This is a genomic window from Maridesulfovibrio ferrireducens (genome assembly GCF_900101105.1).
Classification (GTDB): domain Bacteria; phylum Desulfobacterota; class Desulfovibrionia; order Desulfovibrionales; family Desulfovibrionaceae; genus Maridesulfovibrio; species Maridesulfovibrio ferrireducens.
The window spans coordinates 1-57671 of the sequence record NZ_FNGA01000001.1; the positions used below are offsets into that span (position 1 = coordinate 1).

At 43.6% G+C, this 57671-nt stretch carries 42 protein-coding genes (1 of these 42 running past the window's edge); 19 read left to right on the forward strand and 23 right to left on the reverse strand.

The window, feature by feature from the left end; all coding sequences use genetic code 11:
* Window positions 1–458 precede the first annotated feature (458 nt).
* Window positions 459–728 (reverse strand): hypothetical protein, encoded by a 270-nt coding sequence (locus tag BLT41_RS00005; protein ID WP_092157073.1) that lies wholly within the window; start codon window positions 726–728, stop codon window positions 459–461.
* Window positions 729–1074: 346 nt separating this feature from the next.
* On the opposite strand from BLT41_RS00005, the gene BLT41_RS17785 reads away from it, so the two are divergent.
* The 3 genes from BLT41_RS17785 to BLT41_RS00020 all read left to right on the forward strand — a co-directional run bounded on the left by BLT41_RS17785 (window position 1075) and on the right by BLT41_RS00020 (window position 6894).
* The gene (locus tag BLT41_RS17785) at window positions 1075–1284 is read left to right on the forward strand and encodes a DUF1016 N-terminal domain-containing protein (protein WP_425283303.1); all 210 of its coding nucleotides are present in this window, start codon (window positions 1075–1077) and stop codon (window positions 1282–1284) included.
* 335 nt (window positions 1285–1619) lie between these two features.
* A complete protein-coding gene (locus BLT41_RS00015; protein WP_092157074.1) occupies window positions 1620–4580 on the forward strand; it encodes a chemotaxis protein CheB in 2961 nt (986 codons plus the stop codon).
* 58 nt (window positions 4581–4638) lie between these two features.
* A complete protein-coding gene (locus BLT41_RS00020) occupies window positions 4639–6894 on the forward strand; it encodes an ATP-binding protein (RefSeq protein WP_092157075.1) in 2256 nt (751 codons plus the stop codon).
* Between the two features lie 72 nt (window positions 6895–6966).
* Here BLT41_RS00020 and BLT41_RS00025 read toward each other — a convergent pair whose 3' ends face one another.
* The 8 genes from BLT41_RS00025 to BLT41_RS00060 all read right to left on the reverse strand — a co-directional run bounded on the left by BLT41_RS00025 (window position 6967) and on the right by BLT41_RS00060 (window position 15687).
* On the reverse strand, window positions 6967–8217 hold the full coding sequence (locus BLT41_RS00025) for a tyrosine-type recombinase/integrase (RefSeq protein ID WP_170830272.1): 1251 nt from the start codon (window positions 8215–8217) through the stop codon (window positions 6967–6969).
* A 720-nt stretch (window positions 8218–8937) separates the two neighbouring features.
* On the reverse strand, window positions 8938–9798 hold the full coding sequence (locus BLT41_RS00030) for a YitT family protein (protein ID WP_092157077.1): 861 nt from the start codon (window positions 9796–9798) through the stop codon (window positions 8938–8940).
* Window positions 9799–9911: 113 nt separating this feature from the next.
* Window positions 9912–10154 carry a hypothetical protein gene (locus tag BLT41_RS00035; RefSeq protein ID WP_092157078.1) on the reverse strand — a complete coding sequence of 81 codons (243 nt, stop codon included), beginning with the start codon at window positions 10152–10154 and terminating at the stop codon, window positions 9912–9914.
* A gap of 12 nt (window positions 10155–10166) precedes the next feature.
* Entirely contained in the window at window positions 10167–11213 is a 1047-nt protein-coding gene (locus tag BLT41_RS00040; RefSeq protein ID WP_092157079.1) for a DMT family transporter, read from the reverse strand.
* A 35-nt stretch (window positions 11214–11248) separates the two neighbouring features.
* Complete coding sequence (locus BLT41_RS00045; RefSeq protein ID WP_170830273.1) at window positions 11249–11800, reverse strand: C-GCAxxG-C-C family protein; 552 nt, start codon at window positions 11798–11800, stop codon at window positions 11249–11251.
* A gap of 88 nt (window positions 11801–11888) precedes the next feature.
* Window positions 11889–12806: a glycyl-radical enzyme activating protein gene (locus BLT41_RS00050; RefSeq protein WP_342025531.1), complete on the reverse strand. Its 918-nt coding sequence runs from the start codon at window positions 12804–12806 to the stop codon at window positions 11889–11891.
* A gap of 90 nt (window positions 12807–12896) precedes the next feature.
* Window positions 12897–13184, reverse strand: a complete 288-nt coding sequence (locus BLT41_RS00055) for an ErpA-related iron-sulfur cluster insertion protein (RefSeq protein WP_092157081.1) — start codon at window positions 13182–13184, stop codon at window positions 12897–12899.
* Between the two features lie 73 nt (window positions 13185–13257).
* Window positions 13258–15687 (reverse strand): pyruvate formate lyase family protein, encoded by a 2430-nt coding sequence (locus tag BLT41_RS00060; RefSeq protein WP_092157082.1) that lies wholly within the window; start codon window positions 15685–15687, stop codon window positions 13258–13260.
* A gap of 347 nt (window positions 15688–16034) precedes the next feature.
* Between BLT41_RS00060 and BLT41_RS00065 the strand changes: the two genes are divergently transcribed.
* Entirely contained in the window at window positions 16035–17525 is a 1491-nt protein-coding gene (locus BLT41_RS00065) for a sigma-54 interaction domain-containing protein (RefSeq protein WP_092157083.1), read from the forward strand.
* Between the two features lie 75 nt (window positions 17526–17600).
* Here BLT41_RS00065 and BLT41_RS00070 read toward each other — a convergent pair whose 3' ends face one another.
* The 9 genes from BLT41_RS00070 to BLT41_RS00110 all read right to left on the reverse strand — a co-directional run bounded on the left by BLT41_RS00070 (window position 17601) and on the right by BLT41_RS00110 (window position 27099).
* A complete protein-coding gene (locus BLT41_RS00070) occupies window positions 17601–19145 on the reverse strand; it encodes a BCCT family transporter (RefSeq protein WP_092157085.1) in 1545 nt (514 codons plus the stop codon).
* Between the two features lie 664 nt (window positions 19146–19809).
* The gene (locus tag BLT41_RS00075; RefSeq protein ID WP_244512154.1) at window positions 19810–20538 is read right to left on the reverse strand and encodes a GntR family transcriptional regulator; all 729 of its coding nucleotides are present in this window, start codon (window positions 20536–20538) and stop codon (window positions 19810–19812) included.
* A gap of 16 nt (window positions 20539–20554) precedes the next feature.
* Complete coding sequence (gene murI, locus BLT41_RS00080; RefSeq protein WP_170830274.1) at window positions 20555–21442, reverse strand: glutamate racemase; 888 nt, start codon at window positions 21440–21442, stop codon at window positions 20555–20557.
* Window positions 21405–22655 (reverse strand): hypothetical protein, encoded by a 1251-nt coding sequence (locus tag BLT41_RS00085; RefSeq protein WP_092157087.1) that lies wholly within the window; start codon window positions 22653–22655, stop codon window positions 21405–21407. The genes murI and BLT41_RS00085 overlap by 38 nt, the downstream gene beginning before the upstream one ends.
* Window positions 22656–22718: 63 nt before the next feature.
* The gene (locus BLT41_RS00090; protein WP_092157088.1) at window positions 22719–23999 is read right to left on the reverse strand and encodes a TRAP transporter large permease; all 1281 of its coding nucleotides are present in this window, start codon (window positions 23997–23999) and stop codon (window positions 22719–22721) included.
* A 12-nt stretch (window positions 24000–24011) separates the two neighbouring features.
* Entirely contained in the window at window positions 24012–24503 is a 492-nt protein-coding gene (locus tag BLT41_RS00095; protein ID WP_092158746.1) for a TRAP transporter small permease, read from the reverse strand.
* Between the two features lie 65 nt (window positions 24504–24568).
* A complete protein-coding gene (locus BLT41_RS00100) occupies window positions 24569–25564 on the reverse strand; it encodes a TRAP transporter substrate-binding protein (RefSeq protein ID WP_092157090.1) in 996 nt (331 codons plus the stop codon).
* Window positions 25565–25677: 113 nt separating this feature from the next.
* Window positions 25678–26679: a D-cysteate sulfo-lyase gene (gene cuyA / locus BLT41_RS00105; protein WP_092157093.1), complete on the reverse strand. Its 1002-nt coding sequence runs from the start codon at window positions 26677–26679 to the stop codon at window positions 25678–25680.
* 36 nt (window positions 26680–26715) lie between these two features.
* A complete protein-coding gene (locus BLT41_RS00110; protein WP_092157094.1) occupies window positions 26716–27099 on the reverse strand; it encodes a RidA family protein in 384 nt (127 codons plus the stop codon).
* A gap of 622 nt (window positions 27100–27721) precedes the next feature.
* On the opposite strand from BLT41_RS00110, the gene BLT41_RS00115 reads away from it, so the two are divergent.
* Window positions 27722–30058 (forward strand): cache domain-containing protein, encoded by a 2337-nt coding sequence (locus BLT41_RS00115; protein ID WP_244512155.1) that lies wholly within the window; start codon window positions 27722–27724, stop codon window positions 30056–30058.
* 18 nt (window positions 30059–30076) lie between these two features.
* Here the strand turns inward: BLT41_RS00115 and BLT41_RS00120 are convergent, their stop codons facing one another.
* On the reverse strand, window positions 30077–30484 hold the full coding sequence (locus tag BLT41_RS00120; protein WP_092157096.1) for a Gfo/Idh/MocA family oxidoreductase: 408 nt from the start codon (window positions 30482–30484) through the stop codon (window positions 30077–30079).
* A gap of 263 nt (window positions 30485–30747) precedes the next feature.
* On the opposite strand from BLT41_RS00120, the gene BLT41_RS00125 reads away from it, so the two are divergent.
* A complete protein-coding gene (locus BLT41_RS00125) occupies window positions 30748–36147 on the forward strand; it encodes an alpha-2-macroglobulin family protein (RefSeq protein ID WP_092157097.1) in 5400 nt (1799 codons plus the stop codon).
* Between the two features lie 142 nt (window positions 36148–36289).
* Complete coding sequence (gene pbpC, locus BLT41_RS00130) at window positions 36290–38608, forward strand: penicillin-binding protein 1C (protein WP_092157098.1); 2319 nt, start codon at window positions 36290–36292, stop codon at window positions 38606–38608.
* A gap of 4 nt (window positions 38609–38612) precedes the next feature.
* Here the strand turns inward: pbpC and BLT41_RS00135 are convergent, their stop codons facing one another.
* Window positions 38613–40205, reverse strand: a complete 1593-nt coding sequence (locus tag BLT41_RS00135) for a SidJ-related pseudokinase (protein WP_092157099.1) — start codon at window positions 40203–40205, stop codon at window positions 38613–38615.
* A 203-nt stretch (window positions 40206–40408) separates the two neighbouring features.
* Between BLT41_RS00135 and BLT41_RS00140 the strand changes: the two genes are divergently transcribed.
* The 5 genes from BLT41_RS00140 (at window position 40409) to BLT41_RS00160 (ending at window position 45730) form a co-directional block, all read left to right on the forward strand.
* Entirely contained in the window at window positions 40409–41686 is a 1278-nt protein-coding gene (locus BLT41_RS00140) for a double-cubane-cluster-containing anaerobic reductase (protein WP_092157100.1), read from the forward strand.
* 69 nt (window positions 41687–41755) lie between these two features.
* Window positions 41756–42520, forward strand: coding sequence for an acyl-CoA dehydratase activase (locus BLT41_RS00145; RefSeq protein WP_092157102.1), 765 nt, complete (start codon window positions 41756–41758; stop codon window positions 42518–42520).
* Window positions 42521–42622: 102 nt separating this feature from the next.
* Window positions 42623–44125: a 30S ribosomal protein S1 gene (locus tag BLT41_RS00150; RefSeq protein WP_092157104.1), complete on the forward strand. Its 1503-nt coding sequence runs from the start codon at window positions 42623–42625 to the stop codon at window positions 44123–44125.
* A gap of 352 nt (window positions 44126–44477) precedes the next feature.
* Complete coding sequence (locus tag BLT41_RS00155) at window positions 44478–45203, forward strand: sulfite exporter TauE/SafE family protein (protein WP_092157110.1); 726 nt, start codon at window positions 44478–44480, stop codon at window positions 45201–45203.
* Between the two features lie 26 nt (window positions 45204–45229).
* Window positions 45230–45730 (forward strand): FxsA family protein, encoded by a 501-nt coding sequence (locus BLT41_RS00160; protein ID WP_092157114.1) that lies wholly within the window; start codon window positions 45230–45232, stop codon window positions 45728–45730.
* A 90-nt stretch (window positions 45731–45820) separates the two neighbouring features.
* Here the strand turns inward: BLT41_RS00160 and BLT41_RS00165 are convergent, their stop codons facing one another.
* Both BLT41_RS00165 and BLT41_RS00170 read right to left on the reverse strand, forming a co-directional pair.
* Window positions 45821–46546 (reverse strand): septal ring lytic transglycosylase RlpA family protein, encoded by a 726-nt coding sequence (locus tag BLT41_RS00165; protein WP_092157116.1) that lies wholly within the window; start codon window positions 46544–46546, stop codon window positions 45821–45823.
* Between the two features lie 92 nt (window positions 46547–46638).
* Window positions 46639–46947 (reverse strand): hypothetical protein, encoded by a 309-nt coding sequence (locus BLT41_RS00170; RefSeq protein ID WP_092157121.1) that lies wholly within the window; start codon window positions 46945–46947, stop codon window positions 46639–46641.
* 39 nt (window positions 46948–46986) lie between these two features.
* Between BLT41_RS00170 and rlmD the strand changes: the two genes are divergently transcribed.
* The 4 genes from rlmD to BLT41_RS00190 all read left to right on the forward strand — a co-directional run bounded on the left by rlmD (window position 46987) and on the right by BLT41_RS00190 (window position 54406).
* Entirely contained in the window at window positions 46987–48390 is a 1404-nt protein-coding gene (gene rlmD, locus BLT41_RS00175) for a 23S rRNA (uracil(1939)-C(5))-methyltransferase RlmD (RefSeq protein WP_092157122.1), read from the forward strand.
* 108 nt (window positions 48391–48498) lie between these two features.
* Entirely contained in the window at window positions 48499–52467 is a 3969-nt protein-coding gene (locus BLT41_RS00180; RefSeq protein WP_244512156.1) for a class I adenylate cyclase, read from the forward strand.
* Window positions 52468–52495: 28 nt separating this feature from the next.
* On the forward strand, window positions 52496–53740 hold the full coding sequence (locus BLT41_RS00185) for an HD domain-containing protein (RefSeq protein ID WP_092157123.1): 1245 nt from the start codon (window positions 52496–52498) through the stop codon (window positions 53738–53740).
* 180 nt (window positions 53741–53920) lie between these two features.
* Window positions 53921–54406: a CBS domain-containing protein gene (locus tag BLT41_RS00190; protein WP_092157124.1), complete on the forward strand. Its 486-nt coding sequence runs from the start codon at window positions 53921–53923 to the stop codon at window positions 54404–54406.
* An 83-nt stretch (window positions 54407–54489) separates the two neighbouring features.
* Here the strand turns inward: BLT41_RS00190 and BLT41_RS00195 are convergent, their stop codons facing one another.
* Complete coding sequence (locus BLT41_RS00195) at window positions 54490–55503, reverse strand: HD-GYP domain-containing protein (protein ID WP_092157125.1); 1014 nt, start codon at window positions 55501–55503, stop codon at window positions 54490–54492.
* 429 nt (window positions 55504–55932) lie between these two features.
* Here BLT41_RS00195 and mraZ point away from each other — a divergent pair, with 429 nt between their 5' ends.
* The 3 genes from mraZ to BLT41_RS00210 form a co-directional block, all read left to right on the forward strand.
* Window positions 55933–56382 (forward strand): division/cell wall cluster transcriptional repressor MraZ, encoded by a 450-nt coding sequence (gene mraZ / locus BLT41_RS00200; protein ID WP_092158750.1) that lies wholly within the window; start codon window positions 55933–55935, stop codon window positions 56380–56382.
* Window positions 56383–56503: 121 nt separating this feature from the next.
* Complete coding sequence (gene rsmH / locus BLT41_RS00205) at window positions 56504–57478, forward strand: 16S rRNA (cytosine(1402)-N(4))-methyltransferase RsmH (protein ID WP_092157126.1); 975 nt, start codon at window positions 56504–56506, stop codon at window positions 57476–57478.
* A gap of 7 nt (window positions 57479–57485) precedes the next feature.
* Window positions 57486–57671, forward strand: partial view of a hypothetical protein gene (locus tag BLT41_RS00210; protein ID WP_092157127.1) — the 5' portion only. Its footprint extends 105 nt past the window's final position; 186 of the gene's 291 nt are visible here — the first part of the coding sequence; the start codon lies at window positions 57486–57488; its stop codon lies beyond the right edge, outside the window.

Consider the following 57671-nt stretch of genomic DNA (forward strand, 5'->3'; position numbering starts at 1 on the left):
TTGCTTGAAAAATCTAAGGCCATGACTAGCAAAATAACAAACAAAACAGTTAGATGCTGGCTTTTTAAGATCTAATATATTTTGAATAAAAAAATCTTTGCCAGAGGGGATCGGAAAACTGTAATAAATGTAATTAATTGCAGTTATAGATGCAAGACACTAAAATTGCTAAACTAAAACCCTTATCTAAGTGTAATGAAAAGTGTAATTTTCTGTAATACATATTACACTTTGAGATTACATTTCTTAAAAACACAACCACCTGAAAAGACAGATCATTACATTTTAAATTACATATTATTACACTTTTATTACATTTAAAAAATAGATTATTTCTCTTTATTTCAGCCGTTTAAGCTCGAAACGCGTAATGGCTTACAAAAGTTACACTTTTCCGAGACCCCCCTCGTACCGCAGAACCAGCCCCAGACGGACATTTTTTACTCCGTGTGCCTAGGCTATATGAGGGGAGATATTATAGGATTAGCAGATTTAAGTTCCAATTTTTTACCCTCATTGTTTTGAAAGTTAAAAGTAGACTTCTTCGGCTGTCTGGGAAGATTGCCATCCAAATCAAAGCGGCAAAAATGAACGTAGCTTATCGTCAGCAACTCATCATTTTTTAATTTTTTATAAATTGCTTTTTTCGAATAGCCCTTCTCAGTCAATTCTCTAATCACTGACAACGAAGCTATCACTTCAACCCTTGCATCATATTTTTTTCGCACTCTATCCTCCTTTTGTACTCTGACTTACTAGCCATAATAAGATCACTAAAACTAACAGATTAATCATTTTAAAGTCAAAAGTATTAGACTGTTAGCATGTGAAATTTTAGGACACTATGTGATACTTTCAGACACTAAACGATATTATAGACGATTAAAGATGATTTTCTGATATTTAACAGTGAGCATCACAAATTATCTAAAAATAACCATTAATCCTGTATAATAATTTAAGCTTTGAAGGCAGGACAGGTAAGGTGGGCCCACTTTTTTAAAGTGGACGCCCTTACGTCCTGCTCCCTATGGGAGAAGAGCTTATTCGCCTGCGGCTCAATGCTGGGGGGATATGATAAATTTGAAGCAGATCAAAGCGGTAGTTTCAGTAAATAAAGAGTTGCTACAATTTTATTGGGAACTTGGGGCAGATATTATTGAACAGCAAAAAGAATCCACATGGGGAAATGGATTTTTGAAAAAGTTAAGTGCAGATTTAATCCACACTTTCCCTGACACTAAGGGCGTTTCATATAGGAACTTACGGTATATCAGTATCTGATTTTTATTTTACACAAGTCCTAAATTCAATTTGGCAACAGCTTGTTGTCAAATTGAAAAACAGGCACATCTTTTCCAAAATACTCTGGGGGCATAATTTAGTAATTATCTCGTAAGTGCTGGGGTGATTTGATCTGCTGACTTACTGTAATCTTGTTTTCAAGGGAATATATACTCCTCTTTTTTTATCGCAACTAATATAAAAACTATCTTAGGTGGTATTTTGAGTGTAGCTTTGTTACAATAAACAATTAGATCATTTTGATTTCCAAATCAATTTAAAAAAAACCATTAATTGAGTAGCTTAGTTCATATTTTTAATAGAAGGAAATCGTTATGGGAAAAGAAAAAAAAGTTGATCAAGCGGATAGCGGGTCCGAAAAAAATACAAAATCGGTTGAAAATATGACCTCTCAGGATCAACAATCTATCGATCACTATACACCTGAATTTCCTATTGTCGGTATCGGGGCATCTGCCGGTGGGCTTGAAGCATTGGAGTCTTTTCTACGAAATGTGCCTGAAGAGAGCGGTATGGCTTTTGTTATCGTTCAGCATTTGGACCCGTCGCAAAAAGGTAGCATGGTTAGTTTGCTCCAGCGATATACTTCGATGCCTGTCTTTCAGGTTGAAGATGGGATAAAGATCAAGCCCGACCATGTGTATATAATTGCTCCAGGTAAGGAAATATCCATCTTGCAAGGTGTGTTGCACCAGTTTGAACCTACTCAGCGACGAGGGTTACGTCTCCCTATAGATTCTTTTTTCCAATCACTGGCTGAAGACCGGCATATAAATGCTATTGGCGTTGTTCTTTCAGGTATGGGGTCAGATGGAATGCTTGGTTTACGGGCTATCAAGGAAGAATACGGCATGACTTTCGTGCAAAATCCGGACTCTGCAAAATTTAATAGCATGCCGCTTAGTTCTATAGATGCTGGACTAGCGGATGTTGTAGCCCCAGCGCGCGAGTTGCCCTTGAAGATTACAAACTGTCTTAAACGGACACTAATGGGCTCCGATAAAATAATGACGAGAACGCATCAGGATTCGATGGGAAAAATAGTACTTGTTCTTCGTTCGCAAACTGGACACGATTTTTCTCAGTATAAAAAGAGCTCAATTTATAGGCGCGTTGAGCGTCGCATGGGTGTGCATCAAATAGATAAAATGTCTCAATATGTTCGTTTTTTAAGAGAGAACCCTCAGGAAGTAGATCTTCTTTTCAAGGAAATACTGATCGGGGTAACAAATTTTTTCCGTGACCCCGAGATATGGGAACACCTTAAGAGGATTATCCTTCCTGCTATGATGAAAGACTTTCCCGATGGTGAAACCATGCGAGTCTGGATGCCCGGATGTTCAACGGGGGAAGAAGCATATTCTTTATCGATGGTTTTCAATGAAGTTCTGGAAGGCCAAATAGCGCCTAAAAAATTATCTATCCAGATATTTGCTACCGATCTTGATAATGATGCCATTGATAAAGCCCGTATGGGAGTTTATCCTCAGAATATAAGCTCAGATGTTTCAAAAGAAAGATTGCTCCGATTCTTTACACAGGAAGGAGAGTTTTGGAGGATAGAATCGGATATTCGAGATACCGTGATATTTGCGCCGCAAAACATAATTATGGACCCTCCGTTCACAAAACTTGATATCATCGTCTGTCGCAATCTGCTCATATATCTTGATCAGGAATTGCAGAAGAAACTTATTCCTATGTTTCATTACAGTCTTAATCCAAATGGAGTTCTTCTTCTTGGTAGCTCGGAAAGTTTAGGAATCTTCACTGATCTTTTCACTCCTCTGGAGGCTAAAATGCGCCTTTATAAACGTCTTGATAGTGATGAACGTCATATTCCAACACTTTTTTCTCGCAGGCTCCCCCCCCTTTATTCTCCAGTTATTAAAGAGCAAGATCCTAAAACTCCCATAATTAATGTTCAATCTTTGATGGAACAATTGATTCTAAAGAATTATGCTCCGGCCGCAGTTCTAGCCACAAGCGATGGTGATATATTAAATATCACCGGGCATACTGGAAAGTTTCTGGAACCGCCAGCCGGCAAAGCTAATTGGAATTTGTTCGCCATGGCACGGGAGGGGCTGCGTTTTCGGCTTAGTTCAGCATTTATACAAGCTTTTCGAGATCAAACTGTCACAACAATCAAAGGTGTTCATATAGAGGATGGAAATAGTTTTAATGTGGTTGATGTTGTTATCCATCCATTAGCGAAGTTCAGTCAGATGAAAAACATGCTTATGGTTCTTTTTAGCGCAGGGTACTCGCCAGAAAAAGACTCGTCAGTCATAGTGCCTACGGTAAAAGCAAACATTCTAGGTGTTACAAAGGGGATGCAACACGAATTACAACAGGCCCGTGATGAAGTACAATTTCTTAAGCATGAGATGCAAACGTCACAGGAAGATCTGAAGAATAGTAATGAAGAGATGCAATCAACTAACGAAGAACTTCAGTCAATGAACGAAGAACTGATGACTTCCAAGGAAGAGATGCAGTCAATGAACGAAGAATTGCAGACGGTTAATCAGGAATTGAAAGTCAAAATAGACAATCTCTATGAGTCTAATAATGATATGAAGAACCTGCTCGACAGCACTAATATAGCAACTCTGTTTTTGGATGAGGATCTCAATATTCGCCGATTTACGGCTCAGGCTACGACTATCTTTAAACTTCTACCCGGGGATGTCAGTCGTCCTTTTACAGATATTGTTTCTAATCTTGACTATCCGGAGATGTCTGCGGACGCAGAAGAAGTAATGAAGTCTCTGATTTATTCTGAAAAGGACATATCCAGCTTGAACGGGATGTGGTATAAGATTCGTATTATGCCTTACCGAACGGATGACAACAAGATAAGCGGACTGGTAATTACGTTCTCCAATATAAGTCAGGCCAAGCATCTTGAAACTATGTTAAGGCTGAAAGAACGTGAGGCTCTGGATCTTTTTACGGAGATGCCTAACCCATTCGCTCTGCTTGATTCTGTTTTCGATGAAAAGGGAAATTTTGTAGAAGCGCAGGTTGTTTTGGTCAACGAGGCTTATGAGCATTTGATGGCAGCATCGGATGTGAAAAAGACCTTGCACGAAATCTGGCCGGGAATTGAACAAGCGGCTTTTGAGGCATGCAAGGAAACTGTCATGACTGGCAAGCCGAATAGTTTTGAGCAACATCACGGACGGCTGGGAAAAAAAATACGAGGTTTCGCCTATAGACCGGGTGTAACTCCTAAGCGCTTCTGTCTTTTATTTGAAGTTAGTTCATAGCTATACACGGTAAGGCTGCGAAGCACATATTTGCCTGAGTAAGTCGGAGGAGAATGTCATGAAGAAGAGTGAAGTTAAATATATGGATCCAGATACTCTCCGTAGTCGCGCACAAGCCTTATTAAAGAAAGACCCTTTTGCTCTAACTACCAATGATAATCCAGTGGAATTGCAGGCAGTAATTCAGGAGCTCCAGATTCATCAAATTGAGTTGGAACTGCAAAACGAGGAGCTGCGGTTAACGCAAACAGAGTTGAAAGAGTCTCGGGACAGCTTTGCAGACCTTTATGATTTTGCTCCCATCGGTTACCTTACTGTTGGCCGGAATGGGGCCATTCGCCACATCAATCTCACTGGAACAAAACTGCTGCGAACGGATAGACAAAAAATTATTAACAGTCGGTTACAGTTGTTTTTTGAATATGACTCTCTCTTCGGTTACAATCAGTTTATTGAAAAAGCTTTTGATACAAATGTTCAGGTGGCATTTGAAACGCAGCTGGTAATAAAAAACAATCCCGGGCCATATGTTCGCCTTGAAGGTTTTGTCTCTGAAGGTACGCAGGAATTTCGTATCGCCATGATAGACATTACGGAGCAAATTAAGGCCAAAGAAATTTTAGAGCACAATCTTAATCTAAGCTCAGCCCTTGCAAAACTATACGCCCCGATCATAATGCCCGATGCCACAGTCTCGACTTCTGCACATGTTGTTCTTGAAGAGGTCATTAAACTCACAGGCAGTCAGTATGGCTGTATTGGTACATTTGACGCGAATGGGAGTCTTGACCATATTTCTACTAACACAATGAATGATTGCCGTGTTGTTTCTATGGATGAGTCTCCAATGTTTAGAGTAAACAGTGCTGGAGAATTCGCGTCCTTGCAGGGGTACAGTCTTAATACACGAAAACCATTTTTCACAAATGATGTTGCCAAGCATCACGCCTCAACCGGTATTCCTGATGGGCACGTTAAATTGAACAACTTACTAAGTATTCCTGTGCTGCTTGGGGATAATTTGTTTGGACAAGTTATGCTGGCCAATAAATCAAGTGACTACACAGAAAATGACATTGAAAATCTCAAGCCTTTTACAAACATATTTGCTTTGGCCATTCAGCGATTGAAAAACAAGCATGATTTGACAGCTGTTAAAGAGTTGCTGCACAGGATTCTGCTGGGAATAAAAGCAGGAATAATAGTTGTTGATCGGGAGACTCAGAAAATTGAAACGATTAACAACATAGCTCTGGATATGCTGCAAGGGGCAGAAGAAAATTATGTAGGCATGAATATCGATGTTCTTAATTGTATAAATTCAAGTGGAAAAAAAGTGCCGTTTTGCACTGCAAACATTGAGAGGAATGGGGGAACTGACCTCAGGATCTCGAAGTATGATGGCCAGATGGTCCCGATACAGAGAATTGTTTTGGAAGATGTTATTGATGGAAAAAATAAATTCCTTGGGATCATATTTGACATAACAGGCAGAAAGAAATTGGAACGCCGCTTAGCCTTGTCGCAAAAAATGGAATCCATCGGGCAGCTGTCTGCTGGAATAGCTCATGAAATTAACACCCCCTCACAATATATTGGAGGGAATCTGAAATTTATGAGCGGTGCATTTGATGAGATTAGTTCCTTTTTGAATAAATATCGAAATGACTTCGATTCTCTCTGCAAGACGGGTCAAAAAGAGTTGCAAACTCAGTGGGATAAACAGGATATTGACTATTTTCTCACAGAACTACCGAATTCTATTCTGCAATCGATTGAGGGAGTAGATCAGATTTCAAGTATTGTTAGCGCCTTAAAGCGTTTTTCACATCCCGGATCTGATAGTAAAGTTTCTTCGGATATCAATGATGCACTGAAAACTACCAGTATAATATGTAGGAACGAATGGAAATATCATGCAGATGTCGTCTTTGATTTTAAAGATGAAGAATTTTCGATTCCCTGTTATATTAACGAACTGAATCAGGTTTTTGTTAATATAGTAATTAATGCTGCCCACGCATTAAAACAAAAATATGAACACAGTGACACGAAAGGAACCATCACTATTCAAACACGAGATGTTGATAAGTGGTTTGAAATTATAATTCATGACACGGGAGCGGGTATTCCTGCCGAGGCTTTGCCGCGTGTGTTCGATCCTTTCTTTACAACCAAAGAGATGGGGGTAGGTTCAGGCCAAGGTTTAGCTCTTGCGTACTCAATTATAACCGAAAAACATGGTGGTACAATAGAGTTTAAAAGTGAGGAAGGAGTCGGGACAACATGTTTAATCCGGCTGCCGATACAATGAGCTTCACCCCAAAAACTCCATTCTTATCCTGATACGGTTTATTTAAACCTTAAAAAAGTTCAAATCAATTTACTATCCCAACCGCGCAATTGCCTCTTCAGCTACACTCTGGCTTGATTTCGCATACCTTGAAACCATAGTGAAATCTCTGTGACCTAACAGATCTCTCAAGATCGTTATAGGTGTACCTGCATTGCCGAGTCTCGTTGCGAAGGTATGCCGTAGAGAATGAAAATCAAGCGTCATTCTGCGGTCTGTTATGCCCTCGTTTAATCCTAATTTTTTTACAACTCTGGGAAAAGTTTCACTCACACTCTTGAACGGGATATTGCCTCGCCCGGGCCAGACTAAATCAATCTGTTTGGGATTTTGCTTTTCAAACTGGAGCTCTAACGCTCTATAAAGTTTTTTATGGATTGGAATTAATATTTTACGATCCAAGCCACCTTTACCTTCAAGACAATTGATATGGCCACTTTTTAAGTCTATGTGCATCCACTTCAAATTCGCTGCTTCTGCAAATCTAAGCCCTCCATAAAGACTGGTCATTGCAAGCCCATAAGTAACAAAAGACCTTTCCTCAAGGGAAGCCATTAATCTGCGTTCATCACTCCCTTGCTCCCCCCTCTTAGAATCAAAAGTATCTAAAGTTCGTTGCTTAGAATTATCACCAACTAAATTTCTAAGCTTTACACCTGCTATAGGATTAACACCATGCCACACAAAGTGCTTTTCATTGACCCCAATAGCCCCTTCAATGGCTCTATTGTACACCTGCCGAACTATCACGAGACAATGCTTAGTAGAGGCAGGAGAAAGCTTTCTGAGCAGCGTCGCTTTTATCTGCTCAAGAAGATAGCTGTTAACCTCATTGAAAAGAACTGTGTGCAGGCTACCTTTCAAATGTGAATTGTAACGCTGCTCGTCATCTTTCCAATGCTTTTTGTTGTTTTTAGCCCAGATCAAATAAGCCGCAAAAACTTCACCAAAAGTAATACCTTCATTATGTTTGGATTCCGCTTCCTGTAGTTCGATTTGACTATCTAGCTCGTTCTTTAGTTTTAAAAGCTCAAGTTCTTGCTTATAGGTATAGGGCTTTTCGCCCTTTTTTAAATTTTCCAAATATTCGTCACGTTTTAGATATGCTTTCTCTTCAGACCATCCGGCCGATTCCCAGCCAAGAGTTGAAGCAAATCTCTGACCTGAACCTGAGTACCTGATATCAAAACAACGATCATATCGAACACCATACTTTCTGGATTCGTGCTTATACCATCGAACGCCTTTGAACTTCTGTGAAGCTTCCCATTTAGGAGTTGCCATCATTCCCTCCTCTTAACTTTCTTACCATCTTCTTACCACTTTCTTACCATTTTCGGCCTTATTAGCTATGAAAACGTATGAAGACATGTGAAGACTTTCTACACAACAAGAAAGATAAAATCAAGCAATCAAAGGAATTAAGAGCACTAAAGATAGGCATAAAAAATTAGTTTGAGCGCCGGACTACGAATCCGTAGGCCAGAGGTTCGAATCCTCTCAGGCGCACCACAAGAAAAACAAGGACTTAGATGAAAATCTAAGTCCTTTTTCTTTTTTGCGCTGTTTTTGTCCAATCCGTAAGATTCCCCCCCGTAAAACCCTTTTTTTTAGACAACTAATAAACACAACAATTTAAGATAGATAAAGATGCTGCACCTAAAAGAGTTTTTATATTTTTCACAACACAACCTTGTAGAATTATAAAATATTAAATACAAAAAGCCTAGTTCACTGCCGGATAGGCAGCTTAGAAATGCGGTCAATACAATTTTGAAGTGTACGCAGGGATTCACTACCGGATTGTGCAGTGTGTGACAGTGTGCAGGTGGTGCCTGATTTAACAGGGTTACGCATGCTGCTGCTGTGGATTAGGAAACAAAAAAGACACAAAACAAGCCCCACAATGACTTCTGTCACTGTGGGGCTTGTCTTATATCTCTACTGACTTAAAATGTGCAGGTCGGTTGGTTAGCAAATCCCTGCAATACAATAACTAATTATCTAATAAACTTTACGCCGTGCAAACGTTCCGCCAATAACACTAAATGTGTTTTCAACAACGAAAACAGCTTGGGGATCACAATCAAAAACCAACTGTTCCAATGAACGTAGACGGATGTTATCCGAAATCGAAAAGACCATATCTACGTCATCGTCGGTGTAACCGCCCTTCCCTTGAAAGACCGTCACATGGTATTTTTCTTCCGTCATAATCTTTACCAATTCATTAGTCTTTTTGGTTACGATACGCACGGCCTTGCGTTGATTCAAAAGCGACAGAACATACTCAGTGACCACTGAACAAATGAAAATCATCACCATGGAGGCAATAAGCTTGTCAGGTGTATAGCGGCTCAGAGCAGAGAACATAACACATGAGTTGACAAAGAAATAAAAAACTCCAATTCGTATTCCGAACTTGCGGTTCAAAATAACCGCAACGACGTCCAGACCTCCCCCGCCTCCGTAGGTACGAAAAATGAGACCACAACCAACTCCCATGATCGCGCCGGCAACGATGGCTGCATTCATCTCGTTTTTGATCCCCAAGTCAAGATGGACATAGGAGGTCATCAACGTCACGGCCACCAGCGTTGCAAGATTAAGAAAGAAGAAACGCCTTGAAACGCCCTTCCAGGCAGCAATAAACATCGGGATGCTGATGGTAAAATACCAACTGGCCAAGGAGAGACTCGGCAAATTCTTCTGAATAACAACCGCTAAGCCATACGAGGTGCCAGGCACGAAATCATGATGCACAGCCACTCCGTTGTAACCGACAACATATACGAAACCGCCAAGGACTAGCAGAAACAGGTTCCACGCAAGGGAATCGGTAATATTTCTTAGTTTATTTTCCATGATTTATCTTATTAATGAGTTTAAAATTGTATTGGCTGTTCTGGACCAAAGGGCAGCCATTTTCGTCACGCACACTTCTTTAGAAAAATAGAATCCCTGCACAATGAATCACCTTACAAAGCCCTCTCTACTCTTTCTTTTCCGTAACAAGACAAGAAATATCGTTCCTCTTCCACCGGTGAGAGTTTAAGAATCCCGACTGCCTTTAAGGCCATCAGGTCGCTCTCCACATTCTTATAAGTAAAATGCTTTTCTAATTCATAATCAGGCTGCATTCTCTGCAGCACTTCGTCAGTACCCAGCGAATGCTCATTCAAAAACAGAGAAGCTATTGCCAATCGAAAAGGCCGTTTCATATCCTTATCCTCCTAATCCACATTTCGCAGATTGATCATATCTTTTGGATTACCGATAACGAAGAGCGACCCAACAAAGATACAGGCGGCTCCAAAAATTAACTGCATTGTGATGTCAATTTCTGTAAACAGGGCACTCAAGACAATAGCCCAGAGTGCATAAGAAATATTCAGAGCCATGGCACGACTCACGCCAGTCATATTCATAGCCCGATACCATGACACATACGTAATGCCGCCGACGACACCGGCACACGCCATAAACAGCAATCCTTTGCTGGACATGAGGCTGCTGACAATCATCGAGGCAGAAGCATCTATCGGAAATTCAACAAAAAGAAAACAAGCCATCAAGAAGCAAATGTAGAAGCAAGAAGAAATGATATAACGGATATTGAGGGCCACCACCGGATCAATGAAATCCATGCCGGATGTGACGCATACTCCCTCCGCCCCCCAACCTATTGTTGCAACAATGGCGAAAATGATACCCAGCGTGAATGTCGCTGTCCTGGCACTGTCAGCATCCGACGGTGTGTAGCCAATTACTACGGCTCCTACAATACAGACGGCAATACCAACCCAAGCCAACGGCTTGATCGATTCCTTGAGAAAAATTACGGCCAAAACAACCGCCACGCCTGGATACAACGCAGTGATAGGCATCACATAGGCAGCCGGAACCAATTGCAACGCAGCCATATAGCCGCCCATTCCGCAGGAAGCCCCAATCAGGCTGCCCAGAATGATAATCCGGCCAGGCTTGCTGACGACACTTCGCCCAACTTCACACAGCTTACCGGCCTTATAATTATAGGCCGAAACAAATATAGCGGCAAAGAAGTCATGCAATCCTGCGCACAAGGCCGCAATAACCATAAACACTAAACCTGCCGAATCCATGTTGAACGGCTGGTATCCATGCGCCAGCTCGACCAACAAACCATCCCAGGCCCAAAGAAAGCCGGAAAGCAGGCCAAATATTATGCCAACCTTAGCAAAGGCCAGAGCTTTATCTTGAAGTTCTGCCCTTGCAGGCTTTTCTTCTATCAATTCCATTGTATATTTATTCCCTTGAAAAATTTCTTTCTGCGTTATTCAACAATCTTGCTTACTTTCCGCTCACGGCGCATCTGCTTCATCTTTGCGGCATAAACCGCAGCGGTGTCCTCACTGTCGAAACTCAAGTTGGGGGAAACGGGTTCAAGAAGCAAATGGGCGCAGATGGACGCAGCAGATTCCACATAGTCCAGGCACGGGCCCTTGGATTCTGAATTTGGATCACGACCCTCACACAACACACGGCAACACGCGCTGCCATACGAAGTAATGAATCGATCATGTAACTCCTTGGAAGCCTTGCGCACCTGCTTGTCATCGGCAGGCTGGGGGCCTTTGCCGAGGATGAGGCTCTGGGCCATGACCGCTCCGGTCAATGCGCCACAAATACAACCAGCATCCCCGATACCGCCACAAAATCCCTTGGACAATGCAATGACAAGGTCTTGTGACAAACCGCCACCGAACTCATTATTAATCACGGTAAGCACGGCTTCGGAGCAGCACAGAGCATGACTGCCGTACAGACTCCGAGCCTCTTTGCCGACCTTGGCAATTTGCATATTATCCTTTGAATTAAGACTCATTTCACTTCCTTCGAGAACTCGCATCCCCTGACCAATTCACCAAGAGGCTTCAGGTTCGGACTTGAGTAAATTTATTCAGGCGCTTTTGTTATACAATCAAGGCCCTTAAACCATGATGGGCAAATCGTCCCAGCACGACTTCCAATTGTTCAGGCGCGTATTCCTCAGAGATAAGATATTCCCATCCCAAAGCTGCATATTTATTCCGGCCAAAGGCGTGGCACGGCATGACCTCAATCTCGTCCTTGCCGAATTCCTTGAGAAATTCAGCCATGGCTCCAATATTTTCATCAGAATCATTGAGATTCGGCATAAGCGGTACGCGGATAGTTACTTCTACGCCGGATTCCAGAGCCGTCCGCAGATTGCGAAGAACGATCTTATTGTCCTGCCCCGTCAGCCGCTTGTGCTCTTCCGGGTCCATGTGCTTCATATCGAACAGAAAAAGATCGGCTACCTTGATAACCTTATCAAAACGGGCCGGGGCACAGAAACCGCAGGTGTCTATAGTGAGATGGAAACCTTCTTCATTGATCGCGTTGGCCAGATCGAAAAAGAAATCACCACCGGAGGTGCACTCTCCGCCCCCCAAGGTCACACCGCCGTTTGAATTCTCATAAAACAGGCTGTCCTTGCACACGATATCCATGACGTCCTCGACGGACAAAGTCTTGCCGACCATTTCCCGAGCCTTGGAAGGACAAGCCTCGACGCACTTGCCACAGTCGATACACTTGTCACGGTCAACGATAAATTTACCATCCTGCTCACTCACTGCACCCTCGGGACAAAAGGCGGCACAGGCTCCGCACCCCACACACAATTCATCATAATACAACAGTTGTGGCTGGAAACTTTGCGATTCAGGATTGCTGCACCACCGACATTTCAATGGACACCCTTTGAAGAACACTGTTGTTCGAAGACCAGGCCCATCCTGCACAGACATTCGCTGGATATTGTTGATTATTCCCTGACTCATCATTATCTCCGCAGCCATCAGCATAATGTCTGCTCTTGTTAAATTATTCCGCTCTCCATGCCCTCAGGTAAGGATTCAAAGGCATGGAGAGCGGGATGTGGGGGGAGGAGGAGATTATTCTGCGACGACAAGAGGCAATTTTTTGTCGTCCAGAGAAATCTTGAAACTCTTACCGTAACGATCCATCACTTCCTCTTCAACGATGAAATTAATGCCATAATATTCGGCTTCAACTTCGTCATTAAGATCGTCCGGCTCATCTGGAGTCACACCAAGCAAAATCTTGCGACAGCAAGGGGAACCAGTGGAGTACTGAAAAATTCGGATGCCGTTTTCATCTTCCTGCTCTAAAACGGCCTTCAGGTGGGCCAAAGCATCATCGGTGGTTTCTACTTTGAACATATCACTCATCTCCTATGAATCGTCTTTCTTTGGAGGGCTGTACCGTATTGGCACAGCCCACTCTGTTTTCTGGTTAGTTGACGTACTCGGTACGCTTGATAATTTCTTCCTGCACGCCCTTATCCAAGCGGGTAAAGTAGGCGGTAAAACCGGCAACTCGCACAGTTAAATCACGATATTCCTGCGGTGCGTCCTGAGCCTCCTGCAAGGTTTCGGAGCTGACGCAGTTGAACTGGACATGAGATCCACCGTAATCGCAGTAGGTTTTAATAAGGGAAACCAGTGTACGATATCCGTTGGGGCCTTCCAATGCAGAGGGCAGGAATTTCACGTTAAAATGGTTGGAGCTGTACGATGCGGTATCAATGGCCTCAGCACCGGACTTAATGAGCGCGGTAATGCCCTCTTTGTCCGTACCAGGCATTGCGGAAACCGAGCCATCGGTCAGAGCCTTGCCCGCCTTACGACCAGTGGGAAGTGCACCCATGAGCGCGCCAAAATAGTTGTGATAAGAAAGGGAATAAGCGTCGATCAACGGCTCACGGCCAAGAAAGTCCACACCGGACGCGCGATGGATATTATCCACGTCGCGGTAGAACTGCTGAACGAACTTTTGTGTTTCCGGCTCATCGTTGCCGTGCTTAGGCGCTTCGAAGCACATCTTCTGAATATCTTCATGACCGACAAAGTTAGTTTCCAAAGCCTCAATAAGTTGGTGCATGGAGATTTTCTTGGTGTCGAAAACCAGATGTTTGATGACAAGCAGAGAGTTAGCCGCATCCACTCCGCCTGTGGTGATGCACAAAGACTGCGGATAAGTTACGCCGCCAGCTTCTTCACAAATACCCTTCTCGATACAACCGTCATACATGGCAGAACGGAAAATGGAGGGTACGACCTGAAGACGGGCCATGTTGCCAAGGTCGGAGTGACGCATGGAAATCTTGAACAAGTGCTTCAACTGCTCCTTGTATGCGTCATAGACATCCTCAAAGGTTTCCCACTTGGACGGACACCCTGTCTCAGCACCAATCTGATACTTGGTGATTGGGTCCTGACCATTATTCAGAATCAACTCAATGAGCTTGGGCAAAGACGGATGATTCTCCTGATAAAGATAACTTCCCTTACCCGCGATACCTGTTGTCACACAACCGATATTGCCGCAGTTGCGAGCATCTTGCAGAGTTATACCGCCCTCGTAAGGAGCGAAACGAGCCAGCATGCGCTGAATCACTATGTTATTATTCAAAATCTGAGGCTGACCACCACCGACTTTGATGCATTCTACAACCTTCTTCATGTAAGAATCTTTGATCTTCGGGTGATAAAGCAAAGTCAGAGTTGGCTGCGGGTTCCTCATCTGAGTCTGGACTTCGAGGATAACCTCTTCCAACTCGGTGCAGGCGTCCTCACCATCAGCAGTCAAACCGCCAAGGGTAATGGTCTGGCCAGTGTGACCGGACAAGGCCATGGCATAGGCATTGCCCTGGTATTCGGCCAGCTCAAGGTGACGAATCCACTGGAACTTGAGAAGCTGCATGACCTGTTCTTTGGTAATACGGCCTTCATCAATATCTTTGCGGTAGTAAGGATACATATACTGACCGTAGCGGCCAGGAGTGTTGGCGCAAGCCATCTGTTCAATTTCGAGACAAATATGGACCATCCAAAAGGACTGAATTGCTTCGCGGAAGTTACGAGCGGGGTACTCGGGTACACGGCGACAAACTTCGGCGATTTCCAACAATTCCGCTTTAACTTTTGAATCAGACTCTTCGGCGGCGGTAGCTTCACACAAGTCCGCGTAACGGTTGGCGTATTTAACAACAGCCTCGAGAGAGATAATCACAGAACGATAGAAATCGACCTTCTCTTTATTACCCACAGTGGTGGGCATAGTACGCAAACGATCCCTGACGTCATCAACAAGCGCGCGGATACCCTGCTTGAGAACCTTGGGGTAATCGACCATACCAGAGCCGGAAGTTATGGACACATGATCGTACCAAAGGCCGGACTTACCATACTTGGTAGGATTATCGCCGTAGATGTCCTTGTACATGCGATTATTCATGTCGATGCAAGTACGACCACGCCATTCAGTGTAGGTCTGCTTCAACAGGTCTTGAGTCTCGTCAGCGATCTTCATTTCACCGAGAGAACTCATTTTGGCGAGACGCATCTCATCTTTAATCCAAGAGACGTTCCACTCGGGGTAGGCATACACGCCAGCCCGGACACCTGTCAGAGTGCCAACAAGAGGATTGCCATCAAGAAAAATAGTCTTCTTGGCAAGAACCCGCTCCAACAAACGTGCACGAATAAGCAGGGTGCTTTCACCGGGATTCTCAGCATAAACTTCGTGCAGGAACTGCAAGCGTTCGGGGTCCATCACCTGAGGAGCGTTGAGCAAGAATTCCTTGCACTCCTGAACACGCTCATCAGCGGTGTCCCAGTTAACAGCGTAACTAGTGGTAGCGGCGGTATCTTCTTTTAACATTGTTCCCTCCTGATCAGGGATTGAATTTATTACGTATTGATTCAGCTAATTGTAGAAATGCACGATTCAAAGTGTGGGGGCTCCATGCACTTTCAAAATGATCATTTGCAGAGGTTGTGCCATTTGTATCAATCGCAAAAAAAGTTTTTTAAACATTGAAATAACAGGATAATTATAAAAGACAAGCTTCTGACAGGCCTCTCTCAAAATGCAAGTTTTAATATTAACTTCAAAAACTTGCATTTTTATTCAAAATCTGGGATTGCCTATCGCAACACCAATATGTATTCCGAATTGCAAGACACGTTAAAAAAAGTCGCCTCACCAAGCACACATTGAGAGGAATCATGAATATCGATACCGAAACATTCCATAATCTGAACAGGGAAACCCTGCTCCATCCGTCCATCACCTGCCTGTGGGATCACTTCAGCATGGGTATGGTCATCGTGAACGGCAAAGGCATCGTCAACTACATGAATCCATTACAGAAAAGGATTGATGGATTTGAACACATCTCAGTCATCGGCGAACCAATCAATAGACTGTACCTTGCTAATGAGGAAAACATCATCCCCACACTTCAGTGTTTGCGATCAGGCAAACCGCTTCTGAAAAAGACCTATTGGTACAAGACTCGAAAAAACGAATTATTTGAATCTTACAACGACTTCTTCCCTCTCTTCAGGGACGGCAAAGTGGACGGTGTGATCTCTTTCACAATGAACACCAGCACAAACCAGATATTCACCGATGCACCGCCCCAAAAAACGAAAAGAGGTAAAAAACACGGCGGCAGTAAACAGGCCCTCTTCACCTTCGACAAAATCATAGGGCAGGATCGCCGCTTTCTCGACGCCATCGCCCACGCCAAGGCCGCCACAAATAATGACTCTGCCGTGATGATCTGGGGCGAAAGCGGCGCTGGAAAGGAACTCTTTGCTCAATCAATCCATTCCGCCAGCACAAGACGCGAAGGCCCTTTTATCCCAATCAACTGTGCGGCCATTCCCGAAGCTCTCCTTGAAGGAATGCTCTTCGGTACAACCAAGGGAGCCTTCACAGATGCCCTTGACAAAACAGGGCTGTTTGAAGAAGCAAACGGCGGCACCATCCTCCTCGACGAACTGAATTCCATGCCCATGGGATTACAAGCCAAGCTGCTTCGTGTCATTCAGGAGAAACGCATCCGTCGAGTAGGTTGCCTCAACGAAAAAGAGGTGGACGTTAAAATCATCAGCAGCCTTAATGAACACCCACTCAAGGCCATTGAACGAGGATCTCTACGCCGTGACCTCTATTACCGACTTGCTGTGGTTGGCGTATCAATCCCTCCGTTACGGAATCGACAGGATGACATTTCCATACTCATCAATTCATTCCTTAAAGACTCATACAATGGCCTCGATCAACAACCCGTCATCTTTTCTGACGATATCCTTGACCTTTTCCAGAAACATGACTGGCCTGGCAATGTCCGAGAACTCAAACACGTCATCGAAGGCACTCTAGCGCTTCTGGACGATGACCGTATCATCACCAAACGGAAGCTTCCTGCGCATTTCCTTGATTCCTATGACAGAACCGAACTCACCAGCGGGACTCAGACCATGTTCCCCAGCACGAATTCGCTTGTGGCCGACGAGGAAATCATGGATTTCAATGATATCGGGTCACGACAAAGCATCCCGCTCAAAGCTTGCATCAAGGAATATGAAGAACGATGTATTCGCAAGGTGCTTCGCCTCACTGGTGGCAATGTAGCCAAGGCCTCACGAATTCTTGAAATGTCTCCATCGAGCCTGCATTACCGAATCAAGATGCTCGGCATCCTGTAAGACAGCTACAACACAAAAAGCCCCCCGCAAGATTCTTCTTGCGGGGGGCTTCGTTATTCAATCGAAACGAGAACTTTACATTTCACCCCTGTCGATCATCTTCAGCATCCTATAGAGCGAGATGATCAGCATGACCTGGATGATACAGAACGGAGCAGAACCGGCAACAGCCAATGATTTCAGCGCATTCATAGCTTCTTCGCCGCCAACAGCCATAACGGCCACACCAAGCATCCCCAGAACCAATCCCCAAAGGATACGCGAGGCAGCCGTGGGGTTCCGGTTTCCTTTGGACACCTGCATGGAGATGAAGAAGGAAGCGGAGTCGGAGGTTGTGATGGTGAACACCAAGAGACTGATCAAAGCAAAGACGGCCGCAATATTACCCATGGGATAAGATTCCAACAGCATGTAAATAGCAGGTTCACTGCCTTGCGCCTGCATGGTGGTCCAAATAGGCAGATTGTGGGACAATTCAGCCCAAGCACCGGCCCCACCCATTATAGTGAACCAAAGAAGGGAAACGACTGTGGTTGCCAAGGTGACGCCCACGACAAATTCACGAAGGGACCGCCCTTTGGAAATACGAGCGATAAAACCGCCAACGAACGGGATGTAGGAAATCCACCAGAGCCAATAGAAAACTGGCCACCACCTGATCCAACCACCCTGCTGCAGATGACCGGCGTCGGTGAAGAAGTTCATATTCATGAATTGACTGACGTACATGCCTGTAACCTCAGTCACCATATTCAGAAGATAAGTTGTCGGACCAGCGACGAGAACAAAAATAAGCAGTCCGGCAGCAATGACAAGATTACCGATGGATAGGATTCTAACGCCACGCTGCAAGCCACTGACGCTCGAAATGATAAAAGCAACGATAATAGTGGCCATAATACTGAACTGGCCAAATGTACCAATCTCTACCCCAAAAATACGCAGCATTGCCGTGGAGATGGACATTACACCCATACCAAGAGCTGCCGAGTTACCACAGATTGCACCGATGATACCTAAAGTATCAGCAGCTTTGGCAATGGGACTAGTCGTGCACTTTTTGCCCAGAATACCGAACAGTCCGGTACCTACGCACATGGGCAGATTCTTACGATACGAAGGCAAAGCAATGGCCATTCCACCGACTGCGAACAACGCCCAGCAAGACGCGCCCCAGTTGGACACTGTAATCTGGATGGCCATGGGCACGCCCGCAGCTGCGCCGGTAGCTCCCATGTTTGCAGTATGGGTGGAGGTATACAGATGCCACATGGGTTCTGCCACGCCGAAGCAGACAAAACCAATACCAACACCAGCACTGAACAACATAGATATCCAGCTGAGGTAGCTGAATTCTGGCTTGTCGCCTTCATTACCGAGAATGATTTTACCATACCTGCTAAGGGCAATCCACATGGCAAAGAAAAAATTCACTCCAACCAGCAACATGATGAACCACGTAAAGTTCACGGTAATCACATTCTGAAAAAACGACAGCGCACTGCTCACCGCAGCGGGGTTCATACTAATGGCGGTAAGAATACACAGCATCAAGGCCATGACAGTAACAAAAATCGAATAATCGGTCTCTCCCATGAGAGCTAATAGACGGGCTTTCATCCCTTCCCCTTTTTTTTCTCAAAGATAAAAACGACACATACTCCTGCCAAGTATTGCATTAAGACAGCACCACAATACGGCCCCCACAGCACTGCGGTGCATCCGCTTTCCGGTTCTTGAAACAAACAAGAGAAAGCATGAACGCAACCAATCACAAAAAGCAAAACACGTGCCGAGTTTGTGAAAAAAAAGACATCCAGAGGTAAACACCTAAAATATATGATAAATACCATTTAGAACATCAAATAAAGAGGGGAACATGTGTACAAGATCTTGCATGCAAACAAGCAGAATCCAATATAAATATACAACTTTTTGAACATCTACTGTCTAAAGATAAACAAAATAAGAACAACGTTAAGTGGGCGATCATAACCGCATCAAATGGCAGCATTCGCCCTCTTGTTTTCTGCTGCCGCTTTATCTGTTGAACACCAAAAACGCAAGGCTGATTAGCACCGTCTGCTGTGTGCAAAAGTGCACACAATTCCGAGCACACTCCTAATCGGCTCTGGAGTCGTTTTCGACAGTATAAATAGATATTGAACATGCAAAGAAGAGGGCTCGGTTACACCACAAAAAAAGGACTTAGATAAAAATCTAAGTCCTTTTTCTTGTTTGCACTGTTTTTTGCTCAATCTGACGAAATAACCACTAAAAAAATCTATTCCTGCCGATCAACTCCATGCCGAGCCATTCTTTTACCTGAATCAATATAATGCTTTCTTATTGCCTTCTCAAGTCTGGAAGATTTTTTAGACTCAAGCGCCTCGAATATTAAATTATGCCGCTCATACACTTCTTGAGGTGTAAACAGATTTACCCAGTAGCGATATAGAAGAAATTTTGAGATTCCCTGACATGAACGTCTGCACAACTCGATCAGCAGTTCATTATTGATACGCGAAAATAAAATATTGTGAAAAGCGTTATCGAGTTCAGCTAAAGATTTTTCGTTCTCACCAGTCTCTGCAATCTGCCGCATCCCTTCTACAACCTCTTTAAGGTTACTTAGGTCTTCATCAGAATACAGAGATATAGCCTGAGTTACAGCGGCTGCTTCAAGAACGCCACCGGTAAAATAGCTGTCTTCTATCTGTTTTGCTGTCAGCGCTGCAACATATTTACCTTTTTGCGGCTCAAAACAAATAAGCCCTTCTCGAGAAAGCATTTGCATTGCTTCACGAATCGGAGCGCGGCTGATACCCAGAGTTTTGGAAAGAACTACTTCTTTGACCTGATCTCCGGGCGAAAGTTCACCTTCAAGGATCAGACGCTTGATATACTCAGCAACCTGTTCACTATAGGTCAATTTTTTTATACCGATCATATCTTCCTCTGAACTGAAAGGATCACGGGCAACGGATGAAATATTTGAATAATTATTGTTCATATCTTTACAGGTAAGTTCATTGGTTGTCGAGATTAACTCTGCCGACAGATTCGGCCGAAATATCAGTTCCGAGAAACTTTCCCCCAACACGGGCAAAGCGGCTCAGGGCATCCGTTGCATAAAAAGAAATGGTTCCTTTATCATCAGGAGCATGTGGATCAGGTATCTTAAACAGCCCTTTCAACTCAACAGCAAGACTTTCAGCAGGATCGATAAGAACTGTCTGCGGTCCTACTATCTTTTGAATCAACTCTTTAAATTGAGTAAAATGAGTACAACCCAAAATAAGACTATCCGGCATAATTCCGCCAAAGCTTTCAAGCAGTGGAGAAATATATCTTTTTACCGACATATAAGCGATTTCATCATCAGTCCATCCTTCCTCTGCAAGTAAAACCAGAAAAGGACAAGCGGCTGATTTAACTTCTATAGTCGCGTCTAAAGCTGCAACAGCTCTCTCATATGCTTTCGCGGTAACAGTACAAGTAGTCCCGATCACCGCAATGCTACCGCCCCGGGATTTAGAAACTGCCGCCCGGGCACCCGCAACAACCATCCCTGTAACGGAGACTCCGGGAAAAGAATCTTTCACAGTGTGGAGAGCTACAGACGAGGCGGTGTTGCATGCAATCACTACGGATTCAGCCTCTTGAGAAATCAGAAAACGAGCAGCCTGCATTGAAAAATCGATAATAGTTTCAGGACTTCTGTTACCGTATGGAAGTCTAGCTGTATCGCCTAGATAAATATAATTAAATTCAGGTAGTTGGTTAACAAGTTCTTTAAGAACCGACAACCCGCCGACTCCTGAATCAAACAGACCTATTGTCGGCCTGTTCGGTACTGAGCGAAGATTTTCATAAACTTCAGCTCCGAACCGTTTTTGAGCCGAACAAAAATTCATGATCATCCTTATTAAATGAAAAACGTTCATTGAGCTGTTCAGTTGCTTCATGGATGTTCGTTGCAAGAACAGGCAATGCTTCGCTGATAACTTGTAAAAATTTAACAGAATCGGCAGGTACAAATGCAGGGATTTTCCATTTACGGATGTATGCTTCAGAGACGGTCATCGACAAAACCGCACACATTCCAGGCATAATTCCGCCACCTCCGACCTGATCATGCATATGAGAACTCATAAAAGTTACTCCCCCGGCATCCTGACTGACAAGAAGGGCCAGTTCGGCAATGAGAGCAACTTTTTCTGCGGAAGTCTTTGTCTTACTAAAATTCGAGCCTATTTGAGAGATACGCTCTCCCAACGTTTCAACCGCATCTTTTAATTCACCGGTCCCTCTAGGGTATGCAGTATCTGAATTTATATAAGGAAATTTTGTTTTTTCAAGTGCCTTCAAGAGGGCTTCATAAACATAAACGTTGTCTGAATCTTTATTAATGCGAACCCAGAGTCTGTCATGATCGATTCCCTGACACAGAGACGGGACATAAGCTTTGCTTTCAAGAACAATTGTGGGGACAACATCAAGGCCAAGATCTTTCATAGCACGCCCTTTATCACCAAGCATGATATTCCCTTCCAGATCTTCATCCGGCCCCACGCCACCGTCACTGCTATTAACCAAAGCCATCACAGAAACAGGAATTCCTTCAATTTCAACACAAGCCCCGAAACAACCACCATTTTTATTAGGCATGTCTTCAAGACCGTATACAAGTTCACCGGGGAACTGTTTTTCGAAAGTATCCATAACGGCGAGACAGCACGCTGTCTGCAAAGCTACAGGAGCTTCAAGAATTCCCTGTCCGTAAATTCTACCGAAAACTTTAAAAGCAGCAGTTTGACTGTAAACAGCATCAAGCCCTTCACCTCTGTCCAGCAACTCAATTTCATAAGGAGTAAAACCACGCCGGGCTGTAGCTTTTCCAACTCCACCGCCGTCAGTGACTACAGTTATTTCACCAGAATAAAGATCCGCAGAAACGGAGGATATTGTGGTTCTTGCGGGAAAAGCCTTTTTAAGAATTTCAGTTGCCACAGCAAAACCAGCCGAATCATCCTGAACAAAGCCGCAATGGCTATGCACATGTCCGGCTCCGGCATGACCTGAAATACCTATAATACTCTTTTTTGAAACTGATTTAGTTACTTTCATTATGAACTGCTCCTAAAAAAAGTTCTCACTGCCTGCATATGCAGACAGTGAGATTCTTTACTACTAAAGTCCGGGAAGCCACAGGGATAACTGAGGAATGAATACGATTGCAAGCAGTGCCAGAACCATTGTGAAAAGGAAAGGCATAACTGCCGCACTGAGCTTTTCAATACTGATATTACCGATACTGCATCCGACAAACAGGTTTACACCTACAGGGGGAGTCAAAAATCCCATGGATGAACATACGATCATAATAATACCGAAATGAATCGGGTTCATACCCAGAACCTTAACCACCGGTAAAAGAAGAGGTGTAAGGATCAGAATATTTGCAAGAGCATCCATAAATGTTCCCATAATGAGCAGGAAAACAAGGATGATCGGAATCAATACATACTTATTATCAGAAATACCTACAAGAATTTCTACCAGCATCTCTGGAACATTATAGAAAAGCAGAATCTGTCCAAGAGCGGTAGCTGTCGCGACAACAAGAAAGATAGAGGATGTAGTCAGAGCAGTTCCTTTGAAGATTTCAGCAACTTTACGCCATGAAAGAGTTCTCAGGAATATGCCTTCAGCAATGAAAGCATAAAGGACAGCAATAACTCCGGCCTCTGTGGGGGTGGTTAATCCACCGTAAATCCCACCGAGAACAATAAGAGGAACCATCAGAGCAACAAGAGCTTCTTTTGAAGCAACCATGATTTCTTTAAAACCGGCCCGGTCGCCAGTTCCCGTGTAGCCGTGCTTCTTTGAAATGACATAACTGCATATCATCAAGCAAACTCCGACGAAAACCCCCGGAACAACTCCGGCAATAAACAAATCACCAACGGAGACTCCCGCAGTAGTTCCATAAATAATAAGTGGAACACTTGGAGGAATCATTACCCCGAGACAACCCGCTGCGGTGTTTACGGCTGTAGAAAAGGATCTACTGTATCCTTCTTTAATCATTGAAGGGACCATGATCCCACCAACTGCCGCAACTGTTGCAGGAGCAGATCCGGATAATGCTCCGTAAAACATACTTGTCAACACAGAAATATGAGCCATGCCGCCGGTCATATGCCCTACGAGTTTCTTAGAAACTGTAAGCAACCGTTGCGCCATACTCCCCTTTTGCATGATCTCCCCGGCCATAATAAAGAACGGGACAGCCATTAAAGGGAATACATCAAGAGATGTCACCATCTTCTGGATAATAAATTCGTAAGGCAGCATATCGCCCGCCCATACACCTACTATAACACTCATTCCAATAGCTATGCCGATAGGAACACTGAGGAGTAGAAACGCAGCCAAGGCCACGAAAGTCAGGATTATTGCAGTCTCCATATTGATTACCTTCTATTTGCAGGACATGGCAGCGAAATCTACTTCGCCTTTTAAAATTGAAATTACACGCTGAACTGTTCTTATAGCCATGAGGCCCAGTCCAACCGGTACGCTGAGGAAAATCCAGTACATTTGAATTTCGAGAGCAGGCGTTTTCTGTCCGGTTTCAGCAAGGAACAGAACCATCTGCATCCCCCAGACAGCTATACATCCACAGAAAAGAATTGTGAAAATATAAGCGACGATTGTTATGTATTTAGCTACGGCCGGACCGAACATGTTACGAAGAATAGTAACTTCGAGATGTCTGTCAGCTTGTGTGGCATAACTGCACCCGACATACACAGACCAAATGAAAAGATAGCGGGCAAGTTCTTCGGACCAATCCAGAGAACTCTGGAGGACATAACGTTGAAAGACCTGAACTGCGATAATCAAGGCCATTACAGCCAGACAGCTCGAAGAAAAAATTTCTTCTATTTTATCAAGATATTTTAATTTCATAAAACTCACGGGGACACTCCTCGTTAAGCGGGCTGCCGGGTTTTCCCGGCAGCCTGTACAGGAATTTATTCGCCAGCGATGGTTGCTTTGGCTTTATTAATCAAGTCCTTGCCGATACGATCTTGAAACTGTGCGTATACACCGGCAGTTGCTTTTGCCCAGCGTGCACGTTCTTCAGGAGTCAGAGTATAAACAGTTACACCTTTAGCGGCGAGTTTGCCTATGATTTCCTTTTCTCCGTCACGGATAAGTTTACGCTCATACAATTTACTTTCTTCAAATGAATCAAGAATGATTTTCTTGTTTTCAGGAGAAAGGCTGTCCATGAAACGTTTGGACATCATAACAAGGTGAGGACTGTAGAGGCTGTTAACAATTGTGAGGTTGTTGTTAACTTCAGGGAAGTTGTTGTGCCATGCGAGATTGAGGTCAATGTCGATACCATCAACTGTCTTCTGCTGCAAAGCTGTGTAAACTTCACCCCATGAAATAGGTGTAGGATTCATGCCCAGAGCTTTAAGAGTTGCGATATGAGCTTTGGAAGGAGTGGAACGAATTTTCAAGCCTTTTGCATCTTCAAGAGTCTTTACGGTACGTTTGTTGTTCCAAATGTTACGGAAACCGATTTCGATATATCCAAGACCGATAATACCGCTCTTTTCAAGGGCTTTTGCTGCGTTCATACCGACAGGTCCGTCAGTAATTTTGTCTGCTGCAGCATAATCAGGGAACAGGAATGGAAGGTCAAAAATCAGGAATTCATCTGAAAATGGAGCGAGATTAGGAGTTGCTGCAGAACCCATCTGCAACATATTGAACTGTAAGCCCTGAACAACGCTGTCAAAGTTACCAAATTTAGAACTGTCATAAATATCTACACGGAATTCACCGTTGGTACGTTTTTCAACAAGTTCTTTAAATTTTTCAAAGCCCTGTCCCATTGGATGCTGGGGAACGTTGGGATGAGCTAATTTGATTACAGTTGGTCCTGCGATTGCAGAAGAAACACCCATGGCGACAACCATGACAAGCGCTAAAATCAATGTTTGGATTCTGGACATGTTCTAATACTCCTAATTTTTTTTTAAAATTCAGAGAGAGAATTTACACTCTCGCTCCCTCCAGGTTTTATAAAAAAGACCCGCACTTAAAAGAAGTACGGGTCATTATGTAATTAGTCTCTGAATGTATCAAGGTATGCGTAAAGCGCAGGTGATCCGCCGGTATGTAAAAACATAACATTAGAACCTTCAGGGAAATGCCCTTTGCGTACGAGATCAATAAGACCAGCCATAGCTTTACCGGAATATACAGGGTCAAGAAGAATGCCTTCAGTGGAAGCAAGCAGTTTAACTGCTTCTACCATGCTGTCAGTAGGAAGTGAGTAACCAGGTCCGACATAACTATCAAAACAAGTTATTGCTTCTGCTGGGATTCCACCTTTAACGCCAACGCGCTCAGCAGTTTCTACAGCAAGCTTATGAACAATTCCTTCCTGAACATCTTTAGGACGGCTTACGTTGATACCGCTTACAGGAATGTTAGCGTTACAACCGACCATACCTACGACCATACCTGCATGAGTTCCTGCGCTACCACTTGGAACAACCATGTGATCAATATTAAGGCCGAGTTCGAAAAGCTGCTGCATTGTTTCTTCAGCACAAGCAACATAACCGGTAGCACCGATTGTGTTTGAAGCGCCACCGGGGATGATGTAAGGCTTTTTACCTTCTGCTTCAAGTTTAGCAGCAAGTTCTTTCATTTTAGCCATCATATCAGAACCACCGGAAACAACATCAATGCTCTTCACGCCCATGATCTGGAAAAGAAAGTTATTACCGGAAGCCTGAGGAGAATAAGTTCCCTTCACGCGTTCTTCCAGAATAAGGTGACAATCCATACCTTCTTTAACAGCCCATGAAAGAGTCAAACGACAATGGTTGGACTGAACAGCTCCACAAGTAATGATTGTGTCAGCACCGTTTTCAAGAGCGTCAGCAATACAAAAGTCGAGCTTACGAGTTTTGTTACCGCCTGCGCAGCCTGGAAGCAAATCATCACGCTTGATGAAAATATTTACTTTTCCGCCAAGAGCTTTAGAGAACGCTGGAAGAGCTTCGAGAGGAGTAGGGCCCTGTAAGTAACCACGTCTAGGGAATTTTGCGAGATTCATGATTTTTTCCTTCTTAAGGAGTTGAGATTTTAAAAATTAGAGACTGATGATGGCTTCCATTTCAATGTCAGAACCAAGAGGAAGACCCGCAACCTGAATTGCGCTTCTGGCAGGAAATGGTGCTTTGAAATATTCGCTGTAAACAGCATTAACAGCCTGAAAATCTGCTAAATCTGTCAAAAAAACAGTTGTTTTAACTACACCGTCAGCATTACCGCCTGCGGCTTCGACAATTGCACAAAGGTTTTTAAAAACCTGATGCGCACGGTCTTCAATGCTTCCTTCAACCATTTTGCCCGTTTCGGGATTAATGGGAAGCTGTCCTGATGCAAACAACAGATTACCGGCTACAACTCCCTGAGAATAGGGACCGATAGCACCGGGGGCGTTGCTTGTTTCGATTGCTTTCTTGTTACTCATTTTTACAATTCTCCAGTTGGAATAATCATTCCATTCGGGTTTATCGACATCATGCTGACTGGCGAATGTCGACATTAGACATTTGACACTTCGTTAATTAGGTCTATGGATTCCCACCAATCTTGTCAAGCACCTAATTCAAAATTTCACAAACTATTATTAGTCTATAAAAAATAATACAATTAAATTAGATAGATAAGATATCTAAATGTCGACATTTTACGAAGAGTTTTGATTTACCAACCACAGGTCGTGAAAAAAAGCATAAGAGAAGACAAGCGCAGCAAGAGAGGTTTACATGGAAAACTACTCAAAATTAAAAGAAAAATTCTCCTGATTCACCTTCGGGGATAAGTTTTCTGTCGGTTATTAATAACTGTAGTCCCAATATTCAAATCCGTTCTTGTATCATTGAGTACAGAGTGATAACAGATTTAATTAGAAAACATTGTTTGAGAGACTACAAATTTACCCCGTCACTTGGACAACTTCCTCTTATAAACTTCAGATATAATTTTTAGTCGGTATTTTTATGAAGAGTATTGTCTCAACCCTAGCCCGCTATATATTTACATTTTGTATTTCATCAATTCTTATATTTGGTGGAATCATCTTTTATTTCATGATTTCAGATTATCATGATGAAAATATCCAGACCGAAGAAGCTCTTATGGGCAACGTCAAAACAACACTGAAAACAAAGATGAGGAGAATTGAAGACTACATAAATTTCAGTAAAAGCAAAGCCCGGACAATTGCAAAAAACTCAATCAAAGCAGAATTATTAGAAGCACATAAAGTAGCCCTTCACTTATATAAAACATATAAAAATTCCATGAAAGAAGACGAGCTAAAAGGTGTGATCATCGAGGCATTACGTTTTCTTATTCATAACAACAACAACGATCACATATTTGTATTGAGCATGGATGGAATGCAAATCATGTCATCCGACCAGCCTGAATTAGAACGAACAAATGTGCTGCCACGACTAGCCCCGGACGGACGGGCTATCATCAAAGAAACAATTGAACTCGCCAGATTACAAAAAGAAGGATTTATTGAGTTTCTTTCACGAAAACCGGATAAAACAGGGAAATCTTATCAAAAAATTACATACATAAAATACTTCGAACCCTTCAACTGGATTATCGGAGCTGGACAAAATTCAAATTCAATTAAACAAGCAACTCAGACTGAAGTTCTTAAACGGATCAGTCAGATGCACATAAATAAGGATGAATATTTTTTTGGAGCAACCTACGATGGGCTTGTCCTTCTAGGTCCGAAAAAAGGTCAAAACATTCTCAAAGTCAAAAACTCCAAGGGTGCTGAAATTACACAAAAACTAATTAGCATGGCAAAGTCGGGAGGTGGTTTCTTAAACTACACTGTTCCGTCTATAGATCCGAGTTATAATCAAGTACGAAAAATCAGCTATTGCCTGCCCGTCACTGATTGGAACTGGTACCTTGGGTCCGGATCAGACATTTCTCTGATCGAACAAAATCTCAAAGCAAAAAAAGAAGAGCTCTTTGAAAAACTTCTGCTACAAATTTCAGCGGTATGTGTACTGTTTTTTCTACTTTCACTTGCCGTTATTTTTTTTACTGAAAAATTCAAACAAGTTTTAACAAACAATTTCAATTCTTTTGAAAGTTTTTTCCGCAAAGGAACTGATTCACCAGTTAAAATTGATCAATCAAAGATAGCATTTAAAGAATTTGACCAAATGGCTGTCCTTGCCAATAAAATGATCGACAGTAGAGAAGCTGCTCGAAAAGATCTGTTAAAATCTGAAATTACTTACCGCGAAATATTCAACGCGACTAAAGACGCTATCGGCGTTCTAGACATTGAACTGCGTGTATTTATTGATATAAATCAGGCTTTTCTTGACTTCTTCGGACTTGAAAGAATGCAGGCTATCGGAATGGGCCCGGAAGCAATCAGCTTTAACACTCCTCCATATGATAATAAATATGCGATAGAATTATTCAAGAAAGCCCTGCTTGGTGAGGCCGTTCACTTCGAGTGGATGGTAAAAGACAATAACGGAGAACCATTCTGGACTGACAACCTCGCAAGGGTTGCAACCATCGGCGGAAAAAAACGGCTTCTGATTGTTATGCGAGATATTACCGAGCGTAAGAAAATGCAGGAAATTATGATCCAAACGGAGAAAATGATGTCTGTCGGGGGCCTTGCAGCAGGCATGGCTCATGAAATAAACAATCCGCTCGGCGTTATTCTTCAAGTTACCCAGAATATTATCCGCAGGACTTCACCGGAACTTCCCGGTAATAGTCCTGTAGCCGAAGAATGTGGTATAGATCTCGTCAAGCTTCAGCATTACATGGAAAAACGCGGAATAAACTATTACCTGTCAAACATTCAGGAAGCAGGAATCCGCGCGGCAACAATTATCCGATCCATGCTGGATTTCAGCCGCAAAAGTAATTCGGCTAAGGTATTGGGTAATATTGAAACAGTAATTGAAAATGCTCTGTCACTGGCCGCTAACGACTACGATCTAAAAAAACAATATGACTTCAAAAAAATTAATCTTATAAGAGAATATAATCCTCTTCCGCTCTTCAATTTCACTGAGATGGAAATCAGTCAGGTCATATTAAATCTGATAAAAAATGCTGCACAGGCTTTATCCGAAAACTACAAAACCTCAGAAATTCCAACAATCACAATTCGTACATCTATGGATAAAAATTCAGTTCGCATTGAGATCGAAGACAACGGTCCGGGACTTTCTGACAAATATTTAAAAAGGATATTTGAACCCTTCTACTCTTCCAAAGCTCCCGGAGCAGGAACCGGGCTGGGTCTATCTGTTTCATATTTCATCATTACACATAACCATGGCGGAACTATCACCGCAGACTCCAACCCCGGAGAAGGAACAAGGTTCACTGTAACCCTTCCAATCTTCACCAACCAGTGAAAGCCTTAATACAAAAAATTATTCCTGCTGAGACAAAAGCATATCTGCATATGACTGAGACTTTGTAGATCTAACTTCCGGCAAACATTCATCCTCGGAGATAAGAGCCCAGACCAGCCTTGCAAGCCTTTTCTGTGCAACCTGAGTGTAATTATTTCCCGATTCTGCCAGCTTTCTGCGCAAAATCTCAGCGACCTTTTCATCCCCGGTAAAATCAAAAATAACATCGATTTCAACACCCAGTTTAACGATGTCATCAATACAACCAACCGGAACGCCCTTCTCAAGCGCCAACCGTTTACCGGCTGTCTCAGTCAACTCGCAAACGCTTTTTATTTTAAGAGCTCCGTCATTATTTAAAACCTTCTCCAAAAAAACCGCCCCGACTCGCCCCAATCCGACAATCGCAATATTATGATTTTCCACGAGGGCCCCCTTCTGAATATTTACAAACCACTAATAACTACAAGGCAGTTATTACAATGGCGCCTAAAAACAACTATCTCATACCCTGTATTTAAGCTATTTCGCAAGTAAACTTATTAATAGTCCTCAGCACTGAACATCTCCTTTTTATTCGATAAGTAAAGTTCCATCTTACGATGACTATATAGAAAAAAAATGGCACTATGCCTCAGTCGCTGAGAACAAAGAAATAAACGCTATATATATATGATGAGGATTACCCCATGGACAGAGGACCGTCACCTTTCAGAGATAAAAAGAATATCATAATCGGAATGCTGCTGATGCTATGCATTATTCAGGCATCCGCTCTACTCAAAAACAAACATGAATCCATTTCAGAGCGAATGAGCGCAGGTGACGGGGTAATCATTACTGATGTCAGCCTCGACAGTCAGGGATACTCACAACTACTCATTGCTTTTGACAAACCCATCGGACCGCTGGGAGTTTCTGCGGCATTAATAAATCCCCCGGCACAAATTACTCCCGAAGTAAAAGGTGAATGGAGATGGATTAATCCTTATGGCCTGCGATTTAAGGCAGATCCTTCATTTGCGCCCGATACACGGTTCACAATTGAGATGCAGCCTGATAATTTACTGCTTAAAGGTCAATCGCTCACCGGAGAAACCTCTTTTTCAGTTCAAACAGGCAGTTTCTCCGTCACTGAAACCAATTTACAAGCTGAGCCAGTCCCCGGTCCGGGCAAACAGGTCAGGATCGAAGGAAATATTTCTTTCAGCAGTTATGTGAACCCTGAAAACACCCTGAAAAACATTTCCCTGACCGGACCTGACGGCAAAGATATTCCTATAAGCATCACCACCAATTATGATGACTATTATCAACGCTTTGTCAGTTCTCCGATTGAAAAAACTACCGACAAGAAAACCTATACTCTCAAAATTGCTAAAGATATGCCTGACGGTAAAGACAGCATGGTACTAGGTAAGGACTACGAAAAAAATATTGAAATCGTCTTTGACCCAGTCCTGAAATATAATGGATATAGCGGAGCAAGTACCATTTCAGGTTCAAGAGTCGAACTGGGCTTTTCAAGTCCGGTAATTCCGACACAAGGGCTGGAAATGATTTCAATTAAGCCCGATGTTTCTGTCTCAGCCTCTTCATCCGGCAAAAAATTAATCCTATCCGGCTCATTTCTGCCCGGCAAAAAATATAAAATTACTCTGAAAAAGGGACTTACCGCCGCTGACAGCGCAGTGCTTGAAGAAGAAGTCATTGCAGAAGTAAATATTCCAGACATCACACCTTTTGCTGACTTCACTGCCAACGGGATGTTCCTGTCAGAATCCGGATACAAAACTCTGGGTGTTGAAACAGTAAACGCCAAACATGTTGATGTAGAAGTCGACCGGGTTTTCCCCAACAACTTATTTTCGTTGTTCACCCATTACGGATACATGGCCTTTGATTCAACAACCTACGGCGGCGGAATATCTCCTGCTCTCGGTAATAAAATTTTCTCCGGCAGAATTGATGTTAAAGGCAAGCCGAATAAAAAAACAATCACTCCACTATCCCTGCAAAGCTTTATAGCTGAAGGCGGAAAGGGGTTATACAGAGTCAGTGCCGGGATTCCCCGCCAAGGACAAAAAGCCCAGCGCTGGGTAATGATCACAGACCTCGGAATTGTGGCGAAACAAGGCGAAGATGAAACACTGTTCTGGGTATCTTCAATTTCGAATCTTAAACCGGTCCTCGACGCGAAAGTGCAGGTTATAAGCGACCGGAATCAGGTGATGGCAACCGGAACCACCAGTAAACGCGGCATGCTCATCATCAAAAAGGATGCTTTCCGCCGCGATGTAGGCAATCCCTACATGGTTATTGTAACACTCAAAAATGATATGACTTTTCTACTTTTAGACCGCTTTGCTACAGACATGGCGGGACTTGATGTAGCAGGACAAAGACTTTCTCCGAAAGGTTTCACCGCTTTTTCATACGGCGAAAGAAATCTGTACCGCCCCGGTGAAACCGTTAAAGGCGTGGCAGTTATAAGAAATGAAAAGCTTGCGCCCTCAAGCAAAATGCCCGTTGTTCTGGTTTACACAGATCAGCGCGGAAGAGAGCTTTTCCGTAAAACAGCCTCCACTGATAGTCAGGGCATGGTTGAATTTAAAAGAGAAATTCCGGATTACTCACCAACCGGACATTTCTCTGTAAAAATTCTGGCAGGCAACGAAAATATCGGCAACTATCGTTACTCGGTTGAAGATTTTATGCCGGACAGAATCGCGGCTGAAATAATCACATCCAAGACCCCATCTCCGGGTGAAAATCTAGGATTTGAAGTTGAGGGCAGATATCTTTTCGGACCTCCGGCAGAGAATCTTCCGGTAACAGCGCGAGTATCTCTTGAACCGTCTGAATTCAAACCCGACGGATACAAACAGTTCCGTTTCAACACGGATTCAAGCTCCTTTAAGCCGCGCGAAATCATGGTTTCCGATGAGAAACTTGATGAAACAGGCAAATATTCTTTCTCCGTCCTTATCCCTGAAAACTTAAAATCAGACTCAGCCTTACAGGCGAGGGTCACCGCAAGAATCAGTGAAACAGGCGGACGCGGAGTTACGGCAACAAAAACTGAACCCGTTAATATTTCTAAATTCTATCCCGGTTTAAAAACACTCACCAAACAAGGATATGAGCAAAACGAAAAGGTCAAACTAGACTACGTGACGCTTACTCCGGCAGGCGAGAAAACCGTAGCCGCCAAGCTGATCATGACTCTTTATAGAGATCGCTGGCAAACTATCATCCGTACCACTCCGTCCGGCGGTTTCAAATATGTTACCGAACGCGATCCGCAATTGATTGAAACACGCAAAATATCACCTTCGAAAGCGTTAGGATCATTTAAAGTGACTCCCTCCGAATTCGGAAGCTATCGCGTGATACTCAGCGATCCCGAGTCCGGTGTTTCCGCACAGGCAAACTTTTTCTGCGGAGGATGGGGTTATTCTCCATGGGCGCTGGAAAACCCTTCACGGCTGGATATAATCCCGACCCGAAAAGGCGATTACAAAGCCGGAGAAACAGCAAAATTCCAGATACGCACACCGTTCTCAGGGCGTATGCTTATTACTATTGAAGATCGCTCTGTCCGCTGGATGAAAACTCTGACTATAAAAGGAAACACAGCAACCATATCCGTTCCGGTTCAAAAAGGATTAAGCCCTAACGCATATGTCACTGCTACCTTGATCAGGTCTATCAATGATATCGAACCGGGAGCATCCGCACGCGCGGTGGGGGCTGTGCCTATTTTCGTAAACAGGCAGTCGAACAGACTTCCAGTATCCATAGATTCCCCTGAAACGACCCGTCCTGAAAAGACGGTTACATTTAAAGTGAAAACCACTCCCGGAGCAAAACTGACCATTGCGGCAGTAGACGAAGGGATACTCAGACTTACCGGACAAAAAACTCCTAATCCTTTTAACTACTTCTACGCAAAAAGAGCGCTCGGAGTCAGATGGTCGGACACTTTCGGAATGCTCATGCCCGATTCAGGTCCGATCAACAATTCTCCCGCAGGTGGTGGCGCGGCTCTTGCCATGATGAAACAATTTGCAGGTAGTGGGTCGATTAGAAGAGTTAAGCCTGTGACATTCTGGTCCGGCGTAATCACAGCCGATAAGAACGGAAACGCGTCTTTTGACGTTGAAATTCCAAGCTTCAATGGAGCCTTAAGAATCATGGCTGTTGTTACCGACGGTAAAAAATTCGGTTCTTCATCGAACCTGATGACAGTTCGCTCACCGCTCATGGTGACACCGACTCTGCCTAGGTTCCTTGCTCCTGACGAAATCTTCGATATTCCGGTAAGTGTCCGCAACGACACTCCTGCTGACGGCAATTTCACTGTCGCTGTAAAATCATCCGGCGCTTTCCAGACTGAAATGAGTTTTGAACCATTGATAGTAATCAAAGACAGACAAAGCACTGCCTTCTTCAAAACACAAACAGGCAAAGATATAGGTAAAGCAACCTTTACCGTCACAGCAGAAGGCAACAAAGAAAAAGCCGAAGAAACAATTGATATGAATATACGTCCTGCCCTGCCAGTTCAACGCAGCAGTGAATCAGGATTTTTAAAAGACAAGGAAACTTCATTTCCCGCTGAATTTGAAGGGATGATGAATTCAACCATAAGCCGAACTCTGACCATCGGTAATCAGCCCATGATCCGCATGGCAGGAAAACTGGATTATCTCCTTCGCTACCCTTATTCCTGTACTGAACAAATAGTATCAGGGGCTTTCCCTCTGCTGAAATTACCCGAACTGGCCCGTGAACTTTCACCCGAAAGTTTTGATAAAAATTCTCCGCAATACATGGTGCAGTCCTCGCTCAGCAGACTTTCCATGATGCAGACCGGAGACGGCGGCTTTTCCATGTGGCCCGACGGACGCAAGGCTGAGAAATGGACCTCTGTTTACGCACTTCATTTCCTCTACGAAGCCGGGATTTCCGGTTATCAGGTAGATACTCTGCTGTTAAACTCAGCACTGGGCTACGTTTCAAATGTAGCAGGAAATATAAAAGATAACGCATCATTCAGATTACCCAGCTATGCACTCTATGTTCTGGCAAGATGCGGTAAGCCTATGCACGGCCCCATGAATTATTTACGTGAACAAAAAACCGACAAACTCGATGAACTTTCACTGACCCTGCTCGGCGGAGCTTTTGCCGCAACAGGCGACATGAAAGCATACACACAGCTTTTATCAACCAGACCTGCTCCGATTTCAAAAACTGACAAAGACAATGTTTTCAGTTCCGAAACACGCGATCTCGCACTTGAAACACTTGTCCGCATGGCGTCAGACAAAACAGACGATTCCATACCCAAAATGATTCAAAAGCTGTCCGACCTCATGGCTGACAACAAAAAAGATGTTACGCAGGACAACGCACTGGGTTTCATGGCGTTAGGTTCATTCTTCGGTCAGACAAAGGCTGAGCCCATCCCTTCAGGACGGATTATGAGCAACGGCAAAGAGCTTGCCAAATTCGACAGCAACTCAACCACAGTTGTGACGGTTCACGGTGACGCTTCGCTCTCAATTGAACTGAATTCCGCGCCGACAGCGGGAACAGCCGTATGGACCATAAATTCACGCGCAGTGCCCCTAGTCACCAACTGGAAGCCTTTTTCACACGGACTGGAAATCAAACACGAATTCCTGACCCGCGAAGGCGAACCTTTAAATCCCGAAGAAATCAAACAGGGACAGCTCGTAGCAATGCGAACCGTTGTAACAAGCACAGGCAAAGCCGTATCAAATGCGGTTATTCAATGCTTGCTTCCGTCCGGTCTTGAGCCTGAAAACACCAAGCTTGCCACACGCGAAGATCTACCTTGGATAGAAAAAGGTAATGTTCGTCCCGACCACGTTGACATCAGAGACGACAGAGTGCTCGTGTTCACCGATATTCCTAAAAAAGGTAAAGTCGAACAAGTAACCTTACTAAGGGCCGTGACTCGTGGAGAATTTAAAATCCCTCCGGCACAGGTCGAAGCTATGTATGATCCTGAAGTGGCTGGTGCTACCGATATCGGGGAAATGGTAATTGGGAAATAGAAAGAAGAAGAAGAATGATGCCTCCGGCGGCTTAAACCCTTTTGGAAAAGGGTTTAAGAATCCCAAAACTTTTTATTAGTTTAGGGATTTGATGAACTTGATAAATTAGGCGTTGTAACTAAAGTCTTTGGTTGGCGATAAGTTGAACAGACATAAAAAATTAATGATTATTCTTGGCGGCATTGCTTTTTGCTTTGCCGCCTTTTTTGCTTTGGATATAATTTTTCCTTTCCCTGAGCATAAACTCCATCCCGCAACCGCTACGGTTGTTTATGATCGGGATCATAAACCCCTGCGTATTTTTCTGCCTTCGGACGGAGCGCGGCGGATGCACACGGACATTTCAACAATTTCACCGGTTTTGATACGCTCGCTCATCGCTTCGGAAGATGGACTCTTTAAATATCATCCGGGCGTTAATCCAATCTCAGCTCTGCGAGCGGCGGTTTCTAATATAAAAGAAGGACGCATTGTTTCCGGCGCATCTACTATCCCCATGCAGATTGCACGTATGGCGGAACCGAAATCACGTACAATGTCGTCCAAACTGACAGAATCGTTCAGAGCAATACAGCTTAAATTACATCACTCAAACGATGAACTTCTCGAAATATATCTGAACATGCTTCCTTATGGAGGTAATATCGAAGGAGTTGCGGCAGCCTCGCATTTCTACTTCGGACATGATCCATCTACTCTTTCACTTGCACAATCGGCATTACTAACCACTCTACCCCGTGGACCTGCTTATTATGATCCAATCAGACATCCTGAACAGTCTAAACAGGGCCGTAATCATGTAATGGATCAACTGGAAAAGCACGGTGTTTTCCCCACCGCAGAAGTTGAACGAAATAAAAAAGTTCCTCTTCCAACCGCAATACGCCCCGTACCACTTAAAGCACCTCACTTTTGCCGCATGGCGCTTGAGCGGAGCGGTTCAACACCTGAAATCATCACGACTTTAGATTACGTTTTGCAACAGACTGCGGAGGAACGGCTTAAAAATCATGTTTCCCGTTTACGCAATGATGATATCGACAACGCCGCGTGTGTCATCATTCATATTCCCACACGGGAGATTCGCGCGCTGGTCGGTTCCGCTGATTTTCTCGAAAAAGGTTACGGCGGCGCGATTAATCTAGCTAAAACCAAACGCTCGCCCGGTTCGACTCTCAAACCTTTTCTTTATGCACTGGCAATGGATAAGGGACTTATGGCACCCGCTTCATTTTTATATGATATACCTGTAGATTATTCGGGCTATTCCCCTGAAAATTATAACCAGACATGGAGCGGACAGGTTGAAATGCGTGACGCGCTGGCCCGTTCACTTAATGTTCCGGCAGTAAAAACATTAGCCCGAACAGGCGTTCCTGATTTTATAGACCTGCTCAGAAAAGGCGGGCTGACCACCTTAAATAAAAATCCGATGGAATACGGGTTACCGCTGGCCCTCGGCGGGTGCGAAGTAAAACTCACGGAACTGACAAATTTATATGCCAGCCTAGCTGATAGCGGAAAATATCGTCCTTTCAAAATCACGCCATCTACAAATGACATAAGTTCACAATTGTTTTCACCCGAAGCATCATGGATTACGCTCCAAATGCTTTCAAAAGTATCAAGACCGGAAATGAACGATACATGGATGCTGACAAACGACATGCCGGAAGCGGGATGGAAAACAGGGACATCCTTCGGGCATAGAGATGCGTGGGCATTGGGTATTTCCGGTGATTACGCAATAGGAGTGTGGGTGGGAAATCCTGACGGCAGACCGCGCAAAGGGATATCAGGAGCTTCCCATGCGGGACCGCTGCTTTTTGATTTGCTACGCGCAGCATCCCCCGGCGGTAAACTTCCGCATCAGCCTGATGGAGCAGGAATAACCGAAATAAAAGTCTGCGCCCACAGTCATCAATTGCCCGGTCCTTTCTGTACAGAAAGAATCACCATGCAGACCCTGTCCGGTAAAACACAGCTTACCCCCTGCAAATATTGCAGACAGATTTTCATAGATCCCAAAAGCGGATTCCGTCTTTCCGGTGAATGTTTAGACCGTAAAAAGCTTGAAAGAAAAATTATCAGAACACTTCCGGCTCAACTTGCCAGATGGCGGGCTGAAAACAACATGGAAGTACCGATCCTTCCGCCTCTTGCACCCGACTGTGATTTAATTCCAGCAGGTAATGCGCCGAGAATTATTTCACCGGCCTCAACCACCCCCTATCTATTAAGAAAGGGAACGCCTCTAAAATATCAGCAGATTGGACTGAAAGCGAATGCAGAAGCCGACAGCGGAACGCTGCACTGGTTTCTAGACGGAAGGCTGGTAAATAAAGGCAAGTTCAATCAAAAACTTTTCACAGAAGCTAAAGCGGGAAAACATAAAATATCCGTAACGGATTCACTGGGCCGGACCGATTCTGTTTTATTTGAAGTGCGGGGCGGGAAATAACTCCTTACACAACACCAAGCCTAGCACCAACCCACCTACTACCAAGCGACTTGGCAGCAATGCAACACCCTGCCGCCATTGCTGACCATTCTATTATTTCGGGCAATGATATAGCCCCGTTGAAATCACCTAGATGCGGCCCTGTTACCAGTGGAATATCAGCCTCACCTTTCGTAATTATTGCAACTTTCTCAGGTGCCAGTCCATATTTCAGCAGATAATCACGAAACTCTTGATCTTCCAGTATGTCTTGATCAACAACCCGCATGACCTCGAACATATGCTGATCGACACCCATTTCATCAATCATGCACTTTACGAGTTTAGCAGGATGCAAATCAATTTCGTGCTGAAATTCTATTCCCGTAAAACCTCTATAATACTCTTCGAAACAGGACATCACTGCTTTTTCGAAAAATTCAGGATCAAAAAGGGCACGCGCATCGACAGGCTTATCATTTTCATCCAACCCGCAAAGCTCGGGATTCTGCGCCCTGAACCAGCTCCCGATAACCAGCAATATACTCATAAAATGGGCGCCGACGGCCCTGTAAAATTTATCTGAGCCGGGTTTCATAACTTGCAGATGTTCAAAATCGCGTAGCCCTGAACGACCGAAATTCGGGAATCGACAGGAATCAAGCCAACGATCAAGCCGCCCGAATCTATGCCACTGGTATACGCCTTCGTCTGTGCGGCGTATGGCCTGAACTCTGTTGTGAAACAACGGAATGGGAGCGTCGTGTACAATTCCTCTGCCTGCGAGCCAGCCCAATATATATGAATTGCGGAACATTATTTCTAAAAAATCCTGCTGTCCCGTGCGCCTGCCCTCCCTGTCATCGTTAGGGTATACAAAATAATCGCTGTGAGCATGATAGGCCATTGCATAGCCTTCTTTGTGCAGATTAGCAGGGCCGTTTTCCGGCAGATCCGTAATCTTAAAGACGATCTGACCCGAAACAGAAAATGGACGGGGACAATCAAAGCGCACTGAGCAGGACTGCGCATCATCAAAAAGCTTTTCCATCCATTTACCTTCAAGATGAAGACCGTCAGGAAATTCTCCCGCACGCGCAATTTTGACTGCAAAAATTTGGTTATCACCCGCAGATTCCATCACAGCGCTGCGACCTGAAAATACGGGCTCGCCGGTAACTTCTCCGGCTTTCAGCAGCTCATTCCATGATATAGACGGAGATCTGCCTGAAAATTTAGCTGGAGATTCTGGAAGAACAAGTTCAAACGGCAACACGCCAAGTCCGCCGGAAGCTTCTATTGAGGCATGTTCGGAACAGGTACTTGCTGCCTGAACTTGAAGACTGAGCGCCTGTGAAGAAAGTTCTGAATCTGTGCAGGAAGCACCCACAGCCGCAAGGGCTTTGGAGCACTCTCTATATAAAAGGCGTGACATGGTCTGACCTGAATATCTCTGCTCGACAATCACATCCCATACAGCTTTTATTATTTCATAGTCGGCGCTGTCAGGACTCTTTTGAAGAATTCCTCTCAAATTTCTCAGATCCATATAAGCAGCGCAAAACTCCCTTTCAGGAATTAAACCGCGAGCATAAGCCGTTGCTTCCGCTTTCTTCAATTGCACCCTCTTTGGTTAATATGCGGCAGAAGTATATGAATAAACATATTAAGGCTAGCAAACGACCTTCACAGTTATTGGCCTGACAAATAGCAAATCGCGTCAAAGATTATTTAAATCAATTTGTCCTATTCTCATAACTCCTTTATTTCGAATGATTATATCAAATTGAAATTTAAACAATTTTCACGGGGGAACCAACCATGTCAGAATCAGCTTACAAAGAAATGTGGGAAAATCTGAACCTTGATGTCGCGGCCCATGAAGGGTTGCTTGAAGTACTTGGTAAATTCTACGGTGACATTTATATGAGCCAGCAAGGCCGCCTACAGGGCATGGAATACCTCGACTTCGTACTTTCGGAAGTGCATGGCCTCCGCATTAAGGAACTGATGGATGCCAAAGCTGAAGGCAAAAAAATCATCGGCACCTTCTGCGTGTTTGTCCCCGAAGAACTTTCTCTCGCGGTTGAAGCTGTTCAGGTCGGGCTTTGCGCCGGAGCGGATGCTGGAACTGAAGCCGCCGAAACAGTCGTCCCCCGTAACACCTGCGCACTGATCAAGTCTTTCATCGGTTTCAAAATGGCGAAAATCTGTCCTTACACCGAATCATGCGACCTTATCATCGGTGAAACAACCTGTGACGGAAAGAAAAAAGCATACGAAGCTTTCGGCGAAATGGCTCCCATGCATATTATGGAAGTGCCGCAGCGCAAAGAAGCAAGTGACAGAGTTTTATGGAAATCTGAAGTTCTGCGTTTGAAAGATGAACTTGAAAAACTTACAGGCAAAACCGTCACGGCTGAATCCCTTAAAAAGGGTATCAAAATTGTTAACGAGAAAAGACGCGCTCTGCAAAGGCTCAACAAACTGCGTGCTGCTAAGCCTACACCTATTTCGGGCCGTGATGTTCTGCTCATTAATCAAGTCAGCTTTTACGATGATCCAATTCGTTTTACTGCGTCCATCAACTCCCTGTGTGATCAGATTGACGAGCGCATTGCAAAGAACGAAGGCATCGTCCCTGAAAATACTCCCAGACTTATGCTTTCAGGCTGCCCGATGGCTGTCCCCAACTGGAAACTTCCTTACATTATAGAAAGCTCCGGCGCAGTCGTTGTTGCAGAGGAATCCTGCATCGGAACACGCAACAGCCGAGATCTTGTTGATGAATCAGGCGAAACAGTTGAAGAAATGATTGATGCGATATGCGATCGTTATATGAAAATCGACTGTGCCTGTTTCACCCCCAACAACGAACGCATGGAAAACATTAAAGAGCTTGCCAAAGAGGCAGGCGTAGACGGTGTTATTCATTATTCACTCATGTTCTGCCAGCCCTACACTCATGAAGCATTCAAAGTAGAAAAGGCTCTTGCAGAAAAGGATGTGCCCATGCTCGCAATCGAAACAGATTACAGCATGGAAGATGTGGAACAGCTCAAAACAAGAGTTGAAGCCTTTGTGGAAATGATTTCCTAATATTATTCTAGGTACTGAATAAACAGAGGGGTGATTTACCACCCCTCTATATAAATAGATGAGAAAAAAATGATTGCTGGAATTGATATAGGCTCACGGTCAATGGAATTAGTTCTGCTTGATAAAAATGGAATAGTGCTTGAACGCAAGTTGCCCACAACTTTCGATCCTGCCTCACAATTAAAAATAATTCTGGACGGAGTCAAAGCGGATCTGATTTCCGCAACCGGCTACGGCAGAAAACTTGTCACCGAAGAAATATGCGGAGCACCTTGCGTATCTCTGACTGAAATAAAAGCTTACGCACTCGGCATTTCATACCTTTTTCCTGAAGCACGAACCATCCTCGATATAGGCGGACAGGACACTAAAGCAATCTCACTTATGAAAAACGGCAAAGTTGCCAAATTTGAAATGAATGATCGCTGCGCAGCCGGAACAGGAAAATTTCTTGAACATCTGGCAACTGTCTTTCAACTCCCCATTGAAGAGTTCGGAAATTACGCTCTCGGGGGAACCGAACCGCTCACAATAAACAGCATGTGCACCGTTTTTGCGGAGACAGAAGCAACCTCACTTATGGCTCAAGGTAAAAATCCTCGTGATATTGCTCTTGGTTTACATGCTTCCATTGTGCGCCGCACAACAAATATGCTGCACAGGGTGGGACTGTCTGAACCCTTTGTTTTTGCAGGAGGAGTTGCCAACAACCCTTGTGTTATCAACATGTTAACAGACGCACTCAACATTAAACCGCTGATTCCGGAAGGCCCGGATATGGTCGGAGCACTCGGTTCTGCGCTCTACGGAAAGTCCTTAACTGAAATATCTTGAATAAATCGTTTGAAAAATGCTTCCATTACCGTTAGGTTCCCAATGTTCGCGGCACTAAAAAACACATCTGTCGCGATGACTTTCCCCCCAGGAGTACAGAGAATGTCCGAGCAAAACTTGGAAGCAAATGGCGAAGAAAACTTTGCCGAACTTTTTGAAGCTTTTCAGTCAGAATCAAACGACAACCTTCAAGTCGGTGATCTAGTTAAAGGAACTGTAATTTCAATCACTAAGGATTCCGTGTTTATAGACACCGGATCCAAAGTCGATGGAATAGTTAACCGTGACGAGCTCCTCGATCCCGAAGGCGAACTGACTGTTAAAGACGGAGACTCCGTAGAACTCTACGTAATCTCCATCGACAGCAATGGAATCAGCCTATCCAAAGCCATGTCCGGCGCAGGCGGCCTGAATATGCTTCGTGAAGCATACGAAAGCGGCGTTCCGGTAGAAGGTAAGGTTACAGAAACCTGCAAAGGCGGTTTCAGAGTTAGCATGATGCACCGCAAGGTGTTCTGCCCCGTCAGCCAGATTGACGCAACTTTCGTGGAAACCCCCGAAGATTACGTGGGTGATACACACAACTTTAAGGTCATCAAGTTTGAGGAAGGCGGTCGCAACGTAGTTGTTTCCCGCAGAGCTCTTCTTGAAGTTGAACAGGAAAAATTCCGCGAGAAATTTGTCGCGGAAGTTGAGCCTGGAACAGTTCTTGAGGGTAAAGTTACCAAACTCATGGCCTTCGGCGCATTTGTGGAACTTGTTCCCGGTGTGGAAGGAATGGTTCACGTTTCAGAACTTAGCTGGTCACGTTCTGCTAAGCCTGAAGATGTAGTTCAGCCCGGTGATGAAATCACTGTCAGAATCCTTTCCATTGAACCTCGCAAAGACGGCAAAGGACTTAAAATCGGTCTTTCTCTCAAGCAGCTTCAGGCTGATCCTTGGGACGAAGTCGGTGACAAGTTTAAAGCCGGCGACAAAATTACCGGAACAGTTGCCCGTTGCGCTGACTTCGGTGTATTTGTTGAAATCGCTCCCGGTATCGAAGGTCTCGTTCATATCTCTGAAATGAGTTATACCAAACGCGTCCACAAGCCAGGTGATGAAGTCACTCCCGGACAGGAAGTTTCTGTCATGATCAAAGATCTTGACCCAGTCAAACGCCGTATTGCTCTCAGCATGAAAGATGCTGAAGGTGATCCATGGCTTGACGCGGCTGATTCTTTCAAAGTCGGAACAGAAGTAGAAGGCGTTGTTGAAAACAAAGCTGAATTCGGAATTTTCGTGAGCCTTGCTCCCGGCATAACCGGACTTCTACCAATGTCACGCATCTCCCGTTCAGAAAGGAAAAGTGAACTGGAAGCACTGACTCCCGGCCAAAAAGTTAAACTTCTCATTGAAGAACTTAACTTAGCTGATCGCAAGGTAACCCTGAACGCAGGTGATCCTAAAGAAGATATCGACTGGAAGAAGTACGCAAAACCTGCTGCTTCTAAAAAGTCAGCTTCCCGTAAATCCGAGCCTAAAGTCACCACTTCCGGTGATTCCAGCGGATTCGGCGGACTTCTTGGAATGAAACTCCAAGAAGCTATGAAGAACAAGAAATAATATTCAGGGCCGGATTCTTTACGGAATCCGGCCTTGTCTTCAAGCTTAATCATTATGAACACAAATGAAACAGTCATCTGCTGGGCCGATTGCTGAGCCGGCTTCATAGAGACGAGTTCTCGTCTTCAAGATCTCAAATCGGGCACAACGCTTTCTGTTGAAATCTCTTCAGACCAACGGAAACGAATCGATATTATCGCAAAGGTAAAACATGCCGAAGTGATAACAGAAACACCCCTTCGTGAAGATAGAACGCTTTTAGTCCTACTCAAAAATTAATCCCTGAAATATTCCGCAAGACTTTTAATTAACAGCAATTTCGCTGACCTTTTTGCCCCCCCCTGATATCAACATGACACCTTTTATAGCAGTACCATTAATACTTCTAAGTTCAGGCTTTTTGCAAGGTTTAACCGGCTTCGGTTCAGCGCTTATTGCAATGCCGCTTCTTGCTTTTATCATCGACATTAAAACGGCTGTTGCCGTCTGCACTCTCTGCGGGGTTACCATCACCCTCAGAATGTGTCTCAACTTACGCTCAAGCCTTGACCTTAAAAAGATTATGCCCCTGATTATAGGCAGTGTACCCGGGTCAATTTTCGGAACTCTCGTCCTCAAAGAATTGGACGGTCATATTATAACATTATTTCTCGGAATCCTTGTGTCGGGCTACGCAACATATTCCCTTTTCGTCAAACCTGTTGCCCTGAAATTAAAACCCGCATGGGGACTTCTTGCAGGCTTTTTAACAGGATCTATAACCGCCGCAATCAGTGCCGGCGGACCACCGACTTTAATTTATTCCTCCCTTATGGGCTGGAAAAAGAATGAGCTAAAAGCCACGCTGTCCGGTTTTTTTCTGGCAGCAGCGGTAATGGGAGCAACAGGACATCTGTTAAGCGGGTTGACCACCCAGTATGTCCTCAAACTATTTCTCGCTTCCATTATTCCTGTTCAACTGGGAGTTTACCTTGGCCACACTCTTTCAGGAAAGGTTTCTGAAGGATTATATAAAAGAATGGTCATGATTCTGCTTGTCTTCATGGGAATCATGCTTATTTTTCAAAGCACCGGATAAGATTTTAAAGCACGGAGAAAAAATTAATGCTTGGCAAACTATTTTTAGCCTTTGTTATTATTCCGATCTTTGATTTATACCTATTAGTACAGATAGGTTCAGAAATCGGCACACTTAACACCGTTATGCTGGTTCTGCTCACAGCTTTCATCGGAGCATCACTCGCCCGTTCGCAAGGCATGTCTACAATGCAGAAAGTACGCGAAAGCATGGATCAAGGGATCATGCCCGCCGAAGAAATTCTCGATGCAGTCATCATATTTGCAGCAGGACTTGTTCTGCTAACTCCCGGATTTATCACCGATGCACTCGGTCTTCTCTTACTCTTCCCGCCCACACGCGGATTTTTTAAACGCTGGTTGCGCATCCAGATGGAAGAATGGAAGAAAAGACCTAATGTCCACATGACCTACCATCAGACAGAGTTCAAAGCTTGGACTAATCAAGACCAAAACTCACAAAAAATCGATAATGTAATCGACATTGAAACCAATAATCCGAACGATAAAGATACTCCTCTTCAATAAAAACAGACATCACACAAAAAAACCCGCGCTCGATAATTTCGAACGCGGGTTTTTACTTTTTTAATTCCCTTAAAATATAAAACTTAAATTCTACTCCTGAATCACATCCGCGAGTACAAATGATCCGGGAAAACCGGCCCCTATTTTCAAAGAGGCTTTACGCGCACTGGCGAGAGTTTTGTACATTCCCAACTGAACCTTGAATATTTGAGCAGTGTCAGTCACAACCCTTACAAGTCTGGCATTATTAAAACCGGCCTTTCCGAGTCGTTCAATCAATCTATCAGCATTTTCTTTAATCTTATATGCTCCAACCTGAATATAAAAAGCACCATAAAGTTTTGTAACTACAGGCGCAGCGACAATTTCTTTTTTCACTTCCGGGCGGTAAGGCTCAATACGGACATTAGCCTTGCCTGCATCGATAAATCCGAGCTTCTCCGCTGCTGCGCGGGAAAGATCTATAATCCGGTCCGGCACAAACGGACCTCTGTCATTAATAGTTACGGCAACACTTTTACCGGAACCAAGATTTGTAACAGTAACTTTTACACCAAGTGGCAGATAATTATGGGCTGCGGTCAGCTTTTCCATATCATAAGGTTCACCGCTGGCAGTTACTTTTCCCTGAAATTTTTCTCCATACCATGAGGCAACGCCCTCTTCGGTATAGTCAGCGGGAATAACCTGAGCAGGAGCTTCATCTATAATAGAAGTTGAATTCCCCTCAGTACCGTTCTCAGCCTGCTCTGCAGCAAATGCAGCGGATGCAAAAATAAAAAGCATAAGCAGCATTAATAAAAATCGTTTAAACATAAAAATCTCCCGCCGTATGATATGTAGAACTCCGGTTACAGCACTGTACCTTTATTCAGAATACGCCGTTTTTGCAAGTAGATATCGATAATTCATAACTTCTTCATCTCACGTTCACGCATAGAATCATCATATTCACCGAGTTCATACATTCTTATTTTATTACTACGGGGAAATTCACGCTTAAAGAGAGTTTTCAATAGCTTGCGCACCTCTTTCAACTTTACATTATGCTCAATCGTTTCATAACCGTCTTCAAATATAGTGAAGTCCTCACTCTGATAGTGTATAATGAGCAAAGAACGGTTGCGTTTGTATGTTCGCAGGTCTATGCAGTGCCCTACAGGAAGCTTTTTTAACTTCCGCAGCACCGACTCGAGAGCGGTTGCTTTATCAATCATGAGCCGGAATATATAGCGGCTCAAGGAGAACTGTCAAATATGACTAATGAAAACAATGCCCTTGCAAAGGGCAGTACTATAGAAATTGAGATTGAGTCTTTAGCGTTCGGAGGACAGGGTATTGCTCGCCATGAAGGATTGACAATTTTTGTGGACAACGCAGTACCTGGACAGGTTTTGAGTTGCGAAATTACTAAGCTCAAAAAAAGATTTGCCTTCGCAAAACGTCTTGAAGTTGTCACTCACTCCAAAGAAGAAGCTACACCTTTTTGTGAACACTTCGGAACTTGCGGCGGCTGCCTGCATCAGGACATTGATTACAAGTCGCAGACATACTGGAAAGGACGCCAAGTCAGCGATACTCTAGCCAGAATCGGTAAGATTTCACAAGAAACCGAAGGTATGGGTAAAGATACTCTGGGTTCGCCTCTTGAAACAGGCTACCGCAATAGAATGAATTTTTCTTTTCAGGGATACGGAGACGAGCTGACCGTAGGCTTTAAAAAACGCGGTTCTGAAACAGAAGTAGTCAGTGTCGGCACATGCCCTTTGCTACCGGAATCCTGCAAAAATATTCCTGCTATGGTTCAGTCATACTGCTCAAAAAGCAAGTACGGAACATATAGACATGGTAAAGGCGGATACTGGCGCAAACTGGTTGTCAGAGTTTCACACGAAAGCGGTAAGATCATGATTCACGTCATTACCGCACCTTCAAAAACTCACAGCGCTATTAAAGGACTCGAAGAACTTCTGTTCGCCGAAATTCCAGATCTTAAAACCTTTGCGCATTCTACTCGCATCGGCAGACCTGACATCGCAGCAGGCGAACGCCTTATTTCCCTCAAGGGAGAACCGTTCATCACCGAAACTCTGAAAAAATCCGACGGCACTCCTGTCAGCTATAAAATCAGCCCTAACGCATTCTTCCAGACCAATTCAGCCGGAGCGGAAGTCCTTTTCCAGAACTGTCTTGATATGGCTGCCCCCGCTGCAAGCGACGTGGTCTACGACCTTTTCTGCGGATCAGGCGGAATCGGAATGTTTATGGCAAGTTCGGTTAAAAAAGTTATCGGTTTCGAACTTTCTAAGGAAACCGTTCTTTCTGCCAGAGAAAACGCCGAACTGAATAAAATCGAAAACTGCCAGTACATCACAGCAAATCTTGCAGATAAAGACGGAATTCCCGTGGAACTGCCAAAGCCGGACGTTATTGTATTAGATCCGCCTAGAAGCGGAGTTCCAGCACCGACTCTTGCGAGAATACTGTCTATGGCTCCTGAAAAAATTATTTACGTTTCCTGCAACCCATCCACTCTTGCCCGTGATGCGGAAAGACTGGAAGGAAAATACACACTTACAAAATTCAGCTCTGTAGATATGTTCCCGCATACAGCACACATAGAATGTATTGCTTTGTTGACTAGACACGACAAAAGCTGACACGATTCAAAAAACTAGCAAGGGGTGAGGGGCTTTCCTTACATTCTTTAAAACCAATGAATATATCCTCACGGAACTCTGAGTAATCTCAGGGTTCCGTGATTATTAATGCTTATGTCCGAACCGGTAAAACATGACACTCTGCTCCGGGAATTACGACGCTTTAATCTTTACCCGCCGGAAGAAAGACAACTTTTCGATTTGCGGTCCAAGGTTGAATCGAGATTTCTGGTGCCCGACAGAATTTTCAATCCTCAGCAAACAGCAAGATTTGCAGTACTCCTTTACGGCCTTGCTCTTAAATCGTTAGAAGCTGAAACTTCTTCAACGGTTTCCTCACCCTCTGCATATAAAACAGAAGACTCTGCAGTCGACATATGTCTGGACGCCCTTTCCAATCTGGACCTTTTCGGTCGTACTCTTGCGGCTGAAATACTTTCCTGCAAACTCATGCCTCTTTCAAAAGTGAAAGAATGGTTCAATCGGCAAACCGAAACATCTCATATTGCAGTTGCCGACAGAATGCTTGCTCTGAGTCATGACCTGCCTCAAGAAAGGAAAAAACTAGCTCAAGCTATTATCTCTAAAGTTTCCGATTTTGACCCTGAAGAGGCTGTTACTTTTTTCAAAAAGAATGGAACCCATAAAGGACAGCTGACCTTTTTCACTCTGGAAAAGTTCATGTCCGGCAACTACGGTTCTAAGTGCCGCAAAGAGCTTACACAACCGGAATCTCTGGAACAGATCAGCTTTTATTCTGGAACCGTCCCTTCATATCCAGACAATGAACTGGTTACAGATGTGGCTCTTCACCTGCGCACCATGGACCCGCTGATCATGGAAAAAGTTCTTTGCGCCATAAACAGACTTGCCGAGTCGATTGACAACAATCTTTTAAAAGAAATCATGCCGCTTGCTGAATCTCCGACTCTGTCTCTCGGTAAAGCAGCCATGAATATTATCGCAAAATTCGGGTGCAGAAAAAGCGGACCTATCTTCGCCCAGCTTTTCAACAACGCACCCAAAATAAGAGCGGAAATAATCAACAGACTGCCCAGATTGGACAGCGATAATTTTGCTAAATTTATGACGGGTATTTCTCCCCATTTTCATGCCCCTGTAATTTCAGCCTTGTTCTCCACTCTATGTGAAGAAGACCCGCACTGCTTCGGTCAGAACGTATCAGCAATGATGAAAGGTTCGCGCGGTAAAAATAATAAAGCTCTCAGTGCAATAATTGCAGAAGCCATCAGAATAGATACTCCTAAAGATCCAGCTAAACCGGCATCTCCCGTAGGAAGACCTGTTCCCGGAGTGGATTTTGTCAAGCTGGGTGCACCAATTGTCTTAAATATTGAAAAAAAACAGGCTGCCAAAGGATTTAAAAGAATTTTCGGCAAAGAAATCGAAGAATCTGACGCTTCACCTGATATATATGTAGACGCGCAAATTTCAAACCAGCGGTTGCACAAACTTAATCGCTGGAAGAGCCTTTCAAAAAATCTGACCTTTCAATCTTCCACCTTCAATGCCTCTGACTTAAGAGCATCCACGATGGAAAAATGTAAATTTGTCGGATGCAATTTTGAATCAACCTCTTTTGCTGATGCTATACTGATAGAATGTGAATTTAAAAACTGTTCCTTCTCCGGCTGCTCATTCAACAATTCCATGTTGTACGATACTACCTTCAAAAAATGCAGCATCAAAACAACCCACTTTGATTCTGCAACATTCTTCTTGTGTTCAATCAACCAGAATGATTTTTCAGCAGTGACTATCGCCGGAGCTTTTTTATGCAGAACACAGATCAAATCATGTACATTCGACATTTCTGATTTTAGAGAAACAGTTTTTTTCCGGGGAGTTGTGAACGGGGTAACCATCAAAGACAGCGATTTTGAAAAAACCTTTTTCAACAACACTGAAATAAAAAACATTTCATTATCCAACTGTTCTACCGGAAAATGCCAGGCCGTTAACATTTTAACGGATGCTCCAGCCATGCTGACCGCCATGGAAAGAACTCTCGGTGCACGTCTGGCTGAAAGAGAGCGGCTAAAGAAAAAACCGGCTGGATTAAGTAAACTTGAAGAATCTGCCCGTGATCTCATTTTTAAGGCCATAAAAAGATGGTTTGCGGTAAAAGATATCAACCGCAATTATGAAAAATTTGCAGAAAACAACGAACGACGTACAAGCTGGGCTGAAGAAAAATTAACCGATAAAGCAAAAATTTTCTTTAAAATACTGCCCGTTCTGCTGCATACCGATATATTTGAAAAAGCGCTTAAATTAGAAGCGGAATCTGTCCCTTCAAAAATTTCAGGGTATACTCCTTCACCTGAGACGACTTCTATTCTCACGGACCTTTTCCCTGAGATTAAACCAGAAGAGAATCCTGAAAACTTTGTACCGATTGAAACCATACTGACAATAGGAAGTATTGGAACAATCGCTCAAACGGTATCATCGGATCTCGATTGCTGGGTATGTTGCGACTTCTCGCTAAACTCATCAGTAAGCAGAGATCGCTTAAAATATAAGCTGGGCCTTATTGAAGAATGGGCCATGCGAGAATTTTCAGTTGAAGTTCATTTCTTCCTGATGGATGTGCAGGAAGTACGTGATAACAATTTCGGGATAAGTGATGCGGAAAGTTCAGGCTCCGCACAAGGGGCTATTCTCAAAGAAGAATTCTATCGCTCCGCTCTGCTCATAGCGGGCAAGCCGCCTCTTTGGTGGTTCTCCCCCGTTGAGGCTACCGACAAAATTTATCAAACAGTTAAGAAACGGGTCGCGGTTCTGAAAGGGCAAAATTTTGCTGTGGATCTCGGCAATGTGCCTCGTATCCCCGGCGAAGAATTTTTCGGAGCATCTCTGTGGCAGATTGTAAAAGGAGTTAAAAGTCCTTTCAAATCCATTATGAAATTCGGTCTGCTTGAACGATATACTTCGGGAACCAGAGCACCTCTGCTATGCGAAACAATTAAGAAAAACATTCTCGAAGGACAGCGTGAACTGATTCGCGTTGACCCTTACATGTTGATGTACCGGGAACTTGCTGTTTTTTACAACAGGCAGGGGGAATTCGAAAACGGATGGCTGACAGGAATGGCTTTACGGCTTAAATGCGGTCTGCTCGGAGAGAAATACACAAATAAAACTCCTGAACGGCCGGAAGAAAAAGATCTGATCGAATTTACAGAAAATATTTCCAGACAAAGTATTGATTCTGACAAGCAAGACTTTGTGGACCTTACTGATTTTAAATCTGTACTCACTCTCGGTGAAAAAATTAACCTTTTCATGATCAATACGTATCAGAAAATCAGGAAAGAACAGAACAGGTTTGCCGGGGTTTCCATCACGCCCGAAGACCTCACAAAACTCGGCCGGAAAATTGCTGCGAACTATACACAACGCCAATTCAAAATTAACAGGCTTTGTCTGCCTGGCCCTAAAACTCACTTTTTCAAAAGTATTCTAGCCTCTCGCCCTAATCCTAAAAAATGGGTTTTAAATGGAGAATATCCTGATGAATCAGGTGCTAGGAATATTTTCACTGAAATTAAATCCAGTCCTAAACTCCCCTCCATACTTGCTTGGCTGGTGCTGAACGGACTATACGACAGCAGTATAAAAATAAAGACAGATCTCAGTTCATCTCCTGTAAGGGACCGCGATATCAGAAAATTATTTACAGATATTAAAAAGTTCTTTCCCCCGAAGTCCATATTCGACACTCCTATTGAGGAAACTCTTAATCCTGAACGCATGTTAAAAGCTTTTTTTATTGTTAATTTATCTATCCCCAGAGAAACGAATGCGGTTAAAGAAGTTTGCCTTTTATACAATACAAACTGGGGAGAAGTTTTCTGCAAACCTCTGAAAATAAACCGCAAATTAGTCGAATCTCCTGCGGCATACCTCCTGAGCGAAATGAAAGACATTTGCTCCACGCAACCGGAGATGCAGCAATATGTTCCGCAAAATTCCGCGTGCCCGTTTTTAAAAATTCCAGTCGGTTCTAAACGTGCTGTTATCAAACCTGAAGACTACGTTAAAACCAATTAATCTGACTCATTAATTCACGAGGTCTATTATGCCCAATATACGAAAAAGCCTGCTCCAACTCATTTTTTCCGGCTCATTTATGAAACGCTGGAATGACAAACTTCGCCCGATGGAACTGGTGGAAGTGGATAAACAGGCCCACAAAATGATTGCAGCATGGATTCTTTTCACTCTAAACAGTGAACACATGGATCAGCGCGAGAAAATTCAGCTTGGAAACGAAATTGTTGAAGGTGGAATCTTCGAATACCTGTTCAGAATGGTAATTACAGATATTAAACCTCCTGTATTCTACCGCATCAAAGAAAACCCGGAACACTACCGCAAACTATCCGAGTGGGTGCTGAAACAACTACGCCCCCGCTTGATGCCTCTTGGACTGGAATTCTGGGAAAGACTCAAAAAATTTCACTTAAATCCTGATGACAAATCTCTTTCTGCCAGGATTTTAGCAGCATCACACATGTACGCAAGCTACTCAGAATTCAAACTTCTCAAACACCTTAACCAGCCTGACGATGAACTCCTCGAAATCGAAGATAGTTTCAGATCGCGCCTTGAAAGCTATTCAGACCTTAAAGGAACTCAGGAACTACTCAATTCTGAATCAACGGCTCTGGGCAGATTTGCTGACCTTTGCGGACGGCTTAGATTTCAAACAAGGTGGTCTCAAACTCCTAGAATTCCTGAGACGTCTGTTCTTGGACATGTTTATATTGTCGCGACCTATGCATGGTTTTTCAGTCTTGAAATCGGAGCATGTCCCGCAAGACGGCAGAACAATTTTTTCACAGGACTATTTCATGACCTGCCGGAACTGCTTACCCGCGATATTATATCCCCTGTAAAAAAAGCAGATCCGACCATAGGTGATTTAATCAAAGAGTATGAAGATCAGGAACTTGAAAGCAAGATTATGAAACCACTTATTAATAACGGCTATGAATCCATCGCTTCAAGATTAGGATATTTCCTTGGGTCAGAAACGGGATCGGAATTCCAGTCAGCTGCAATAATCGGCGGTTTTGCAAAAAAGGTCACAACAGAAGAACTCGATTCCCGTTACAATGACGACTGCTATGACCCCCGAGACGGTGAACTTCTCAAACTTTGTGATCATCTGTCAGCATTCATGGAAGCATATAATTCCCTGCAAAACGGAATAACTTCAGCATCTCTACAGCAGGCATACTGGAGAATAAGCCAGAACTACATGGAAAACCCGGTAGTTGCAGGTATTCATGTAGGCCCGCTGCTTGCTGATTTCGATTAATTTTACTTTTAAGAATCTATAGCAAAAGGATTTCTTTTATACCCCTTACTCTTTACGAAAAGGGCCAGTATATGCTTTAACTTATTGCCAGTAGGAAAAAGCAAATGAATGCTTGCTCATATTTACTGAGACCTGTACGTTTTTCATATAAATAACAACAGCTTTGCGAAGGAGATGCTGATGCTGCTGAGAAAAAGAGCCTGGGACATGATGCGCGAAGATTTTGCTACTATTGATGAATCAGCAAGTCTTGCCGAAACAATAAGGCTTCTCCGGGACAGTATGAAAACTGCCCCTGATAATAATATCGTCGTGGTAAAAACTAAAAAGGGTTCTCTTCGAGGAGTTGCATCCATATGGACCATGCTCAAGGCTGTGGAAGATAAAGTCCTCAAAGATGAAGATCTGCGCCTGAATGAAGACACAGACTGGGACCGAGCATTCAAAAGAGCTGGAACAGCCTGCTGTCACAGCACACTTGATGATCACATTGAAACAGATATCCCCATCCTTAAACCGACAGACCCTATGCTTGTTGTGCTGGAAATATTCCGCAAAAAACATCGCTCATGGGCATTGGTGCAGGAAGGCGGAAGCATAATAGGTGTCGTCCTGATAAGTGACGTATACCGTGAATTAACTCGAGATCTAGTCACACAGTTTTAATAATTTATCAGCCCTCAAAAAAAACAGCCCGCAATCTTAGATTGCGGGCTGTTCTGTTATACGCCTAATTCTTTTGAACTGAATTACTTTTTTACAGTCAAAGCCCATGCTTGAATGTACTTAGTGACTTCAGGATCATATTTGGCATCCTGAGAAATCATCGAGGCAGCTTTAACCGGCTCAATAGCCTCTGTATAAGGCCTGATGGTAATCATGGAACAATAAGAATCCACCGCAGCGCAAATTCTGCCAAGCTGAGTTATCTCTTTCCCTGATTTTTTCTGAGGATATCCTTTTCCATTCAAGCGCTCATGATGTTCAATTACACAAGCTTCAATTTCTTTATATTTAAGATCCAACTTACTCAACATTTCATAACCGATCAAAGGGTGCTTATCTATTTTGTTACGTTCATCCGTGGTCAACGGTTTCGGTTTTTCACGAATGAAAGCAGGTATTTTAGTCATTCCAAGATCATGAAGAAACATGCCGGCTGTAAGTCTGTTAAAATGATTCCGGGTAATCTCTTTTTTAACAAACGAATCTGCTTTTATTCTGATGAATATTGCAAGCCCGAGAACTCCGCTGTTAACACTGTGTTTAGCCAGAGAGTGTTCCTTGTGGAGACGTTTTGCCAAAGCTTTGATTCTATGTACGTCATCCCAGAGATACTCTGTGAGCACCATCAAATCGGACCACAGTTTTTCTAAGACAGCCGCAATCGGCTGATCAAAAAATTCCGTCATACGCATTGTTAACGCTTCAATAAAAATATCAGCTATTTCGCTTTCTTTAAGATTACGATCAATAAGAACCAAATCAAGCTGATAAGCTATATGCTTTACATAAACAGCATGATCAGCACGGGATACAAATATCAATCCCTCCTGAACCAAGCCTGAAAGCTCTTCGATGCGTTCTTTGCTGAGTCTCTCTCCGACTTTATAGTACGAAGCTATACGGCCGATATCCTCTTTAAAAAGAAAAATATCCAAAGGTGGTCTGAACTTGTTAAAACTTTGAAGAATATCAGCAGTTATCTGATAAAATTCCTCATTCAACCCCTCAGGAACTGACATTTTACCTTTCGCATTCATACCGTAACACTCTCCAAAAGTAGGACAACTTTCCGTAAGATTTAACTACACAACATTATCCAAACGATCTTTACGTAATTTACAGAAAGCTTTCCCCCTAAAAAAAACAACTCTTTCCTAAAAATACTCACCCTATAGCAAAAGCCTATAGCATTCATATTCCCATTCGTGAAGAGTCTCTCACTTAAGATAGTATTTTTTAGTAATTATTTTTTAAAAAACACATTTTTTTTTATTCTCCAAAGTAGTTTTCTAAAGTCCATATATTTAAACTGTTAAAACACCAAAAAAAGAATTTAACGCCCGTGTTCAGTACATTTTTGTACTGCCATTTTTTTAAAGAGGTATTGACTTTTTGCATATTTTCACACACAGGTGGAGAGACGGGGGGAATTGGTGGTAGAACTGTGTAATTAAGTGGTAGACGGAATGAAATTTAGAAGTCACGCTCATCGAAGCATGGATGCCAAAGGCAGACTGATGCTTACACCGGAATTCCGGGATCAGATTTACTCTGATTCTGCGGAAGGTCTCGTGACTTTAACTATTTTTGAAGGAAACATCGTCGGTTTCACTCCTCCTGACTGGGCTATTCTTGAAGAAAACCTTGCTAAAATCAAGAATCCAAGCCGAAGTCTGAGAAATTTCATCCGTATTATCATTTCCGGTTCTGAAGAAGTTCACCTTGATAAACAAGGTCGAATCACCATCCCCTCCCATTTGCGTAAAAGCGGTAAGCTGGACAAGGAAATTGTTCTGGCTGGAGTCGGCGACAGGTTTGAAGTCTGGGACAAAAGAGCTTTTGAAGCTCTGCTTGAACAGGATTTCGACGACGTTTCCGAGGAATTATCTCAGAGCGGAGTAGAGCTTCCGTTCTAGACATCGCTTCATCGCCCCACTGTTGCACATAGTTCTTATTTAATTTTGGAAACTTAATTTCCTTAAGCCACCAAAGATTCAAAAAGTTCCCCCCAGAACCCAAAGATTGAATCAGGAAGTTATGGAAACAAAGAATACGACCCCTGAAAAGGTTCACACCTCTGTTCTACTTAAAGAAGTCATTGACTGGATCGCCCCTAAACCCGGAGGTCTGTATCTTGATGGAACTTTAGGTATGGGCGGACATTCCAGTGCTATTCTGGAAGCTGCCGGCGAAGGCGCTCAATTGATAGGACTGGATAGAGATGAACAGGCTCTTGATCTTGCAGAAGTGAGACTGGCTCCTTTCGAAGACAGGGCTCACCGGTTTCATTTGGCCTTCAGCAAATTTGAAGAAGCTCTTAATGAAATGGGCTGGGAAAAAATTGATGGAGTAATTCTGGATCTAGGAGTTTCATCTTTGCACCTTGACCGGGCTGAAAGAGGTTTCAGCTTTGCTAAAGACGGTCCGCTGGACATGCGAATGGACCCTTCAGGAGGAATGCCTCCTGCTTCAAGTATTGTAAATAAAGCATCTTATTCCGATCTTGTCAGAATAATTAAAATGTACGGAGAAGAACCTCTGGGTTCAAAGATCGCAAGCGCTATCATTAAGGCAAGAGAAATAAAAAAGATAACAACCACTCTGGAACTGGCTGCTATTGTTTCTAAAACTTACCCAGCCAAGCGGCGGGCTTTATCCAGAACACATCCGGCAACAAGAACATTTCAGGGTTTACGCATTGCAGTCAATTCAGAGCTTGAAGAGCTTAAAAAATTTCTGCACAGAATCCCCGAAAGACTCAATCCCGGAGCTAGAGTCGCGGTTATATCCTTCCATTCACTGGAAGACAGAATAGTTAAAAGATCTTTTAGAGATGAATCCAAAGAATGTGACTGTCTGCCAATGCAGCCGGTATGCACGTGTGGAAACAAACAAAGAATGAACGTGCTGACAAAAAAACCTATTCTGCCCACAGAAGAGGAAATGGAAGTCAATCCACGTAGCCGAAGCGCAAAACTCCGAGTGGCTGAAAGGTCACAGGAAAAAAAGTGATCCTGTCATGAAAAATGACCCCAAAGGCATCGCTTTAGCCCTGACCGCAACAATGGCCTCAGCTCTTATTTTAGGGCTTATATCGGTCTGGCTTAATATAGAACGTGTCGACAAGGCTTATAATTTAAGACGAATGGAAAAAATACTTAATGAGCAGGAAGCTCTTGAAGGGAAACTGGAAGTTGAAAACAAC

Coding starts and splice junctions, on each gene's coding strand:
- BLT41_RS17785 (WP_425283303.1), top strand. CDS start 1,075: ATGATAAATTTGAAGCAGATCAAAGCGGTAGTTTCAGTAAATAAAGAG.
- BLT41_RS00015 (WP_092157074.1), top strand. CDS start 1,620: ATGGGAAAAGAAAAAAAAGTTGATCAAGCGGATAGCGGGTCCGAAAAA.
- BLT41_RS00020 (WP_092157075.1), top strand. CDS start 4,639: ATGAAGAAGAGTGAAGTTAAATATATGGATCCAGATACTCTCCGTAGT.
- BLT41_RS00025 (WP_170830272.1), bottom strand. CDS start 8,217: ATGGCAACTCCTAAATGGGAAGCTTCACAGAAGTTCAAAGGCGTTCGA.
- BLT41_RS00030 (WP_092157077.1), bottom strand. CDS start 9,798: ATGGAAAATAAACTAAGAAATATTACCGATTCCCTTGCGTGGAACCTG.
- BLT41_RS00035 (WP_092157078.1), bottom strand. CDS start 10,154: ATGAAACGGCCTTTTCGATTGGCAATAGCTTCTCTGTTTTTGAATGAG.
- BLT41_RS00040 (WP_092157079.1), bottom strand. CDS start 11,213: ATGGAATTGATAGAAGAAAAGCCTGCAAGGGCAGAACTTCAAGATAAA.
- BLT41_RS00045 (WP_170830273.1), bottom strand. CDS start 11,800: ATGAGTCTTAATTCAAAGGATAATATGCAAATTGCCAAGGTCGGCAAA.
- BLT41_RS00050 (WP_342025531.1), bottom strand. CDS start 12,806: ATGCTGATGGCTGCGGAGATAATGATGAGTCAGGGAATAATCAACAAT.
- BLT41_RS00055 (WP_092157081.1), bottom strand. CDS start 13,184: ATGTTCAAAGTAGAAACCACCGATGATGCTTTGGCCCACCTGAAGGCC.
- BLT41_RS00060 (WP_092157082.1), bottom strand. CDS start 15,687: ATGTTAAAAGAAGATACCGCCGCTACCACTAGTTACGCTGTTAACTGG.
- BLT41_RS00065 (WP_092157083.1), top strand. CDS start 16,035: ATGAATATCGATACCGAAACATTCCATAATCTGAACAGGGAAACCCTG.
- BLT41_RS00070 (WP_092157085.1), bottom strand. CDS start 19,145: ATGAAAGCCCGTCTATTAGCTCTCATGGGAGAGACCGATTATTCGATT.
- BLT41_RS00075 (WP_244512154.1), bottom strand. CDS start 20,538: ATGAACAATAATTATTCAAATATTTCATCCGTTGCCCGTGATCCTTTC.
- murI (WP_170830274.1), bottom strand. CDS start 21,442: ATGAATTTTTGTTCGGCTCAAAAACGGTTCGGAGCTGAAGTTTATGAA.
- BLT41_RS00085 (WP_092157087.1), bottom strand. CDS start 22,655: ATGAAAGTAACTAAATCAGTTTCAAAAAAGAGTATTATAGGTATTTCA.
- BLT41_RS00090 (WP_092157088.1), bottom strand. CDS start 23,999: ATGGAGACTGCAATAATCCTGACTTTCGTGGCCTTGGCTGCGTTTCTA.
- BLT41_RS00095 (WP_092158746.1), bottom strand. CDS start 24,503: ATGAAATTAAAATATCTTGATAAAATAGAAGAAATTTTTTCTTCGAGC.
- BLT41_RS00100 (WP_092157090.1), bottom strand. CDS start 25,564: ATGTCCAGAATCCAAACATTGATTTTAGCGCTTGTCATGGTTGTCGCC.
- cuyA (WP_092157093.1), bottom strand. CDS start 26,679: ATGAATCTCGCAAAATTCCCTAGACGTGGTTACTTACAGGGCCCTACT.
- BLT41_RS00110 (WP_092157094.1), bottom strand. CDS start 27,099: ATGAGTAACAAGAAAGCAATCGAAACAAGCAACGCCCCCGGTGCTATC.
- BLT41_RS00115 (WP_244512155.1), top strand. CDS start 27,722: ATGATTTCAGATTATCATGATGAAAATATCCAGACCGAAGAAGCTCTT.
- BLT41_RS00125 (WP_092157097.1), top strand. CDS start 30,748: ATGGACAGAGGACCGTCACCTTTCAGAGATAAAAAGAATATCATAATC.
- BLT41_RS00140 (WP_092157100.1), top strand. CDS start 40,409: ATGTCAGAATCAGCTTACAAAGAAATGTGGGAAAATCTGAACCTTGAT.
- BLT41_RS00145 (WP_092157102.1), top strand. CDS start 41,756: ATGATTGCTGGAATTGATATAGGCTCACGGTCAATGGAATTAGTTCTG.
- BLT41_RS00150 (WP_092157104.1), top strand. CDS start 42,623: ATGTCCGAGCAAAACTTGGAAGCAAATGGCGAAGAAAACTTTGCCGAA.
- BLT41_RS00155 (WP_092157110.1), top strand. CDS start 44,478: ATGACACCTTTTATAGCAGTACCATTAATACTTCTAAGTTCAGGCTTT.
- BLT41_RS00160 (WP_092157114.1), top strand. CDS start 45,230: ATGCTTGGCAAACTATTTTTAGCCTTTGTTATTATTCCGATCTTTGAT.
- BLT41_RS00165 (WP_092157116.1), bottom strand. CDS start 46,546: ATGTTTAAACGATTTTTATTAATGCTGCTTATGCTTTTTATTTTTGCA.
- BLT41_RS00170 (WP_092157121.1), bottom strand. CDS start 46,947: ATGATTGATAAAGCAACCGCTCTCGAGTCGGTGCTGCGGAAGTTAAAA.
- rlmD (WP_092157122.1), top strand. CDS start 46,987: ATGACTAATGAAAACAATGCCCTTGCAAAGGGCAGTACTATAGAAATT.
- BLT41_RS00180 (WP_244512156.1), top strand. CDS start 48,499: ATGCTTATGTCCGAACCGGTAAAACATGACACTCTGCTCCGGGAATTA.
- BLT41_RS00185 (WP_092157123.1), top strand. CDS start 52,496: ATGCCCAATATACGAAAAAGCCTGCTCCAACTCATTTTTTCCGGCTCA.
- BLT41_RS00190 (WP_092157124.1), top strand. CDS start 53,921: ATGCTGCTGAGAAAAAGAGCCTGGGACATGATGCGCGAAGATTTTGCT.
- BLT41_RS00195 (WP_092157125.1), bottom strand. CDS start 55,503: ATGAATGCGAAAGGTAAAATGTCAGTTCCTGAGGGGTTGAATGAGGAA.
- mraZ (WP_092158750.1), top strand. CDS start 55,933: ATGAAATTTAGAAGTCACGCTCATCGAAGCATGGATGCCAAAGGCAGA.
- rsmH (WP_092157126.1), top strand. CDS start 56,504: ATGGAAACAAAGAATACGACCCCTGAAAAGGTTCACACCTCTGTTCTA.